This is a genomic window from Streptomyces sp. NPDC001002 (genome assembly GCF_053599215.1).
In genome coordinates this window covers 1-56,023 of the sequence record NZ_JBSFLV010000052.1, presented here as the reverse complement: position 1 = coordinate 56,023, position 56,023 = coordinate 1, and the positions used below count along the sequence as shown (strand labels likewise).

Below are 56,023 nucleotides of genomic sequence, written 5' to 3'. Positions count from 1 at the left end.
GTGCCCGCCCATGTGGCCGGTCTGGCACCACTGGAAGTGCAGCCAACTCTCGCTCTGGTGGGCGTTGTTGTCGGCGTGCGGGCGGTAGTGGATGCCGCAGGGCTGGCCGTAGCCGTCCCAGCGGCCGACCTCCGCGCCGCCCGCCGCGATCTGCGGTTCGTGGCCCCCGCCGTCGGCGCCGACCAGGTAGACGGCGGGGGCGGCGCCGTAACGAGCCACGAGATAGCGGCAGTAGCGGGCGTACTCCTGCGGCGGGACCACCGGACCCGCCACCCGCAGGCCCTTCCAGCCGAACCCGTGGAAGAGCGGCTGGAGCACGGGGACGATCCCGTGCTCGCGCAGGATGCCGATCAGCCGGTCCACGTACTGGAAGTACGCCGGGTTCAGCACATTCACGTGCCCGGTGGGCAGGTCCTCGAAGCCGACGTCGAACCCCTCGTCAGCGGTGCGGTCGCGCGGTCCGCGCGCGTCCATGTCGGGCTGGACGCTCATCAGCAGAGCCGCGTTGAAGCCCTTGGCCCGCCGGTCGGCGGCGTACCGCGCGACCTGCTCCTCGGTCGCCCGCCAGGGCAGGGCCCAGGCGGTGTCGCCGACCAGCAGCGCGGGCGTCCCGTCGGCGTGCACCAGGCTGCGTCCGCCGGGCGACATCCGCCAGAAGCCGTGCCGGTGGAATGCGTTGCCGTCGTCCGGGGCAGGGCGGACGACGAGCACTCCGCTCTGCCCCGACAGTCCTTCGTCCGCGACGGAACTGCCGCTGCGCCAGGTCCAGTTGCCGTCCGTGAGAGGGGAGGCGAACCGGACCTTCCAGTCCCGGCCGCCGTCCCAGAAGGCCGGGCGGCGCAGGACCGTCCCCGACTCGTGGGTGAACTCGGCCCATACGTCGACATCGGTGTAGGGGTTGGCGTAGTCGAGTGCCCCGGTCAGGGTGAACTCGGTCTGCTGCCAGGGGGCGGCGGCCGTTTCCTTTTGTGGAGTGGTCATGCGCGGTTGACGGCGATGTCGGCGGTGAGAGGAAGGTTCGTCGACGACGGGCCCGCCTCCAGTGTGAAGGTCCCCAACTCGACCGCCCAGTCGCCCGCTTCGGTGTCCCAGTGCTCGAACGCCCGCGCGTCCACGGTGACCGTCGCGACGGCCTCCTCGCCGGCCCCCGCCTCGACCACCGCGAACCCGGCGAGCCAGCGGACCGGTCGCTCGACGGCACCGCCCGGGCGGCCGGCGTAGACCTGCACGACCTCCTTGCCGTGCCGGGTGCCGGTGTTGCGTATCCGGATCTCGGCCGTGAAGTCGAAGACGGTCGGCACCTCATCGGGCACGTCGATCGAGACGTACTCCCAGGTGGTGTACCCGAGTCCGTGTCCGAAGGCGTATCGGGGCGGCTGCCACCCGGCGCGCCCATCGCCCCGGTAGCCGATGAACAGACCCTCGTCGTAGGCGAGAACGCCGTCGACCGGCACGGTCGCTGGCAGCCCCCGCTCGGACACCGGCCAACCCGTCGGCAGCCGGCCACCCGGCTCCCGCACCCCCAACAGCACATCGGCGAGCGCGTTGCCGAACTCCTGCCCGGGGAACCAGGCCAGCAGCACCGCCGCCACCTCCTCGGCCCACGGAAGCAGCACCGGAGCACCGGAGTTGACCACCACGACGGTCCGCGGGTTGGCCTCGGCGACGCGGCGGACGAGTTCGTCCTGGCGGCCGGGCAGGGCCAGGCTGTCGCGGTCGAATCCCTCGCTCTCGACCTCCTCCGTGGTGCCGACCACGACCACGGCGACCTCGGCCGCGCGGGCGAGGGCCACGGCCCGCTCGATCTCCTCGTCGTCACTGCCGTGCGGGGGCTGGAGGTTGAGCTGGAACATGGTGACCGCGTCGCCGATGGAGTCGCCCGCGGAGACGGAGTCGACGTCGTGGGTGAGGACGACCGGGGTCTCCTCGTGCGCGGCCAGATCGACGGTGTGAAGGTGCTGAGGCGGAGTCATCAGCCCCTCCACCAGGTCTGCGCCCGGCGGGAGTTGAAGCCGTACGTCGAACACCTCGACCCCCGCGACGGCCAACCGGAAACGCCCGATCCCGGAACCGCCGATCGCGTACCGGCCGGCGTCCGCCGCGCGGATCACGGTGTGCACCTCCACCCGGGCGACCTGCTCGGTGGGCACCCCGGGCCCGTAGGACCCCATCCAGGTGTAGGCGCCCCCGGCGCGGCGCTCGGAGCCGAGCAGGGTGCCGTCAGCGGACAGGAAACGCACCTCCACGCCCTCGCCGAAGCCGTCAGGGTGGCGGAGGTAGGACAGCGCCGCAACGGGGATGCGGGTCTGCGGTGTGACGCCGATTCCGTGGGTGACCTCGACGTCCTCGCCCAGGGCGGCGCGGATGCCGTCGAGCGGGGAGACGGTGTAGGGCGGGAAGACGGTGGCGCTGCCGCCGCCGAGGGTCCGGGCCGTGGCGGCGTTGGGGCCCAGGACGGCGACCCTCGTCAACACCCCCCGGTCCAGGGGCAGTGCGGCGTCCTCGTTACGGGCCAGCACGAACCCGGCGGCGGCGGTCTCGCGCAGCCGGGCCGCGACCGACACGGCGTCGTACCGCGGCGGCCGGACCGCCTCAGGCAGGTCGCTCAACGCGCCGACCCGGGCGGCGAGCCGCAGCAGCCGCAGCACCTTGTCGTCCACGAGCGACTCGTCGACCTTGCCCTTGCGTACGGCGGCGACCAGCGCGTCGCCCCACGGGCCGATCGGACCGGGCATCACCAGGTCGAGCGCGGCACGCGCGGACGGCTCGGTCGTGCGGACGGCGAACCAGTCCGACATCACCAACCCGTCGAACCCCCAGTCCCCGTGCAGCACTTCACGCAGCAGCGGACTCTCGGTCATCGAGTGCCCGTTGACCCCGTTGTAGGCGGCCATGACCGCCCAGACCCCGCCCTCGCCGACGATCCGTTCGAACGGCGCCAAGTACAGCTCCCGCAGGGCGCGTTCGCTGATCCGCGCGTCGAGGGTCATGCGCTGGGTCTCGGAGTCGTTGCCGACGAAGTGCTTCACGGTGGCCGCCACACCGCCGTCCTGGACGCCACGGACATAGGCGACACCGATGCGGGCGGTGAGCAGCGGGTCCTCACTGAAGCACTCGAAGTGCCTTCCGCCGTAAGGGGTTCGGTGCAGGTTCACCGTGGGGGCGAGGAGGACGTCCACGCCCTTGCCACGTGCTTCGTGGGCGAGCAGTCCGCCGAGCCGTTCGATCAGCGGTTCGTCCCAGGTGGCGGCCAGGGCCGTGGGCGAGGGCACGTTGGCGGAGGGGCTGCGCTCGTCCCACAGTTCGCCGCGGACTCCGGCCGGTCCGTCCGAGACGACCAGTCTGCGCAGGCCGACGGCGGGTTCGGGGTGCAGGGACCAGAAGTCCGCGCCAGTCAGCAGCCGCACCTTCTGTTCCAGGGTGAGCGCGCCGAGGTGCCTGGCGAGTTCGGCTTCGTCAGTCGCGGACGGGGCGTCGGTGGTGGGCTGCCGGGTCACGGCGTCCTCCTCGGTGAAGTGTGGTCGGTGGGGGCGTCGCCCGTGCTCTCGACGAGGACCCGGACGTCCCAGGGGCCGAGCGGAAGGGCGTCTCCGGCGGTGAGACGCGCGCCGGTGAACAGGTCGCGGACGTCTCCCGGCAGGCGGTAGTCGACTGGATCCCAGGCCCAGTTGTGGACGAAGCGCAGGACGGCGCCGTCGGCGGTGGTGGCCGACGTGCACGTGACGGATGCCGGTCGGTCCGCGCGCCAGGCGTCGGCCGGAAGGGAGACCGAGGCGACCCAGCCCGCGAGGCTGTGCGCGAGTTCGCGGTCCGGGACGGTGCCTATGTACGTCACGCGGCCGGCGCCGTGTTCGTGGGTGGTGACGGCCGCGAACTGGCCCAGGTGCGGATGGTCGTATCCGGCGAGCACGGTCGCCCCCTCCGGGACCAGCCCGTCGGCCCATGCCGTGGCATGCCCGTGCAGGCTGGGGCCGTTAGCCGTTCCGTCCCCCTCGGTGATCGTGACCGGCGTCAACACATTGGTGAACTCCTGGTAGGACGCGCCCGCCGCGGGGCGCAGCACTCCGGGCATGACCGTGTGCCGGGCGACGGCCTCCTCGTCGGCGTACCCGGTGCGGGCTGTGAGGAGGAGATGGCCGCCGGCTTCCGCGTACCGGCGCAGCAGATCGAGTGTCGCGTCGTCCGCGATGTACAGCGCCGGGACCACCAGCACCGGCCATCGGTCCACCAACACCACCGGATTCGAAGGAAGTTGCTCCGGGGAAACGATGTCGACGGACAATCCGGCGTCGAACAGCCCCCGGTAGAAGGCAGCGACGATGCGGTCGTAGGACTGCGGATCGCCGAACCAGGCAGGGGAGTTGCCCCGGAGCGGCCCCATGAACTCCATCGCCCAGCGACTCTCGGCGGACAGCAGCATGCCTACGTCGCTGCGGGGCCGCAGTCCCTCGATCGCATCGCCGGCCTGCCGCAACTCCCCGGCGATCAGGGAGAGTTCCTCGTAGGTTCGGCCGGGCTCCAGGCTGTGCCCGAGGATGCCGCCCCAGTAGGTCTCGGCGCCGTAGTGCAGGGAGTGCCAGTGCCAGTACTCGATCATCCTGGCGCCGCGCGCGACCATGCTCCACACGGCCTGGCGGGCCTGGCCCCGGTAGAGGGGGAAGTTGTCCGCGGAGCCGCCGATCGAGGTGGCGTTGGTCTCCATGACGAGGAAGGGTTCCTGGCGGATGCCGCGTGCCATGTCGTTCTGGAGATAGAGCCAGGCGGGCCCTGACCAGGAGACGAAGAACGGGTACAGTCCGCCGTCCGGCTCGTCGGAGCCCGGCAGCGCGAGCCCGTCCTGGGTGGCGTAGTAGATGTTCGCCCCGGCGACGTCCAGGGGCTGGCCGATGGCCGAGATGTCCAGCCCCTGCTGACCGAGGGCGACGCAGGTGGTGACGAAGTGGTGCTCCGGTACCAGGCCGCGGACCAACTCGGCGTGCCAGGTGATGTATTCCTGAGTCAGCCGCGACTGGTAGCGGCGCCAGGCGAGGTCGTACGACGGAGTGGAGTTGCCGTCGGGGGTCCACAGGTCCGCCCAGTCCTGGAGCCGGTGGGACCAATAGGTCAGCCCCCAGCGGTGGTTGAGCGTCTCGACGTCGCCGTAGCGCTCGCGGAGGTGGTCGAGGAAGCCCTGGAACACCGAGTCGTTGTGGAAGAGCCGCAGGCCGGGCTCGTTGTCGACCTGCCAGCCGATGACCGCCGGATGGTCGGCGTAGCGTCCCACGATCTTGCGGACCAGCCGCTCGGCGAGGTGCCGGAAGGCCGGGTGCGAGTAGTCCGCGTCCTGCCGCATGCCGTACGGGATCGGCTCCCCGGTGCGTGAACGGGCCGCCGTCTCCGGGTACTTGCGGCGCAGCCACGGCGGGACGGCGTAGGTCGGGGTGCCCACGATCGCCTTGATGCCGCGCTCGTGGGCTGCGTCGAGCACCGGTTGCAGCCAGTCGAGGGCGAATTGACCCTCGCGGGGTTCCCAGGTCGACCAGACCGACTCGCCCACCCGGATGACACTGAACCCGGCCTCGGCCATCAGATCGAGGTCCTGCGCGAGTCGCTCGTACGGCTGGTACTCGGTGTAGTAGGCGGCTCCGAAGAGCATGGCGTCAGTCCTCGCCCCGGTAGCTGAACCGGTCGAAGGCGACCGATCCTTCAGCTGCGTACATACCGACGACCCGGCCCGTGAAGGACGCCGCCGTCTCCGCGGAGACATAGCGGCCGTCCAGCGCGGCGAGTTCGACCGGGCCGGTGCCGGAGTCGACGGACAGACGGACCACGTCCGGGCCGAGGGCGTCGAGGTCCATGCCGCTGACCTGCTCGGTCTCGATCCGCAGGGTCACCACCCCGGCGGGGACCGGCTGCTCCCAGGTCTGACTGAGCCCGCCCACCCGGGCGCGGGCACGGGCGACACCGGCGCCCACCTCGATGTCGTAGTGATGACGTTCGTCGATCCGCAGGCTCAGCCCGCCGACCCCAGCGGCGCTGTCCACCCGGACCGAGAAGACGGCGGATTGATGCTGCTGGCGGCGGCCGACGAACCGTGGCCGGGGGTCGTCCATGGTGGAGCCGTCGGCGTGTACGACGAGGTGGCCCGGGCGCTCGGTGAGCGAGGACCAGTCGGCGGCCGGCGTCCGTATCGAGAGCCATTCCGGGCCTAGTTCGGCGTCGGTGAAGTCCTCGTGCCGCTCAACCGGTCCGGTCGGCGGGGTCAGGTGGACCGGCTGCACGACCGGCCAACCGTCGACCCATTCCAGCGAGGTGCTGAACGTCTCGCGGCCCATGGGGGAGAAGGCCCTGGTCAGGCCGCCAGGTCGCATCCCCAGCAGGATCAGCGCCCAGCCGCCGTCGGGGGTGCGCACGAGATCGGCGTGGCCGGTGTTCTGGACCGGGCGGGCGGTGCTGCGGGCGCTGAGCACCGGGTTGGCCGGGCAGCCCTCGAAGGGGCCGTCCGGACGGGTGCCGCGGGCGACGCTCACGGAGTGCCCGCGCTCGGTGCCGCCCTCGGCGATCAGGAGGTACCAGGTGCCGTCGATCTCGTAGAGGTGTGGTGCCTCGGGGAACATCAGGCCGGTGCCCGACCACAACGACCTTGGTTCTTCGAGGGCTTGGCCGGTGTCGAGGTCCATGCGGACCTGCTGGACGCCCAGATGCTCGCCGGCGCGGTCGCCGTCGAGTTGCAGACCCGAGTAGGTGACGAAGCAGGTGCCGTCCGCGTCCCAGGCGAGGTCCGGGTCGATGCCGTTCATCCCCTGCATGACGATGCCGTCGGACCAGGGTCCCTCGGCCCGTTCGGCGGTGAAGATCAGACTGCCGCGTCCCATGGCGTCGGTGACCACCAGCCAGAAGCGGCCGTCGTGGAACCGGATCGTCGGCGCCCATGCTCCGCCGAGGGTGGGGACTTTCTCCACCGCCAACTGCCCCGGTCGGGTCACGACGTTGCCGATCTGCTCCCAGTGGACCAGGTCGCGGCTGTGGAACAGCGGTATGCCGGGGAGGTACTCGAAGCTGGAGCAGGCGAGGTAGTAGTCGTCGCCGACGCGGGTGACGCTGGGGTCCGGGTGGAAGCCGGGGACGGTGGGGTTGGGCAGGGTCATGCGCGGTCTCCCGACGTCGAGGCGGTGACGGAGGTGTTCGCGGAGGTGTGGGCCGCCATGGCCGCCGCCAGCCTCTGCCGCTCGGCCCGGCGTTCCGCCTGACGTCCCGGATCCGGCACGGGCGCGGCGAGCAACAGGCGCTTGGTGTAAGGGTGTTGAGGTGTGGTAGTGACGGTCGAGGCATCCCCGGTCTCGACGATCTCACCGTCGGACATGACCGCCACCCGGTGGCTGATGTGCCGAACGACGGAGAGGTCGTGGGTGACGAAGAGGTAGGCGACGCCGGTGCGTTCCTGGATCTCGACGAACAGGTCCAGCACCCGGGCCTGCGTCGAAAGGTCCAGTGCGCTGACCGGCTCGTCGCAGACGATGACCCTCGGGTCCCGGGACAACGCCCGGGCGATGGCGATGCGTTGGCGCTGCCCGCCGGAGAACTCCCGTGGCAGCCGCTCCCCGGCGTCGGCTGGCAGCCGGACCTGGTCGAGCAGGTCCCTCACCCGCTTCTCGGCCTCCGCCCGGGAGGCGCCCGCGACCCGCAGCGGCTCGCTGAGGATGTCGGTCACCGTCATCGCCGGATTGAGCGAGGTGTACGGGTCCTGGAAGACGACTTGGATGTCGTCACTAAGCGCGCGGCGCTCCTTCGCCCCCAGGCCCGAGATGACCTTGCCGCGGTAGCGGACGGCGCCGGAGGCGACCGGCACCAGTCCGAGGACGGCCCGGCCCAGCGTCGTCTTGCCCGAACCCGACTCACCGACAAGCCCGAGCGTCTCGCCCGCGCCGATCGTGATCGACACCCCCTTGAGCACGCGGAACGGCGGCTTGCGCCAGCCTTTCGCCGGGTACTCCACGACCACGTCCTCGGCCACCAGCAGGGGTTCCGCCGGGAGTTCCGTCTTCGGTGTCCCGTTCATGGTCCCGGTCATGCCGGACCCTCCTGACGTGCGGCGTTCGCGATCCCCGTGACTCCCGCGACGCTCGCCGGCACGGTGCGACTCGGACTCAGGGCGGACCGTGGCTCCGCGTCCTCCAACGTGGACGCCAGGAGCATGCGGGTGTACGGGTGTTGGGGATCGGCGAACAACTGCCGTACGGGAGCGGACTCCACCACCGTCCCGGTCTGCATCACCGTCACGCGGTCACAGATGTCGGCCACTACACCGAAGTCGTGGGTCACCAGGATCACGCCCATGTTCCGCTCGCTCTGAAGAGACCGGATCAGATCGAGCACCTCGGCCTGCACGGTCACGTCGAGGGCGGTGGTCGGCTCGTCGGCGATCAGCAGATCCGGTTCGCAGGACACCGCGCCCGCGATGAGCACGCGCTGCGCCATACCGCCGGAGATCTGGTGCGGATAGGAGGTGAAGACCCGTTCCGGGTCGGTGATTCCGACCCGCTCCAGCAGGCCGAGTGTCTTCGCCTTCGCCTCGGCCGCCGACACCCCCAGGTGTCGACGCACCGGTTCGACCAGTTGGGCGCCGATCCGGAACGAAGGGTCGAGGTTGGACATCGGTTCCTGCGGCACGTAGGCGATCCGGCGACCGCGGTAGCGGTTCATCTCCGCGCGGCCGTGGCCTCCCAACTCCTTGCCGTCGAACACCAGTCGACCGGTGGAGACCCGCGCCTCCCGGGGCAGCAGACCGAGGACGGCGAAGGCGGTCTGGCTCTTGCCCGAGCCCGATTCCCCTACGAGTCCGAGGACTTCACCCCGACGCACCGTCAGGGAGACGCCGTCGACAACGGCCTTCTCTCCCTCGGCCGTCGGATAGGAGACAGTGAGGCCTTCGAGCACGAGCAAGGCGCCGTCCGCGTCCGTCGATGCGGAACCCGTGGCCGGCGACGTCCTCTCCGCGACCTGCCGGCGGGCCACCGCGCGGCGCGCCTTCCGCCCGCCGCCGACCGCGCTCCCGTCCAGCGCGTCCCGCACGGCATTGCCCAGCAACCCGAACGCGGCGACGGTCACCGCGAGCGCAACTCCCGGCCAGACCAGCAGGACCGGCTTGGTGTAGATGTTCGCGAAGGCGTCGTTGAGCATGGAGCCCCAGCTCGCCTGGGTCGCCGAGCCCAGACCGAGGAACTCCAGGCCGGACTGGATGACGATGCCCAGACCGAGCATCTGGGCGGCCTGGATGATGGTCGGCGCCTGCACGACGGGCAGGATGTGCCGGCGGATGATCCGGGGGTCTGTCAGACCGGACACCCGCGCCGCGTCCACGTACAGCTCCTCGCGTACGGAGATCACGGAGGCGCGGATCAGCCGGAAGACACCCGGCGACATCAGCACGCCGAAGACGGCCATGGCGAGGTAGGTGTTCTGCCCCACCGCGGACATCACGACGAGCAGCACGATGATCGCCGGTACGGCCATCAGCAGGTTGGACACCCAACTGCTCACAGCGTCGAACCACTTGCGGTAGTACCCGGCCACCAGACCGGTGGGAACACCGATCGCCAGCGCGACAGCCACCGCGAGCAGGGCACCGAGCAGGCTCGTACGCCCGCCGTAGAGCAGTCGGGCCAGGACGTCACGGCCGACGCCGTCACCGCCCAGCGGATGCTTCCCGCTCATCGGTGCCAGGCTGTCGGTCAGCGAGGTGTGCGCCGGGTCCTGGCTGGTCAGCAGCGGTGCGCACAGACTGGCCAGCGCGATGAGTGCGAGGAGCACCAGACAGGTCACCGCCATCGGGCTGCGCAGGAGCCGGCGCAGGAGCCCCGCCCGCCCCGGCGTGGCGACAGCGATCGTGTGTGCCCCTTGTTCGGGCTGAGGGAGCGTCATCCGACACGCACCTTCGGGTTGAGCCATCCGTACGCGAGGTCCATCAGGATGTTCACCACCACGACGAGGGCGACCATCACCACGACGACGCCCATGACCACGGGGGTGTCGCCCTGCGATCCGGCGGTGGTGGCCTGGCTGCCGATGCCGTTGAGGCCGAAGACCTTCTCGACGACCACCGCGCCGCCGACAAGGCCGATGAACTGCAGGGCCAGCACGGTCAGCGCGGCCGGAGCCGCATTGCGCAGGGCGTGCCGGAACAGCAGGCTGCGCTCGCTGATGCCACGGCTGCGGAGGGTGCGTATGTAGTCCGCGCGCAGTACGTCGACCATGGAGCCGCGCACCTGCTGGGCGGTGGCGGCGATTGCTCCGACGGCGAGCGACAGCGCCGGGAGAGTGATCGAGCGGAGCCAGCCGCCCGCCGAGTCCGCAAGCGGCACGTAGCCGGTCGCTGGCAGCCAGCCCAGGTGGACGCCGACCACGACGGCGAGCACCAGGGCGACCAGGAAGCTGGGCACCGCGAACCCGAGGACCGCGAGAAGCTGCACCACCTGGTCCAGGGCACCCCGGCGCACCGCGGCGGCCACGCCCAGCACCGTGCTCAGTACCGCCGACAGCAGCAGCGCCGCCAGCACGATCGACAGCGTCACCGGCAGCTTGTTCTCCAGCGAAGTCATCACGGACTCACCGCTGAACCACGAGCTGCCGAGGTTGCCGTGCAGCGCGTCCCCGAGCCAGTGGCCGTAGCGGACCACGAAGGGCTCGTCGAGGCCGAGTTCGGCGGACTTGGCCGCCACCTGCTGCTGGGTGGCGGTCTGCCCCACGATCTGGCGCACCGGATCGGAGCCCGTGAGGCCCATCAGCGCGAAGGTCGTGGTCGCGATCACCAGGACCAGGACCAGCCCGGCGACGACGCGCCGGACCAAGAACACAATCATCGGTCTCTCCACCTTGCCTTTCTCCGACTTGCCCTGCTCGGACCGGTGTTGATCGGTGGCGGGTCAGCCGACGGGCTTGAAGTTGTAGATCGGCGGAACGGCGGCGAACGTCTGCGGGGTGAAGGTGATCCCCTTGGTCGTCGCGTAGGTGTTCTCCACGGAGTCCCAGGGCGCGTTCCACGCCTGGTCGACGAGGTAGGTGTTGAGCTCCTTGAACAGCGCGTCCTGGGCGGCGCCGGTCGCCGAACGGGCCTTGGTGATCAGGTCGGTGACCTTGGCGTCCTCGGTGTGCAGCGGATTCCACAGCGCGCTCTTGGCCACCTCGATCTGGATGGTGTCCCAGGGACGGAAGGAGGCCAGCGTCATGTACGACAGCGGGTACTTGCCCGCGAGAAGGGCGCTGATGAACTGGGAGACCGGGATCTTGTCGACCTTGACCTTGATCCCGATGTCCTCCAACTGCTGCACCATGGCCGCCTGTTGGTCCGGGAAGACCGACGACACGTCCGGGACGGTGACCGAGAAACCGTTCGGGTAGCCCGCCTCGGCCAGCAGCTGCTTGGCCTTCTTCGGGTCGTAGGAGTACTTCGAGTTCAGCGACTCGTCGAAGGCCGAGCCCGCCGGGTTGAAGATCTGCGTCGTCGCCTTGCCCAGCCCCTGCTTCGCCGTCTTGACGATCGTGGTCCGGTCGAAGGCGTAGTTGATGGCCTGGCGCACCCGGACGTCACCGAGCGCCTTGACGATCTTTCCGGCCCGGTCCCAGATGTAGACGCCCTCGACGTCACCGGAGGTGAACTTGGTGACGTTCAGCCCGCTGCTCTTGGCCGGCGCGATGTTCTTGGCGCTCGCCAGCAGCGCGCCGTTGACCTGCCCCGAACGCAGCGCGTTGAGGACGGCGGTCGGGTCGGTGAGCGGCTTGAGGACGATCTTGTCGAAGGGGAAGGCGGCCTTGTTCCAGTACCCCGGATTGCGCACGAAGGTGTACGTACTGCCCGCCGTGGTCGCGGACTTGTCCAGGGTGTAGGGACCGGAGCCCACCGGGTCGTTCTTGATCGTCCCCGCGGTGATGGCCTTGGGGCTGGCGATCATGCCGGCCACATTGCCGAGGTTCGGCACCAGCGAGGGGTCGGGGGCCGACAGCTTGATCGCGACCGTCGTGGCGTTGACGACATCGACACCGCTGATGCTCGCGAGCTGGCCCGCCGCCTCGCTGGTGCCTCCCTTGGTGTGCAGCAGATTGGCCTTGACCGCCGCCGCGTCCAAGGCGGTGCCGTCGGTGAACTTGACACCGCTGCGCAGGGTCAGCGTGAGGACCGTACGAGCCGCGTCGTAGGACCACTTGGTCGCCAGGTTGGGCTTCACCTCGGCCGTCGGGGAGAGCCGGAACAGCGAGTCGTATACGGGCTGGTAGTACTGCGCGTTGTTGCCGAGCCCGGCGTCGGCCAGGTCCCAGGGCTGCGCCGCGACCAGCGGGGCCAGGGTGAGGGTGCCGCCGGTGGCCGCCTTGCCCGAACCGGAACTCGATCCCGAGCCGCACGCGGCCGCGGACAACATCAGGACAGTCGATACGGCCGTCAGCGCGATTCTTCGCATGGGTACTCCGCTGGTGAGTTGATGACCGGGCGGCCTCGGACATCGAGCCGCCCTTGAGGGCCTCGGAGGTATGGGAGAACCAGGTCCTGACGCGGCTTCGACCGCTCTTGGCAGTCAGCCGACCCTGGCCGAAGGGGGTGTGGTCGCCACCGTTTTCGGTGGGCGAGAACCAGCCACTGATACGTACAAGTGAAACGTATGCGTAACGTAAGCCCAGCCCGTGGCGGGCCACAAGACCCGTGCATCAGTGATTTCCGGAAAGCCGGAATTCGGGGGAGAGGGGCGTGATGGCGCGCCTGGTCCAGGCGTGCCTGAGGGACGCGAGGTGCATGAGAGACGCGAGGGAAGCCCCGAGACCGGGGCCGGCCGGCGTCAGGCCGATTCGCGCACGACCAGGCTCAGTGGAGTCACCTGGGGCTGCGTCGGCAGCGACCGGCCGGTCACGCCGTTGACGATCATCCGGGCCGCGCGGCCCACGACGACGTCGAGGTTGTTGTCGATCGTGGTCAGCGGCGGCATCGCGAAGGGCGCCAGCTTGTCGTTGTCGACACCGATCACGGCGAGGTCGCCGGGGGCGGCCAGACCCACCCTGCGCATGCCCGCGAGGAGGGCGAACGCCGTCTCGTCGTTGTAGGCGCACACTCCCGTGACCGCCGGGACGGCCGAGTGCCAGCCTTCGGCCGCGGCGGCCGCGGCCGAGATGTCGAGGGGCACTTCGAGCACGACGGGCGGTTCCAGGCCGAGTTCCGCGCAGGCGCCACGGGCGCCGTCGAGTCGCAGGGTCAGGAAATCCTTGAGCCGGGGATCCCCGGGAGCGGCGTAACCGATACGCGTGTGCCCCGTCGCCGCCAGCCGCTCGACCTGCATCGTTCCGATGAGTCGCTGGGGAACGGTCAGGACGCCCGGGGTGGACGTCGGGCTCATCCCGGCGCTGACCACATGGATGCCGGCCGCCCGCATGCTGGCGACGTCCTCCTCGGGGACGTCGAAGGCCGTCATCACCGCCGCCGGTGCGAGTTCCCGCCACAACGACTCCAGCGGGGCGTGCCGTTCGCGCCGGGTGACGAGGTTCAGGCCGTGGCGCTCCAACTCGTCGCCCAGCAACTCGACCAGGGCCGTCAGCGTGCCGCCGACGGGAACGTCCGGAAGGAACATCAGCACCAGGTCGCTGCGGCCCAGGCGGAGCGCGCGGGCGGCGGCCGACGGCTTGTAGCCCAGCTTCGCGACCGCGTCCAGCACCTTGCGCCGGGTCTGCTCGGAGATCTTCTGGTGCGGCGCGTCGTTCAGCACATAGCTGACCGTCGTCTGCGAGACCCCGGCTTCCTTGGCGACGTCGGTCGCCGTCACGCGGCCGGTCCTGCCCGCCATAGGAGCCTCCTGGGAACATCTCGGACATGCCGATAGGACGTGTCCGAACGAGTGGTGTGCGTCACTGAATCGTAACAGTGACCATAGAGCGTGTCCGAGGAGTCGGACACCCCGCCGACGCGATCGGCTCGATCCGCCGTGTTGTCGAGGCCGTCGGAGAGTGGTGGGATGGATGCCCTCACGCGTCGGAACGCGCGAGAGGGAGGTGACCCGCAGGCGACACAGGCCGGGCGCGATGTCACGCTCCGTGGGTTTCGACCGTGCCGGGCGTGCTCTCCGGCGAGGCCCGCCCCCTCATCCCTCCTGCTCGACTTCTGTTCGACGCGCACGATCGGCCCACGGCTGATCCACTGGTGCGGGGGCGGTCGTACGCGACTTCCGGGGAGACGCATGAGTACCTACCGAGTTGCACAAGTGACCGCCGCCGGCGGGGACTTCGAGATCACCGAGCGTGACGTGCCGAGGCCGGGCCCCCGCCATGTGCGGGTGGCCGTGGAGGCCTGCGGGATCTGCCACAGCGACACCCTGTTCGTGAACGGCGCCGTGCCCGGCCTGACGTTCCCGGTGGTGGCCGGACACGAGATCGCCGGCCGCGTCGACGAACTCGGCGAGGGCGCCGACGACTACGGCTGGCAGGTGGGCGACCGCGTGACCGTCGGCTGGTTCGGCGGCAGCTGCGGCCACTGCAAGCAGTGCAGGCAGGGCGACTTCATCGTCTGCCAGAACCTCAAAGTCCCGGGCTGGGCGTACGACGGCGGCTTCGGCGAGATGATGATCGCGCCGGTCGACGCCCTGGCCCGGATCCCCGAGGCGCTGTCGGCGGCGGACGCGGGCCCGATGGCCTGCGCGGGCGTGACCACGTACAACGGACTGCGGCGCAGCTCCGCGCGGGCCGGCGATCTGGTCGCCGTGCTGGGTCTCGGCGGCCTCGGTCACCTGGGGGTGCGGTTCGCGACGGCCATGGGCTTCGAGACGGTGGCGATCGCCAGGGGAGCCGACAAGGCCGACTTCGCCAAGCAGCTCGGCGCCCACCACTACGTCGACAGCACGGCGGCCACGTCCGTCGCCGAGGCCCTGCAGTCCCTAGGCGGAGCCAGGGCCGTGCTGGCCACCGCCAGCAACTCCGCCGCCATCAGCTCGACCGTGGACGGGCTGGCGCCGCGCGGTGAACTGATCGTCATCGGAGGGGCGCCCGAGTCGCTGGACATCAATCCGACCCAGCTGCTCATGAGCGCCAAGATCGTGCGCGGCCACCCGTCCGGTACGGCACAGGACGTCCAGGACACCCTGGAGTTCAGCGCCCTGCACGGCATCCGCCCGATGACCGAGACCGTACCGCTGGACCAGGTCGACCAGGCGTACCAACGCATGCTCTCGGGCGCCGCCCGCTTCCGGATGGTGCTCACGACCGGGTGAGGCCGCCCGTCGGCTCGTTACGGCGGCGAAACAGCGCCGGGATCACAGGTGAAACAAAGCGGAAGAAGTAATGGTCAAGACTTGTAAATGAACACTTGTGTGCTTTTGGGTGGGGCCCGATCATTGGCCGAATCCCACCCGTGGTACGAGCACGCAGGAGCTCCCGGTGACCGCTGGCCAGACTTTTCTCGACGCGGCCGGCACGCCGGCAGCGGCCCAGACGGAGCGGCAGAAGCTGCGCAAGCACTTCGGCCGCTTCGACATCCTCTTCTTCCTCCTCTGCACCATCGTCGGCGTCGACACCATCGGCACCGTGGCCTCGTCCGGCGCGGAGGCGTTCACCTGGCTCATCGTGCTGGCCGTGGTGTTCTTCGTGCCCTCCGCGCTGCTGATCGCCGAACTCGGGGCCGCCTTCCCGGACGAGGGCGGCCCCTACATCTGGACCAGCCGCGCCTTCGGCCGCCTCGCGGGCGCCGTCAACAACTTCCTGTACTGGATCACCAACCCGGTCTGGCTCGGCGGCACCCTCTCCGTCTCCGCCGTCACCGCGTACACGACCTTCTTCCACGACGGCAAGGACCTGAGCACCCCCGCCTTCTACGCCTTCACCCTCGTCTTCATCTGGGTCGGCGTCCTCGCCGCGATCCTCTCCTTCGACGTCGGCAAGTGGATTCCCACCATCGGTGCCTGGAGCCGCTTCGTCCTCCTCGGCCTGTTCACCGTCACGGTCGTGATCTACGGCATCAAGCACGGCCTGCACGGATTCGGGCTCGGTGACTTCTCCCCGACGTACGTGGGCTTCGTCGGCCTGGTCCCCGTCCTGATGTTCAACTACGTCGGCTTCGAGCTGCCCAACACCGCAGGCGACGAGATGACCGACGCCCAGAAGGACGTGCCCTTCGCCATCTTCCGCAGCGCCGCCCTCTCCGTGCTGCTCTACGCGCTGCCGATCCTCGGCATCCTGCTGGTCCTCCCGGTCAAGGCCATCACCGGCCTCGGCGGTTTCATCGACGCGATCCGCCAGGTCTTCACCGTGTACGGCGGTCACGTCGGCGCGGACGGCACGGCCACCCTGAGCGGCTTCGGCAGCGTGCTCGGGGACCTCGCCGCGGTCATGTTCATCCTCACGGTGCTGTCCTCCGGCGTCACCTGGGTCATGGGCTCCGACCGCGCCCTCGCCGTCTCCGGCTACGACGGCGCCGCGCCCCGCTTCCTGGGCGTCATCTCCAGCCGGTTCGGCACGCCGGTACGGGTCAACATCCTCAGCGGCCTGGTCTCCACCCTCGTCCTGGTCCTGGCCCACGAACTCACCAACGGCAGCGCGGCCAAGCTCTTCGGCGCCGTCCTCGGCCTCGCCGTCTCCACCACCCTCGTCAGCTACTTGGGTATCTTCCCGGCGCTCGCGGTCCTGCGCCGCAAGGCCCCGCACGTCCCGCGCCCGTACAAGGCGCCCTTCCCGCGCACCATCAGCGTGGTCCTCACCCTGCTCATCCTGTTCGCGAGCGTGCAGTTGGTCGCCCCCGGGCTCGGCGACCACTGGTTCGGCGCCGACTACGCGCCGGATGGCTGGAGTTACGGCGAGCGCTGGAAGTACCTCCTGACGGAGGCCGTCCCGCTCGCCGGGTTCATGCTCCTCGGCGTCCTCTTCTGGGCACTGGGCAGCCCGACGCGCAGGGCGGCGGCAGTGAAGGAGTAGCCGCGACCCTGAAGTGCCCCTACCTCACCAGCTGTTCACATGGATGAACTCCGCACACGGTGGTGTACACCACTGATACCGCTGTGCAAAGCTCGGTCAACTGCGTTCTCCCGTTGACCAGTTGGAGGTGCGGGCATGAGTGTTTCCCGACGTACGGTCCTGGCCACGGCGGCGAGTGCCGCAGCCGTCTACGCGTCCGCGGCACCGGCCGCGGGCGCGGTCAACGACCGCTTACCGGTATCGACCCTGAGCACGCTGAGTTCGGCGGCCGACTACGCGGTCGCGAAGGTCCGCGCGGTCGCGCCGAGTGCGACCGGCTTCCCGGTCGGGACGAAGTTCGAGAAGTGGACGTACTCCCAGAACGGCGACTGGGTCGGCGGCTTCTGGCCCGGAACGCTGTGGATGGCCTGGCTCCACACCGGGGACACCGCCTTCCGCACCTGGGCACTCGCGTCAGCGGCCAAGCTCGCGCCCCGGCAGACCGACACGGGGACACACGACCTCGGCTTCCTCTTCTACCCGTCATGGGTCACCGCCTGGCGCCTTACGGGCGACGCCAGTTGGCGCACCGGCGCCATCCGCGCGGCCGACTCCCTGATCCAGCGGTACAACTCGAAGGGCCACTTCATCCGGGCCTGGGGCGCGCTGAGCGACACGTCCAACGCCGGCCGGGTCATCATCGACACGATGATGAACCTCGACCTGCTGGCCTTCGCGAGCAAGCAGACCGGCGACCCGAAGTACCTGAACATCGCCGTGGAGCACGCGAAGACGGCGCAGCGCGTCTTCCCCCGCGCCGACGGATCGATCCCGCACGTCTACGACTTCGACCCGACCACCGGCGCGGCCATCGGGCCCAACACCGTGCAGGGCTACAGCCCCACGTCCGCCTGGTCGCGCGGACAGGCATGGGGCATCTACGGATTCACCACCATGTACCGGCGGACCGGCAACACGGAGTTCCTGACCACCGCACGCAAACTCGCCGACTACGCCGTAGCGGCATTGACCCCCGACAACGTTCCGGTGTGGGACTACCGCGCGCCCCAGGCGCCCAACGACATCAAGGACGCGTCGGCCGGCGCCATCATGGCCTGCGGACTGATCGACCTGGCCACCGCGTCCGGCCGACCCGCCTACCGCGATGTCGCCCTGCGCCTGCTCACCGCCCTGTCGGAGAACTGCCTCACGAGGAACTCGACCCGAGCCGACGCGGCCGTCGCCCGCTGCACCCGCAACCGTCCCGCCGAGGACGGCATCGAGGTCTCGCTCCCGTACGCCGACTACTACCTCCTGGAGGGCATTCTGCGGGTGCTGCGCCCGAGCGACGTCGACCGAGCGATCGATCTGTCGTCGGTGGCCTGAGCGGATCCGGGGCCGACCTGACCCCGACCCGCCGTCTCCCCATGTAGACACCATCCGTACCCTGGGACCTGCACCACCCGGGCCCGCTCCACACAGCGGGCCGAGTCGCAACGGCGCGACGTGGGACCGCTCGACCCAGGGAGCAACCGCGTGAACGCCGGCTCCGCACTGCTGCTCGCGCTCGCCGGCGTGGCCTCCGGTCTTGCCGGATCGATCGCCGGGCTCGCCTCGCTCTTCAGCTATCCGGCGCTGCTGGCGGCAGGACTGCCGCCGGTGGCCGCCAACGTGACCAACACCGTCGCGCTGTTCACCAACACCCTTGGCACGGCGGCCGGTTCACGCGAGGAACTGCGCGGCCAAGGACGCCGCCTGCTGCGCCTCTCGCTCCTCGCTGCCATCGGGGGAGCGGTGGGCGCGGCACTGCTCCTCGGCACACCGTCCTCGGCGTTCGAGCAGGTCGTGCCGTGGCTGATCGCCCTGGGTTCGGTGCTGATCCTGGTCCGCGAACCCCTGCGCCGGCTGGCCGCCCGGCGCGAGGCCAAGGCCGATGGCGTACGCTCCGAACTGCCGCTGGTCTGCGCGGTGTTGCTCGTCGGGCTGTACGGCGGCTACTTCGGCGCCGCGGCCGGTGTCCTGATGCTGGCTGTCCTGTCCTTGTCGGCGAACGAACCCCTGCCCGTGACCAACGCCGTGAAGAACATCGTGACCGGCGCCGCCAACGTCACCGCGGCCGTCGCCTATGCCTTCCTCGCCCCCGTCGACTGGGCGGCCGCCGTCGCCCTCGGGCTCGGGTGTCTGGTCGGCAGCCGGGTGGGGCCGGTGGTCGTACGGCGCCTTCCCGAGAAGCCGCTGCGCATCGCGATCGCGCTGGCGGGCCTCGGGCTCGCCGTCTCGCTGTGGCTCCGGGCGTAAGGTGCCTGCATGGAACGGATCTTGGTGGTGGGTGTCTCCGGCGCGGGGAAGTCGACCCTCGCTCGGGCGGTGGGCGAACGGCTGGGAATTCCGTACCACGAGATGGACGCGCTGTACTTCGCGGGCCCGAACTGGACCGTGAACGACAAGCTGACCGAAGAGATGGCCCGGATCGTCGCCGAACCGCGGTGGATCATCGACTCGATCGGCTATCCCGAGGTCCGTGACCTCCTCTGGGACCGGGCGGACACCGTGCTCTGGCTGGACTATCGCAAGCGGGTGATCATGCCCCGCATCCTGCGCCGCTCCCTTCGGCGCACGATCACCCGTGAGCTGATCTTCAACGGCAACAGGGAACCCTTGGCCGGCTGGCTGAGCAGAGAGCATCCGGTGCGGTGGGCCTGGTCCCAACATGCGCCTCGGCAACGGGAGATCACCGACCGCACCGGAGACCCGCGCTTCGCCCCGCTCACCACCCTCCGCTTCAACCGCCCGGCCGAGACGGCGACTTGGCTGGCTTCTCTTTGATCTCTGGTGTCGGTGTGGGCTCGGCGCGGTGGCTGCCCCGCAGGGCGGAGGCCACGGCGGAGACCAGCGCCATGCCGGCGGCGACGCTGAACACGATCGCCAGACCGTGGTGGAACGGACCGGAGACAAGCCGCGGAAAGAAGGTGTGGCCGGTCAGCACGGCACGCTGAGCCGCCGACACGTGATCGAGGGCCCCGTCGGCTGACAGCAGATGCTGGATCGGGTTGTTGCCGAGGAACGTGGCGAACAGCGTGCTCACCGGCGGCAGCGAAGCCGCATGCTCGGCCGCTCCGGCCGGAACGCCGTTGGCCTGAAGCCCGCTGCTCAGCGTCGTCGGCAGCCTGGACGCGAGCCCCGAGACCATCAGCGAGAAGAACACACCGATGGACAGGGCCGTACCGGAGTTCTGGAAGGTGGAGCGCATGCCCGAGGCGACGCCCCGGAACTCGGCCGGCACGCTGCCCATGATGGAGGACGTGTTCGGCGCGGAGAACAGGCCCTGGCCAAGGCCGTTGAGCAGCAGCAGCGCGGCGAACAGCCCGTAGTCGAAGTCGACGGGCAGGGCCAGCAGTCCGACGAAGGAGAGCGCGACGACGATCAGCCCGGCCGTGGAGAACAGGCGCGCGCCGAACCGGTCGGACAGGTAGCCGGAGACGGGGCCCGCGACGAGGAAGCCGATCGTGAGCGGCAGCATGAAGATGCCGGCCCACAGGGGAGTGTCCTCGAAGTCGTAGCCGTGCAGGGGCAGCCAGATGCCCTGCAGCCAGATGATCAGCATGAACTGCAGGCCGCCCCGCGCGATCGAGGTCAGCAGCGCGGCCACGTTGCCCGCGGTGAACGCTCGTATCTTGAACAGGGCCAGGTTGAACATGGGCTCGGCGACGTGCGTCTCGATGTAGCAGAAGAGCAGCAGCAGGGCGACGCCGCCGAACAGGCCGGTGAGCACCCAGGGGTTGCCCCAGCCGGTGGCGCTGTCGCCGTAGGGCTGGATGCCGTAGGTGATCCCGGCCAGCAGGATTCCGGCGCCCGAGGCGAAGGTCAGGTTGCCCAGCCAGTCGACCCGGCCGGGGCGGCCCGCCGAGGTCTCGCGGAGGCTGAGGTAGGACCAGATGGTGCCGGTGATGCTGATCGGGACGCTCACCCAGAACACGGCACGCCAGTCGACGACGGCGAGCAGGCCGCCCGCGAGCAGGCCGAGGAACTGGCCCGCGAGGGCGGTGATCTGGTTGATGCCCAGGGCCATGCCGCGCTGCCGGGCGGGGAAGGCGTCGGTGAGGATGGCGGCCGAGTTGGCGGTGAGCATGGACCCGCCGAAGGCCTGCACGACGCGCCACAGGATCAGCCACATCGCTCCCGCTCCCGCGTGGAACGGGTCGAGGGAGAGCGCGACGGAGGCGATCGCGAAGATCAGGAACCCGAGGTTGTAGATCCGCACCCGGCCGAACATGTCGCCGAGCCGCCCCAGTACGACGACCAGCACGGCGGAGACCAGCAGATAGCCCAGGATCATCCACAGCAGATAGCCGATGTTGCCCGGCGCGAGCGGATCGAGGCCGATGCCGCGGAAGATCGCGGGCAGCGAGATGATCACGATGGATGCGTCCATCGTGGCTATCAGGACGCCGAGCGTGGTGTTGGACAGCGCGACCCACTTGTATCCGGGGCCGACGGGAGTGGTCTTGTGGCGGGCCGATCGCAGGGAGCCCAGCCTGGACTCGCCGCTCACAGTCGCTCCGCCAGGAGGTCGAGCAGGGGCAGGGCCGCCGCGAGCGTGGTCCGCTCCTCGTCACTGAACTCGTCGAGGACGGTGCTGAGCCGGTGGATCGACTCGGAGCGCCGCTCGTCCAGCATCGCGCGCCCCTCTTCGGTGACGGCCACGATGCTGCGCCGCCCGTCCGCGGGGTCGGGGGTGCGGTGTACGAGCCCGCGCTGTTCGAGGACGGCGAGCGTGCTCGCCATCGCCTGCGGGCGCACGCGCTCCGACTCGGCGAGGGAGGTCGGCGAGTCCGGACCGTCGGACGCGAGCCGGGCGAGTACCGAGATACCGGAGAGGGACACGTCCCCCACGGCGTGAGCCTGCCGCAGCCGCCTTCTCACGCGGCCCACCGCGAGCCGGAGATCGGCCGCGAGCCGTGCGGTGTCGTTTGGGTCGAGGGTGTCGCCGCTGTCTGTTTCTGTCTCTACCTGCACGTTTACTAACAGTAGGCTTAACAGCTTGGACTGCTCAATCAATTGTTAGTAAATCCGTGCAGGGGCCAACGGATCCCGCGTAGGTCCGTCGCGGCCGCTACGGCCGGCGCAGCCCCGCGATGAGCAGCTCGACCAGCCGGCGCGCGTCGTAGTCGGGATCGCTCTCCGCGCCGATGCAGAGGTTCCCGACGCCCCGCATGAGCTCGTAGGCCTTGAGTCCGGAGCGGATCTCGCCGGCCTTGGACGCGGCTTCGAGGAGTTGGCCGCACACCGGCACGAGACGGTCGAGGAAGTAGGCGTGCAGCGTGTCGAAGCCCGCGTTGTCGGACTGCAGCGCGGCGGCGAGGCCGTGCTTGGTGACCAGGAAGTCTGCGAAGAGGTTGATCCACTGCCCGAGCGCGGCGTGCGGTGAAGCGCTGCTCGCCAGCAGCGCCGGGCCCGCTTCGGCGCAGGCGTCGACCTGGTGCCGGTAGACGGCGACGATCAGGTCCGCGCGGGTGGGGAAGTGGCGGTAGATCGTGCCCAGCCCGACGCCGGCCTTCGCCGCGATGTCGCGCACCGGCGCCTCCACGCCCGAGGTGACGAAGACCGAGGCCGCCGCGTCGAGCAGGGTCTCCTTGTTGCGCCGGGCGTCCTTCCGCTTGGGCTGGGCGGCCTGCCTCGGGCCCTCGTCGTCGTTCCCCACCGGGTCGCTCCTTCCGTCACCGCACTTGCCAAAACGGAACACGGTTCCGTATCGTCGTTTCCGGAACGATGTTCCGTTTGCTCATGATGCCAGAGCAGGAGCCCCGGCAACCACTCCGCGCATTGTCACCGCGTTTCACCCGCCATGGAGGAACCCGTCATGCAGTACCGCACCTTGGGCCGCACCGGCGTCCAGGTCAGCACACTCGCGCTCGGCGCGATGAACTTCGGCCGGATCGGGCGCACCACCCAGGACGAGGCCACCGCCATCGTCGACGCCGCCCTGGAGGCGGGGATCAACCTCATCGACACCGCCGACATGTACGGCCGGGGCGAGTCCGAGGAGATGGTCGGCAAGGCCGTCGCCGGCCGCCGCGACGACATCGTGCTCGCGACCAAGGCGGGCATGCCGATGGGGGAGGAGCACAACCAACAGGGCAGCTCCCGCCGCTGGTTGGTCACCGAACTGGACAACAGCCTGCGCCGCTTGGGCGTCGACCACGTGGACCTCTACCAGATCCACCGCTGGGACCCGAACACCAGTGACGAGGAAACCCTGTCGACCCTGACCGACCTGCAACGCGCGGGAAAGATCCGCTACTTCGGCTCCTCGACCTTCCCCGCCTACCGCATCGTGCAGGCCCAATGGGCCGCCCGCGACGGCCACTTGAACCGCTACGTCACCGAGCAGCCCGGCTACTCGATCCTCCAGCGCGGCGTCGAGTCCCACGTCCTGCCGGTGACCGAGGAATACGGGCTCGGCGTACTGGTGTGGAGCCCGCTCGCGTCGGGCTGGCTGTCCGGCGCGATCCGCGAGGGCCAGGACGTCACGACCAACCGCTCGACCTTCATGCCGCAACGCTTCGACACCACCATCGCCACCAACCGCGCCAAGCTCGACGCCGTGGAGCGGCTCGCCAAGGTGGCCGACGAGGCGGGCCTCACGATGATCCAGCTCTCGCTCGGATTCGTCACCGCCCACCCCGCCGTCACCAGCGCCCTCATCGGTCCCCGCACCCTCGACCACCTGCACTCGCAGCTCGCCGCCGCCGACACCGTGCTCTCCGCCGACGTCCTCGACGCGATCGACTCGATCGTCGCCCCCGGTCTCGACCTGGCCCCGCACGAGAAGTCCGACACCCCGCCCGCCCTGCTCGACCCGTCACTGCGCCGCCGTTGACCGCCCGAGAGGACCGACCACCCCATGTCACCCACATCTCGCCCCCGCTTCGGCATCATGACCGCCCCCCAACAGGTGGACTACCACGACGTCCTACGGGTCTGGCGCGAGGCGGACACCGTCCCGGAGATCGAGCACGCCTGGCTCTTCGACCACCTCATGCCGATCGGCGGAGACCCTGACGGACCGGCGTACGAAGGCTGGACCCTGCTCTCCGCCCTGGCCGCCCAGACCCGACGACTACGCCTCGGCGTGATGGTCACCAGCAACCGATTCCGGCCGCCCGCCATGCTGGCCAAGATCGCCACCACCGTCGACATCGTCTCCGAAGGACGCCTCGACTTCGGCATCGGCGTCGGCTCACGCCCCGACCACCCACTGGCCCGACGCGAATACGAGGCCCACGGACTGCCCTTCCACGACTCCGCGCACGCCGTGGGCAGCCTCGCCGAAGCCTGTACGGTCATCCGGCGACTGTGGACCGAGGACAAGCCCTTCGACTTCCACGGCACGTACCACCACCTCACCGGCGCCTTCGGCAACCCCAAACCCGTCCAGCGCCCCCACCCGCCGATCCTCATCGGCGGCCGCTCGTCCGCCACCCTCCGCCTGGTCGCCGAACACGCCGACCTGTGGAACATCCCGGGCGGCGACATAAAGGACGTGATCAGCCGCAGCGCACTGCTGGACCGCTACTGCACCGAGATCGGCCGCGACCCCGCCGAGATCACCCGCTCGATCCACCTGCCGGTCTCCTACGACCACCCCGGCGTCACCCGCGCAGCGATCGGCCTCGCGATCGACGCCGGCTTCCACCACATCGTCCTGGGACTGCCGACGCCGTACCCCTCGGAGGTCGCGCGCTGGGTGGCGGACGAGCTCATTCTCTAGCCGCGTGATTCCGTCGCGTCTCCACCGAACGCCTTAGCGGAGATTTATTCTCCGGTTATAGTGACCGCAGGACGCAGCTACTCCCCGCCCCAGAGCACGGAGGACCCGGATGCGCGACCTGCTCCCAGCCCTCGCCGAGTGGTACGCGGCCAAGCGGCCGTTCGCCGTCGCCACGGTGACCGGGGTGGAGGGGAGCTCGCCGCGGCGGCTGGGTGCCGTTTCGGTGCGGGGCTCGGCCGGTGAACTGCTCGGCGGCATCTCGGGGGACCCGCTGGATGCCGCGTTGCACGAGCTGTCGGGGCGAGTGCTGGCCGACGGATGCCCTCAAGTGGCCTGGTTCGACACCGAGTTGACGGATCCCTTCGAACCGGATCTGCCGTCCGCGGGAAGCGTCGAGGTTCTCGTACGCCGGGTCGATCCCGCCACGGACGAGGCCTTCGCCCTGTTCCTGACCTCCCTCGCGCGCGGGGTCGCCGTCACGCTCGCCCTCACCGTCGACTGCGCCCACCCCGAACGGGTCGGCTCGGCCCTGGCCGTCACCCGCGAAGCCGTCCGAGGCACGCTCGGCTCGGAGAAGTGGGACCGCGAGTGCCTGTACCGCCAGCGCGTGGGCGGTTCCGGGATCATGCACCTGGGCGACGTGCTGGGTGGCCCCGCCTCGTTCTTCCTGCTCAGACAGCACTGATCGGTCAGGAACGCTGCGGTTGGGAGGCCATCTGGGGCTGCGGGCCGCGGCATTGACCACGGCCCGCAGGTGGTCGGTCAGCCGGTGGGGCTCGGAAGGGGTGAGGGCGCGCACTCCAGGTCGGCGTGCCGGCCCGTTGTGCGTGCGGGCAGGGCACCGGTGGTGAGGTAGGCCGAGATCGCCGCGTCCACACAGGAGTTGGTGCCGGGCGTCCCGCCGTTGGTGGTGCCGCCCGGCACGCTGACGAGCGCCGAGTGCGGGAAGCGGGCGCGTACTTCGAGGCTGCCCTCGAACGGTGTGGCCGCGTCGAGGGTCTCCGCGACCAGCAGTGCGCTGCCGACCGCCTTGCCGGTGACACGAACCGGCTTGCCCGCGGAAGCGCCCCAGGTGCGGCAGGGCGCGTTGAACCACGTGTTGCCCCATGTCGTCATCGGCGCGACGGCGGCGGACGCTTCCGTGTCGGTCCTCCAGCGCGCGTAGTCCGTCGGCCAGGGAGCGTCCGTGCACACCTCGGCGAGCAGGGCGGCGTAGGTGTTGTCGTTGCCGAACTGCATGAGCTGGTCGAACAGGGCCTTCAGCGTGGCGCCGTCGCCCTGGTGCACCCAGCCGGAGAACGCGCTACCCAGCATCGGCCAACTCGCCTGGAAGTAGGGGGCCACCAGGAAGATGTCGGCCCATTCGTCGGGACCTATCACTCCGGCGGCGGGCGTCCGCGTGACCGAGGCGAGTTGGGTGTCCCATTCCTGGGTCACCGCCTGCCGCGTCGCACCGAGGTGGTAGACGTCGTCGTGTGCGGCGAGCCAGTCGAACCAGAGGAGGGTGTTGTCCTCCAACTGGGCGTTCTGGTCGAAGTTCGCTGCGTCGTACCAGACGCGGCGGGGGTCGACGTTGCTGTCGAGGACCATCCGGCGGACGCGCTGCGGATGGAGGGTGGCGTAGACCTGGGCGATGTATGTGCCGTAGGAGTGGGCGTAGATGGTGAGCTGGTCGGCACCCAGCGCGGTGCGGATGGTCTCCATGTCCGCCGCCGTGTCGGTCGCCTTCATGTGGTCGAGCAGCGCCGACTGTTCCGGAGTGTCGCAGGCTCGGGCATAGCCTTCGGTCCGCGCGAGCCAGGCCTGTTCCTCGGCGGCCGTCGCGGGCTCGTAGGCCGGTCGGTCGTAGGAGAAGTACCCGCTCTCGCACGACAGCGCCGGCGCGCTCGGGGCGAGGCCTCGGCGGGCGAAACCGACCCAGTCGTACGCGCCAGCGGCGGTCGCGGGCAGCCGCGCGCTCTGGAGCGGATCGCTGTAGCCCGACCCGCCGAGCGGATTGGGGGCGGCCAGCACGACTCCCTGGTAACGGTCCGCGGGCACGGTGTGCCGGATCCTGGACAGCGCCAGGGTGATCTTCGTTCCGGTCGGATGCGCGTAGTCCAGTGGCACCTGGAGCTCGGCGCACTCGGCGCCCGCCTGGACGAGGGTCGGGTCCGTGCAGTCCGTCCAGGCGACAGCGGGCGCGGGAGATGCGGGGGTTGCGGACGACGGGGTTGCCACCGAAAGGGGCAGCAGAAGGAAGGCGCCCGTGATGGCGCCGACCAGGGACCGTCTCATGTGACTGTCTCCATGCTGTGGGGGTGTTCAGAGCTACCGGGCACACAACTCTCTTCACCACCACGGGAGTTCCCCTCAGCCGCACTTGAGCGGCAGGGCTTCCCAGGTTGGACTATGGAGTGCTGTCGGGTGCGATGCCGTGCATGATCAGGTCGGTGAGGACGTCGATGGCCGTGGCGCCGTTCTCCGGTGAGCTGCGGAGCTGGGCGTAGCAGAAGGATTCGAGCATGCACACAACCGCCTGTGCGGTGAGGGTGTTGTCCTCGCGCGGGCCACGCATCTGCTCGATGTGGTCGGCCCACATCGCCACGTGGTGACCGCGCAGGTTCTCCCATGTGCGGGCGAATCCTTCGTCGGCCTGGGCGGCCTGGAAGATGCCCGTCATCTCGGCGAGGTGCAGGCGACTGTTCTCCCAGTACGCCTCCACGTGCGCGCGGACGTCGTCACGCGTCGCGAACCGGTGGTCGGGGCCGAGGGTTCCGTGGGCGTGATCGCGGTGTGAGGCCAGGAAGTCCTCCGCCAGCGACCGCATCAGGTCGTCCTTGTCGGTGAAGTACCGGTAGAAGGATCCCGCCGCCTTGCCGGCCTCCTTGGTGATGTCGGTGATCTTCGTCTGCGCATAGCCCTGGCGGAGGATGAGCCGTCTCGCCGCCGCCTTCAACTCGGCTTCCGTGCGCTGCGACTTGGCGGTCTGCACCGTGTTCACTCCCTGAAGTCCCGCGGGTGGTCCCGCGACCAGTTTGACAGATCAGCGGCCGGGAGTGAAAATGAATTCAGATTCACTTTCATTCGTGCCCCTGCCCCTGTCACCTCGAACGGGAGATCCGAGACCATGCCCCTCACCGAATCGTCGGACGCGCCGGTCGCTCCGGCCCAGGTCGCCGGCCCTGCCACGCCCTCGCGTCCGTGGTGGGCCGTGGCCGTCATCGCGCTGGCGCAGCTCATGGTCGTACTCGACTCGACGATCATGAACATCGCGCTGCCGTCCGCTCAGCGGGCGCTCGGCTTCTCCGACGGTCAGCGCCAATGGATCGTGACGGCCTACGCACTGGCCTTCGGCAGCCTGCTCCTCCTGGGTGGCCGGCTGGCCGACCTGTTCGGACGGCGGCGGATGTTCGTCACCGGGATCGTCGGGTTCGCCCTCGCCTCCGCGCTCGGCGGTGCGGCATCCGGCTTCGCCTGGCTCGTCACCGCCCGAGCCCTGCAGGGTCTCTTCGCCGCGCTCCTCGCGCCCGCCGCGCTGTCCCTGCTCACCACGACCTTCACCCAGCCCAAGGAGCGCGCGAAGGCCTTCGGCATCTACGGAGCCGTGGCCGGATCGGGCGGCGGCATCGGGCTGCTGCTGGGGGGAGTGCTCACGGGATATCTGTCGTGGCGATGGACCATGTACGTCAATGTGGCCATCGCGGGTGTGGCACTCGTCGGCGCGCTCGTCATGCTGCCCCGCTCGTCCCGCACGAGTAGGCCGAGCTTCGACGTACCGGGCACACTCCTGGCCTCGGTGGGCCTGTTCGCGGTCGTCTACGGGCTGTCCGACGCGGAGACATATGGGTGGACCTCACCCAGGTGCTGGGCTCTGCTGCTCGTCGGCCTCGCCCTGTTGGGTGCCTTCACGTGGTGGCAGAACAGGGCCGCACAACCCCTCCTGCCCCTGCGTGTTCTTCGCGATCGGCTCCGCGGGGGTGCCTTCGTGTCCATCCTGCTCGTGGGCGCGGGGATGTTCGCGATCTTCCTCTTCCTCACCTACTTCCTTCAGGACATCCAGGGCTATTCACCGGTCCGAACCGGGTTCGCGCTGTTGCCCATGACCCTGGGCATCATGGCGGCCGGCCAGATCTCCACGATCAAGCTGGTGCCGAAGCTTGGTCCCCGAGCTGTCTTGACCGGCGGTTTCGTCCTGGCGGCGCTCGCCATGGTGTGGCTCACCCACATCGGCCTGACCACCGACTACGTCACCGATGTGCTGCCGCCGCTTGTGGTGGCAGGCCTGGGACTGGGTTGTGTCCTGCCGCCCGCAATGAGCCTGGGCACCTACGGTGTGGCAGCGCCGGATGCCGGAGTGGCTTCGGCGACCGTCAACACCATGCAGCAGATCGGCGGTTCGATCGGCACGGCGCTGCTCAACACGATCGCGGCAACCGCGACGGCGACGTTCCTCGCGACCCACGACTCCGGCGACCGCACGGTGGCTGCGCAGGCATCGATCCACGGCTACACCACCGCGTACTGGTGGGCGGCGGGCATCTTCGCGCTCGGCGCGGTAGCGGCGGCGGTGCTGTTGCCGCGACGTCGGACCAGTGACCGACCGTAAGTGACCGCTGCCATGCGGCTGTTGGGGGAAAGCCAAACTCGGATGCCTGCCGACCACCCGATGATCTACCGTCGCCCGTCAGGGCGGTTGAACGGGGGGATCGATGATGAGCAAGTACTTCGACATGGGTGACGAGACCCTGTGGAATCCGTCGAACGGTGCTGGACGCCTCTTCCTGAAACAGACCGAGGTCTTCGAGGCGGAGCTCAAGACACCTTCGGGAATCGGCCCGGGCGAGAACTGGGGCGACCCGGACACGCTTGAGGTCGACCAGGCCGCGTACGCCGAGTTCGTACGCGCCCTGGTCGCCTGGCACTGCCGAACGGGCCACACAGTGATCCTCGCCCTCTCCGAGGGCTACGTGGCGACGGCACTCGCACTGGCACGGCGAGCAGGCATCGAGGTGACGATGCCCGAGCCGGTGCCCGGCGAGGAGAGCGGTGGCGTCCGGTACGACATCCAGGCTCCCGGTAATCCCCGGGGCACGACGGCCGTCGTCGTCGACGCGCTGGAGACACGTGCGCGGGAGATGGACCACTGGATGGCCCGCTGAGCGAAGGCTCTGTTTCGGGCCGCGCAGTTCAGGACGAAGGACCCCAGTTGTCCTCGCTCGGCGTTGCCGCACCCGGTGATGTCAGCGGCAGGTTGATGAATGACGCCGCTTCTGGGGAGCGTTCGATCCTGTAGAGGCCGCCTGTGAGGTTGGTGAGTTGTTGGGGGGTGGGGGCGACCTGGAGGTGGTAGTTGGCGGGGGGCTGGCTGTTGATGGTGACTTGGATTCTGTAGCCGGCCGGGATCTTTGCGAAGTGGGACAGGAGGGAGATGTCGTACCTGGTCGTCTGTCCGGGGGTGACGGGTTGTTGCGAGGCCTGGGTGAAGGGGTGACTGGGCTTGAGGAGTGTCTTGTTCTTGCCGTACAGGCTGTCCTTGGCGTCCGTGGCGCGTTGACTGCCGAGGAGGATGCCGTCGGCCTGCTTGGTCACCGTTCCGTCCGGCGCGACGATGTTGAGTGTGGCCGTCAACTCGGTCTCGGCCGTGGTCGACTTGGCGTAGAGGGTGACATCGGTGGGCCCATTGAGCAGGGCCGCCTTGGTGAGCGGAGCCGTTGTGTAGGTCAACGTGTTCGCCGCGGTTGCGGCGGCCCAGGTGAGGCTGTCGCTGCCCTTGGCCTCCGGCTTGGTCGCCGTCAGGGATCCGTCGCCGAGGTAGTACGTCTTGGCGTCCAGGGACAGCGGCCAGGCGGCACGGTCGACCCAGGTGTCCGCGCCGTTCTCGAACAGGTGCAGGGGAGTTGAGGTGGCGGCCATGCCGGTGGGCGCGTTCTTGAGCCAGGTGTCGAACCACTCCAGCCGAATCGCTTGCAACGACTCCTCGTTGACGTGTTCGCCGTGGGTCCAAGGCCCGACAATCGCCTGATAGCGGCCGGTGACAGGTTCGCCCTGCGTGATGGGCGACGTCAACGGCCGGTGGTAGTAGGCGTTCTGGCTCGCCACGTACGCGTCGAGGTTCCCGCCCGGGAAGATGTCGTTCCAACCGGCCTCGCTCAGGGCCGGGATGTTGTTCTTGACGATCTGCGGGATGAGTTGCTTCTGGACGCTCCGCGCCTGCCAGTACGCGTCGTTGTACGAGCGTGAGCCGCCCGAGGCCTGCTGGGCGATCGTCACCGCCTGCGGGTCGGTCGCGGGATCGTCCTCGGGGCCACGGGGTTGGGCTCGGGCGATCCCGGCCACGAAGGTGGTGGGGATGCCGCCGGAGGCCGTGAGGTCGTTGTAGAAGTCCGAATCCGTGCAGAACGGCGCGATGGCCTTGAGGGCGGAGTTCTTGCCCACGGCCGCCGCGGTGAACCACTGGTTCACCCCGAGATAGGAGCAACCCTCAAGGCCCACCTTGCCGTTGGAACCCGCCAGACTGTGTGCCGCCCAGTCGACCAGGTTGGCCCCGTCACGGCCCTGCCGGTCACCGAACCAGTCGACCTGCCCGCCGGAGTCACCTGTGCCGCGGACCGCCGACGCCACGAAGATGTAACCCCGCTGCACGAAGTAGGCGCCGGTGTCCGTGGGGTCGGAACGCCCCGAGCCGTAGGGATTCTGTGTCAGCAGTACCGGGAACGGGCCCGCCGCGCGTTCGCCCGTACTCGGGTCGGTCGGATAGACGACCTCCACGGAGATCTTCACACCGTCGTCCATGGCGACGGTCGTGTGCACGGGTTCGCTCGGCGTGTAGGTGGCAGCCGGTGGCTGCCAGGTCGACGCTGCGGCCGGCGCCCCGATGGCTGCCGTCTGACCTGCCACTACGAGGATGAGCGCTGCTGAACTGCTGGCCAGTACCGCGACCGGGTGAGCCGCTCTGATCCGGTGCCTGGTCTTGGATTTGGGCATGCGGGTTCCTTGAGGTCGGTGGTGGTCTCCGTCGTGCATGGGGGAACTGGGCCCTGTTCGGCCGGCTCGGGGTGCGGAGTGGCGGGTGCGCCGATGACGGCCGTACACCAGGATCCTGGACGACCGAATGTTCGGTAGTGTCAGGAGGGTTGTGGGCCACTGTCAAGGGCTTGCGCAAGTTGGGAAGTTGAGAAGGTGGGACTTGAGTCAGGTGCGCCGAGTGGCGGTCGTCCTGGGTCAGGAAGATGTGTCGTCCGAGGGCTTCCCGCGCCGCAGTAACTGGAGATAAATTCTCCAATTGAGTTGCTCGGCGCCCAGTGCGTTGCCCCGCGCCCACCTGCTCCGTGCCGAGAGGAGAACGTCGTGGCCGTACCCGGACCAGGACGTGCACTCAGCTGTTCTCGTGGATCACCTTGAGGGCGTGTTCGCGCGCCGATGCGCTCAGGAGGGTGTCCAGTTCGGTGAAGAGTGCGCCCGCGGTCACCCCGTTCCACCCCTCCGGGAGCAGCGACAGCGGCAGGCCCGGGTCGCGGTAGGGCAGCCGCCGCCACTGGGTCAGCATCGGGATGTACGTCCGGAATGCCTCCGGCGGTGTCGTGCCGGCTGCCGGGACCCCTTCACGGACCGGGTCGTAACGCCGTAGGAAGTCGGCGTAGAGCTCGGTGAGTTCGTCCAGGTCCCACCAGGTGCGGACCTTCGACCGCAGATCCCCGAACGCGAAGTGGTCGCCGGTGAAGATGTCGACGTACTCGGTCAGGCCCCGGCGCTCCAGGGTCCGCCGGGTCTCCACCGCGAGGTTGCCCGGTGCGACCCAGACCCCCGGTGCGGCGGTGCCGAGGCCCAGTCGGGTCAGGCTGGTGCGGAGGTCGTGGCGCTTCTCGCGCTCGGACTCGGGGACGGAGAAGACGACCACGAGCCAGCCGTCCTCGGCGGTCGCCCGGGCGCGCTCGAAGATCCGGACGTCTCCCTCGGCGAGCGCCGCCAGCGTCGAGTCGGCGAGGGAGTAGCCGGCGGCTCCCTCGTGAGGCTGACTGCGCAGCACCTCGCGGCGCTTCAGGCGGGAGACCGCCGAACGTACGGCGGGACCGTCGAATCCGAGGTCCGCCATGAGTTTCACGACCGACGCCACGGAGAGCCAGTTGTGCTCGCCCCGGGCGTACAGGCCGAAGATCGTGGTGATGAGCGGGCCCAGACGAGTGTCACGTCCGCCGGCGGACTGCTGTTCCGCCGTCATGGCGACACGCTCCTCTGTGCTCCCGGCGGGCATGCAACGGCGGCCGGATCGTCGTTCGGCGGGCAGTTTATCCCTCAGTTGCCGAACGACGTTCCTCCCTCCGTGCTCGGGACGGTCACGTCAGGCGGGTACGGGCCACCGTGTTGCGCAGCTCGCCGAGGCCGCTGACCCGGGTGACGACCAGGTCGCCGGCGCCCAGGAAGATCTGCGGATCGCGCGCGCTGCCGATGCCGCTCGGGGTGCCGGTGAGGATCACGTCTCCCGCGCGCAGGGTCATGCCGCGGCTCAACTCCGCGATGATGCGGGCGAAAGAGAACGCCATGTCACTGCTGGAGGCGTGCTGCAGCAGGCGTCCGTTGACCTCGCACTGCACCCGCAGATCCGCCGGGTCGGCGATCTCGTCGGCGGTGGTGAGCCAGGGGCCGAGCGGCATCGTGGCGTCGATGCTCTTGCCCTTGAGCCACTGGCCGCCGTGCGCGCGCTGGAGGTCGCGCTGGGACACGTCGTTGGCGACGAGGTAGCCGAAGACGTGCTCCAACGCCTTCTCCTCGGGGATCGACCTGCCGTCGACGCCGATGACGAGGGCGATCTCGGCCTCGTAGTCCCACTTGGCGGACAGATCGGGATCGTAGGAGATGTCGTCGGTGGGCCCGATGACGGTGTCCGGGCCCTTGGTGAAGAAGGTCGGGTGCTCGGGGCGGGTGACGGGGTCCTGGCCCTCGCGCTTGCCCTTGGACTCCTCGAAGTGGTCCCAGTAGTTCCAGCCGGTGCACAGGATGTCGCGGTTGAAGCGGTGCAGCGGCGACTCCAGGCGGGCACCGGCGAGCGGGATCGGGTCGGCGTCGGCGAGGGCGGCCCTGGCCGTGTCGAGGGCGGTCGGGCCGCCGCGGACGATGTCGTCGACCGTGCCCACCGACGGGGGCAGCAGGGCGATGACCTGCGTGGCCTCCTGTACGACGCCGGTGCGGCGGACGCCGTCGACGGTGAGGGACGCGAGTTTCATGCCGGTCGGCCTTTCGGTTCTCGGGCGTACGGGGGGTGCTGTGGTTGTTACGTGACTCAGTGGCCGCCTGGGCAGCCGTACTCCGCTTCCGTGCCGGCTACGAGCCCGGCGTCACGAGTCGCTCGTCCGGGATGACCGCGACGCCGACGATCTCGATCATGGCTTCGGGCTGCCACAGAGCCGTGCAGCCGATCCCCGCCATCGCCGGGTAGACGGCGCCGGCGAGCTCGCGCCAGACCTTGCCGATCTCCTTGCCGTGGGCCTGGTAGTCGGGGATGTCCGTCAGGTAGATGGTGATGCTGACCAGGTCTTTCGGCTCCCCGCCCGCCTCGCGGAGCGTGGTGAGCACGTTGCCGAACGCCTGCCGGAACTGGGCGACGATCCCGCCCGGCACGATCTTCATCTCCGCGTCGAGCGCGGTCTGTCCGCCCAGGTGGAGCGTGTTTCCCGCGAGGGTCCCGTGCGAGTAGCCGCTGGGGGCGGGAAGGGAGTCCGGGTTCACGGCGACGGGCGTCATTGGGTCTCCAGGTCGAGTCGGGGTGGAAGCGGGTCCACTCGGCGTCTGGTATTGACTTTAATTGACGACAGTGAAAAATACGAGATACCGGCGTCATCGTCTCGACCCACTCGCACGACTCGCTCGCACGACGCATTCGTACGACCCGCTCGCTCGTCCCGCGGCACAGGCGCCCTCCTCGCCATCGAACGGAGCCGACCACCATGGAGCCCGACCTCAGCAAGTACCGCCTCGAAGGCGACAACTCGATGTACCGACTGCCCAGCGGCCTCGTCGCGCCTGTCGTGACGCGCGGCGGGCTGGAGGACGGGGGCACCGCCGACTCGGGCGGGGCCGTCCGCGTCTCGGGCGTCAGCATCCAGCACACCCCGGCCACCAAGCTGTGGTTCGGCAAGGTCAGCAACGAACCGGGCTACCGCTCGGTCACCCACCACCACGGCGAGGCCGAGACCGGCGGATACGTCCTGTCGGGCCGGGCGCGCATCTACTTCGGCGAGAAGTTCGAGGACTACGTCGACATGGAGGAGGGCGACTGGGTCTTCGTGCCGCCCTTCATGCCCCACGTCGAGTGCAACCTCTCGCGCAGCAAGCCCCTTACGTGGATGACGACCCGGACGCCGGAGAACATCGTCGTCAACCTCCCCGACGTCGCCGACTCCGAACTCCGCGATTGGCTGAACCGATGACGGCCGAGACCTCCCCGACCTCCAAGGTCTTCACCGACGCCGTCGCACTGACCGCGACCGAGCCCGAGCACTTCGACCTCGCGTTCACCGCCGTCACCCAGCCCTGTCCCTGGCCGAAGGCGTACGGCGGCGACCTCGTCGCGCAGGCCGCCGCCGCGGCGATGCGGTCGGTGACCGACGGCAAGTCACTGCACTCGATGCACAGTTACTTCCTGCGCCCCGCCGACATCGGCGCGAGCGTGCGCTACGAGGTGGAGTTGCTGCGCGACGGCCGCGGCTACAGCACCCGGCAGGTCCGCGGCTACCAGAACGGCAAGCTCCTCTACGTCTGCCTGGCCAACTTCGCGGCGGGCGAGCCCGGCGGTACGTTCGAGGCCGAGTTCACGGAGGACGTTCCCGACCCCGATGAACTCCCCACCTCTGCCGACTACTTGGCGGACCTCGACGGCGGCACGATGACCGACGAGTCCAAGGCCTACTGGTCCGCCGGTCGCGGTTTCGACATGCGGCACGTGCCCGGACCCGTCTACCTCACCGTCGAGGGCAAGCAGGTCCCGCACCAGGCGGTCTGGCTCCGGCCGTTCGACGCGCTGCGTCCGGTCGACGGACTGACCGACGCCCAGCGGGACTTGGCCGCCCTCGCCTACGTCTGCGACTACACGATCCTCGAACCCGTCCTGCGGGTCCTCGGCCTGGCCTGGGCCATGCCGGGGCTGATCACCGCCAGTCTCGACCACGCCATGTGGTTCCACCGCCCGGGACCGGTGGACGGCTGGCTCCTCTACGTCCAGGAAGCCGCCGCCGCCGACGCGGGCCGCGGTCTGGGCACGGGCCGCTTCTACACCCGCGATCACCGTCACCTGGCCACAGTCGCCCAGGAGGGCATGCTCCGTTCCGCCTGACCCCGTCGGCCCGCCGACGGATTCCCGGAAGGACCCTTCCGATGTCTCGCCCTTCCTCTCCCTCTTCCCTTCCCCCTTCTTCTCCCGCCGCCCTCTCGCCCTCCGCGCACGTGGACAGCTTCACGCGCGACCACCTGCCGCCCGCACACCTGTGGCCGACCATCGAGTTCACGACGCCGGAGCTGCACTACCCGGACCGCCTCAACGCCGCCACCGAGCTCATCGACATCCCCGTCGCCAGGTTCGGCCCCGACCGGCCGGCCCTGCGTACGCCGGCGGGGGAGAAGTGGACGTACGGCGAACTGCTCACGCGTGCCAACCAGGTGGCGCAGGTACTGACCGAGGACCTCGGACTGGTGCCGGGCGGACGCGTCCTGCTGCGCTCGCCGAACACGCCCTGGACGATTGCGGCTTGGCTCGGTGTGCTCAAGGCAGGCGGGGTCGTCGTGACCACCATGGCCGCTCTGCGCGCCCGTGAGGTGACTCCGGTCGTCGAGCGGACGCGGCCCTCGATCGCGCTGGTCGACCACCGTTTCGCCGAGGACATGCACACCGTCCGCGACACCGCGTGGCCGACGCTGACCGTCGTCGAGTACGGCGGTGGCACCCCCGACGATCTCGTCGCCCGCGCCGCGGCCAAGTCGGGTGAGTTCACCAACGTGGAGACCGCCGCCGACGACGTGGCACTCCTCGGACCGACCTCGGGCAGCACCGGCGTACCGAAGATCACCATGCACTTCCACCGCGACATCCTGTCCATCGACAACACCTTCGGTCGCCACGCCCTGCGGCTGACCCCGGAGGACACGGTCGCCTGCACGGCTCCGCTGGCGTTCACCTTCGGCCTCGGCATGCTCGTCGTCTTCCCGCTGCGGGCCGGTGCCTGCGCCTTGCTGACCGAGGCGGCCACGCCCGCGCAACTGGCCGATCTGGTCGAGGGGTTGGGCGTCACTGTGCTCGCGACGGCGCCCACCGCGTACCGGGCGATCGTGCGCGCGGGGCAGGCACGCCAACTAGTCGGACTGCGGGTGGCGGTGTCGGCGGGCGAACACATCCCGCGCACCACCTGGGAGCAACTGCGGGACGGCGCAGGGTTGGAGGTCATCGACGGCATCGGCGCCACCGAACTCCTGCACATCTTCATCACCGCAGTCGGCGACGACATACGCGCCGGAGCCACGGGCAAGCCGCTGCCGGGATACCGGGCCACCGTGCTCGGGCCCGACGGCGAGGAACTCGGGCCCGGTGAGCCGGGCCGACTGGGCGTCATCGGGCCGGTCGGCTGCCGCTACCTCGACGACGAGCGCCAGAAGGACTACGTGGTCGCGGGCTGGAACACCACCGGCGACATCTTCCACCGGGACGAGGACGGCTACTTCTTCTACCACGCCCGCGGCGACAACATGATCATCTCCTCGGGCTACAACATCGGCGGACCCGAGGTCGAGGCCGCCGTCGACACCCACCCCGACGTGGCGGAGTGCGCGGTCGTCGGCCGCCCCGACAAGGAGCGCGGCTCGGTGGTGTGCGCCTTCGTCGTCCTGCGGGACGGCGTCCGGGGCGACGCGGCCAAGGCCAAGGAGATCCAGGACCACGTCAAACAGGTCATCGCCCCCTACAAGTACCCACGCGACGTACGGTTCTGCGACTCCCTGCCGCGCAACGTCAGCGGCAAACTCCAGCACTTCGCGCTCCGCAGGATCATCGAGGACGAGCTGGCCGCCACGCCCGCCGTCGAGCAGGGAGAGGTAGCCCCGTGAAAATCGCGATCGTCGGCGGAGGCCCCGGTGGGCTCTACTTCGCCGCTCTGATGAAGCAGTTGGATGCGACCCACGAGGTCACCGTCTGGGAGCGCAACGCCCCTGACGACACCTTCGGGTTCGGTGTGGTGTTCTCCGACGAGACCCTCGGCGGCATCGAGAACGCCGACACGGAGTTCGCCGAGGCGATGGCCAGCCGGTTCGCCCGGTGGACGGACATCGACATCCACTACCGCGGCGAGAGCCACACGATCGGCGGTCAGGGCTTCGCGGCCATGAGCCGCAAGGAACTCCTGCACCTGCTCCAGGAGCGGTGCCGCGACCTCGGCGTCGACGTGCGCTTCTCGACGCTCGCCCCCGACATCGAGGAACTCCGCGCCTCGCACGACCTGGTGGTGGGAGCCGACGGGGTCAACTCCCGTATCCGGCAGGAGCATTCGGATGTCTTCCGGCCCACCCTGGACCGGCGGCACAGCAAGTACATGTGGCTGGGCACGGACCGGGTCTTCGAGGCGTTCCAGTTCTTCATCAAGGAGACCGAGTGGGGGACCATGCAGGTCCACGGCTACCCCTACTCCGACACCGGCTCCACCTTCATCGTCGAGATGCACGAGGACGTCTGGCGCCGCGCCGGCTTCGACGCGACCGAGGAGGTCGAGTTCGGTCCCGGCACCTCTGACGAGCAGGCCGTCGAGCGCATCCGGGGCCTGTTCGCCGAGGAACTCGCCGGCCACCAGGTGTTCGCCAACAACTCCAAGTGGCTGAACTTCACCACCGTACGCAACGAACGCTGGCACCACGGCGGCCTGGTCCTCATCGGCGACGCCGCGCACACCGCGCACTTCTCCATCGGTTCGGGCACCAAGCTGGCCATGGAGGACGCGCTCGCACTCGCCGCCTGTCTGCACGAACACCCCGACGCGGAAACGGCGTTGACCGCCTACGAGACCGAGCGGCGGCCGGTCGTCGAGTCGACGCAGCGGGCCGCGCAGGCGTCGTTGGAGTGGTTCGAGAACATCGGCATGTACGTCCGGCAGGAGCCGACCCAGTTCTGCTTCAACCTGCTGACCCGTTCCCGTCGCATCACCTATGACAACCTGCGCACCCGCGACCAGGAGTTCGCCGACCGCGTCGACGCCGCCTTCGCCAAGTCGCAAGGTCTGGGCGGGAGTTCACCGGCGATGTTCCAGCCCTTCAGACTGGGCCGGTTGGAGTTGAAGAACCGGGTCGTCGTGTCCCCCATGGACATGTACTCCGCTGTCGACGGCGTACCCGGCGACTTCCACCTCGTGCACCTCGGCTCCAAAGCCATGGGCGGTGCCGGACTGGTGATGACGGAGATGGTCTGCGTCTCGCCCCAGGGCCGCATCACGCCCGGCTGCACGGGCCTGTGGAACGACGAGCAGCGCGACTCGTGGGCGCGGATCGTGGACTTCGCCCACGAGCGGAGCACGGCCCGCATCGGCCTCCAGATCGGCCACTCCGGCCGCAAGGGCTCGACGAAGCTGATGTGGGAGGGCATGGACGACCCGCTGCCGGAGGGCAACTGGGAGACGGTCGGACCCTCGTCGGTCGCGTACGGCCCCGGCTGCGCGGTCCCTCGCGAGGTCACCCGCGAGGACATGGACGGCATAGTCGCCGACTTCGTCGCGGCCGCCCGCCGAGGCGCCGACGCAGGCTTCGACCTCCTCGAACTCCACTGTGCGCACGGCTACTTGCTCTCCTCGTTCCTGTCCCCGATCGCCAACCACCGCACCGACGAGTACGGCGGCGCCCTGGAGAACAGGCTGCGGTTCCCGCTGGAGGTCTTCGACGCCGTCCGCGAGGCATGGCCCGCCGAGCGTCCGATGATCGTGCGCATCTCCGCCACCGACTGGGTGCCGGACGGCAACACCGAGCACGACGCCGTCGAGATCGCCCGCGCCTTCATCGCGCACGGGGCGAACGGTATCGACGTCTCCTCCGGCCAGGTCACCAAGGACGAGACGCCGGCGTTCGGCCGTTCCTACCAGACACCGTTCGCGGACCGGATCCGGCACGAGATCGCCGCCGCGACCGGCACCGCGGTCATCGCCGTCGGCGCGATCGCGTCGTACGACGACGTCAACTCGATCCTGCTGGCGGGCCGCGCCGACCTGTGCGCCGTGGGACGGACCCACCTCTACGACCCGCACTGGACCCTCCACGCGGCGGCCGAGCAGGACTATCAGGGCGAGGCGGCCCAGTGGCCGGTGCAGTTCGGGGCGGGCCGCCGCAAGCCGCCGACCTCGCGCACCGACGCCGTACGCCCGCGTCTGTCGCTGCTGCGGGCCGACGACTCCGTCCAGGACATCCATCTGCGCTGGACCCCCTCGCATGCACCGGCCTCCGTCTGACGAGGAGGTGGACGGCACCGGCAGCCTCGCCCGTGCCGTCCACCGAGGCCGGGTGGAATGGATGGACACCGATGCCGCGGGGCACCACCACAACACGGCTGTCACGCGGTTCGTCGAGGCGGCCGAGGCGATGTTGATGCGGGAGTACGGGGTCGACGGCTACTTCGGCTCCGCGCCTCGCGTGCGGTACGAGGTCGACTTCGCATCGCCGCTGTGGTTCGGGCAGGAGGTGACGACGACGATCCTGGTCGAGCGCGTCGGCAGGTCGTCGTTGACGTTCCAATTCGAGGTCTGGGGCGAGGAGTTCGAGCAGCGGGCACGACGGCTGGCAGCCTCTGGTCGATACGTCACGGTGCATGTCCCGCGCGGTACTCGCGAGAGCGCGCCGTGGCCCTCCGAGTGGGTCGCCGCGCTGGGTGGTGAGTCGGTGGACCGAGACGTCGATGTCAGGTGACGTAGGTTCAGATGACTTTCGTCTGGAGGGAGTTGCGCAGGCGCAGCAACTCGCGGCGACGGGCGTGCGCTCGTAGCAGGAGCAGTCCGGCGGTGATGACGAGGGCGGTGCCGGTCAGGGCGATGGTCAGTGCTTCGGTCGGGGTACCGCGGACCGCGGCCAGCGTGGTGCTGGCGACGCCGGTCAGGACGGTGACGGTGAGGGCGAGGCGGGCGCCGAGTACCCGGTCCCGGGCGTACAGCGGTCGGCGGCGGGTGAGGACCCACCCGGCGAAGGTGGCCCAGGCGAGACCGACGGTGATCAGGGCGGCGAAGGCGACTTGGGTACGCACCGGTAGCGGGTGCGGTTCGGTCGCCCAGAGCACCGCGATCAGGGCCGCGCCGCACCCGCCCGCGAGGCCGATGGCCGTGTGCCGCATGCGGGCGCGCAGCGAGACCTCCGCCGCCAGCGCGCGCTCCAGTTCCTTCGGCACATCGCGGCGTTCCGCGTCGTGGTGCTCGCTCATGCCTCGTATCCCCTCTCCACAAGGATGTCCCGCAACATGCGGCGGGCGCGGTGCAGTCGGCTCTTGACCGTGCCCGGTGGTACGCCGAGCACCTCCGCGCAGGCGGCCAGGGGCAGGTCCTGCAGGTGGAACAGGAGCAGCACTTCGCGCTCCAGCGGCGGCAGTCCGCCGAGGCCTGCCTGGATCTCCAGCGTGGTGAGGAGTGCGGTGTCGCGGTCGTCGTCCTCGGTTTCCGTCTCCACCTCGGTGGTGGTGGTCGGAGGTGTCCGGTAGGTCTGTCGGAGGTGGTCGGTGACCGTGCGGCGGGCGATGGTGAACAGCCACGGGGTGAACCGCTCGGGTTGCCGTAGTCGCGGCAGGCCGCGCATCACCGCGACCCATGCCTCCTGGGCGAGGTCGTCCGCGGTGTCCGGGGATCCCACCATGCCCTTCACATAGCGCCACAGCGGGTCGTGCCAGAGGCGCACCAGCTCGTGGAACGCCTCGCGCTCCCCGAGCTGGCACCGCACCACCAGCAGCCTTTCGTGCGCGTCGTCGCTCACCGCGGCTCCCTGTCTCGCCTCATGTTTCACCGGGAGAGTCGGTGCGGGGGAGGGAAAGGTTCACGGACTCACTTCCGTGCGGTCGGCGGGACCGGCCGAATCCCGACGCTGGGTCGCTCTAGCCCCGGCCGCGCAGAACCTGCGCCAATGCGCTCATGCTGATGTCGACGATCGTGCTGAGCTGCTTCTTGCTCGCCCCGGCCCTGCTCATCACGGCCAGCGACTGGTTGACCGCCGTGATGTGGGTGGCGTGGTCCTCGGCCTCGCTCTCGGTCAACACCGCGGTGCTCAAGGCGGTGCGCAGCCGCGCGCGTTGAAGCCCGACGGCTTCGATCGCACGCGCGGCGATGGCGGGGCTGAGTACGGGTGTCGCCATCGCGGTCTGGGCGACCAGGCATCCGTCCGGTACGTCGGGGTCGGCGATGCGGTGGAGGGTGACGTCGAAGAACGCCTGGATCGCCCGGAGTGGTTCCCCGGGCGGACCGGAGGCGAGCGCCTGCTCGTACCGGTCTCCGTACCGGAGGGCGTAGCGGTCCAGGCAGCGCAGATAGAGCGAGTCCTTGTCGCCGAACGAGGAGTAGAGGGAACTCCGGTTCAGTCCCGTTGCCCTGGAGAGGTCGTCGAGCGAGGTGTCGGCGTATCCGGCCCGCCAGAACTGGACCATCGCCGCGTCGAGGGCGACGCCCACGTCGAACTGCTTCTTCCCGGCCATTGCGCGTGCGCCCCGTTCTTGAGGTTCTTGAGTGAGCCAGCCCATCGTGGCCTGCCCATCTTATCTTGAACTGAATGGTCCAAGATGGGTTACGCTCGACGCATGACGGACGCCGGCATCGACTCGAACCACCCCTCCGGCCGGGACAACGTCCCCGGGCTGCCGCTGCGCGACCTCGGGGGCTTCACCCACCGCTGGGTCGACGCGGACGGGATCCGGCTGCACGCAGTGGAAGGCGGTCGGCCGAGCGGGCCCACGGTTGCGCTGCTCGCCGGCTTCCCGCAGACCTCGTGGGCCTGGCACAAGGTGATGCCGCGCCTTGCCGAGCGCTTCCATGTGATCGCGGTCGACCTCCCGGGGCAGGGCCACTCCGACCGTCCCCCAGGGGGCTACGACACGCACACCCTCGCGTCGCGCGTGCAGACCGCGCTGACCGCGCTCGACGTCGAGAAGTACTGGCTCGCGGCCCACGACATCGGGGCCTGCGTCGCCTTCTCGCTCGCCGTGAAGTACGAGGACCGCCTGCACGGCGTCGCCCTGCTGGACGCCGGCATCCCAGGGATCACTCTCCCCACGACCATCCCGACCGACCCCGAACTGGCCTGGAAGACCTGGCACTTGGCGTTCCACCTGGTACGCGAACTGCCGGAGACGCTGATCACCGGTCGCGAACGCGACTACGTGGGCTGGTTCTTGAGGGCCAAGACCCTGTCGTCGGACACATTCGACAGCTCCGAAATCGACTACTACGCCGCCTCCATCGCGGCCGAGGGAGGACTCCGAGCGGCGCTCGCCTACTTCCGTGAGGCCGAGGAATCAGGGCGCAAGAACCAGGACGCTCTCGCTTCCGAACGAGGGCACTTGACCATCCCGGTCCTGGGAATCTCCAGCTCCCACGGCTCGATCCCCGACATGGCCAAGTCCCTGAGCCCCTGGGCTGAGAACGTGACAGGCGTCGTCATCCCGGATGCCGGACACTTCATTCCCGAGGAGCAACCCGGCGCGACGGCGGAGGCGTTGATGGCGTTCATCGATCGCGGGAGTGTTGGCTAGAGGGATGAAGCTACTTCTCACCGACTCCGGTGTCAGGAACGCGAGCATCCTGGCGGCGCTGGTCGACCTCCTGGGCAAGCCGATCGCCGAGTCCCACGCCCTCTGCATCCCCACCGCGGGGTACGGGGGGCCGTACGGTGATCCGGGCGGGCCATGGCGTTTCGTCAGCGGACGGTCGCCCAGTCCCATGACCGATCTGGGGTGGAAGTCGGTGGGCGTGCTGGAGCTCACCGCACTGCCCGGCATCGACAAGGAACGCTGGGTCTCCTGGGTCCGGGAGGCGGACGTCCTGCTCGTGAACGGCGGCGACGCGCTGTACCTGTGCCACTGGATGCGGGAGTCCGGACTTGCCGACCTCTTCCCGTCGCTCGACGACACGGTCTACGTAGGACTCAGTGCCGGGAGCATGGTGCTGACCCCGCGCATCGGGGAGGCCTTCGTCGGCTGGAAGTCGCCCACCGGTGACGACAGCACGCTGGGAGTCGTCGACTTCTCCGTCTTCCCGCACCTGGACAGCCCGGACTGTCCGGAGAACACCATGGCCGAGGCGGAACGGTGGGCCGCCGGGATACAAGGCCCCGCCTACGCCATCGACGCGCAGACCGCCATCAAGGTGACTGACGGCGAGGTCGAGGTCGTGTCCGAGGGACACTGGAAGCTGTTCAACTCGGCGTCATGAGCGTCGACTTCCCGCCGGCCTAGTCCGCGGCCGACGCCCCTCCGCCCGAGCCGCGCCGGCGTGCGCCGAAGATCACCGCGGGGATGCCCGGCACGAGGATCCAGCACAGGTACGCCCACTCGGTGGCGAGGGCGACCGGGATGGAGACCAGGAATCCTGCCGCCACCACGCTCATGCGGCGGATCGACCGGGGGAGGAGGTCGGGCGGGGTGCACGGTCGGTAGAGGGCGGCGCGGTTGATCTCCCGGACCATGAAGACGAACAGCACGCACGCCGTGAACTGCACGATCGCGTAGAAGATGAACCGGGCCTGGAACGCGTCCTCGCCGCCGATCACGTCGGTCGCGAACGGGGTGATCACCAGCATGAGGAGCCAGTACACGGTGAGGCTCGTCATCAGGCTGTTCGACGACGTGACGTAGCGAAACACCCGGTGGTGGGCGCGCCAGTGCGCGGCGATGACCACGAAGCTGATCGCGAATGCCATGTAGGCGTCACGGTGACTGGTGGCCGAGTCCCACAACTCGGAGTTGGTCGTGCCCTCCGGCACCGGTAGTTCCAGTGCCAACAGGGTGAGCGCGATGGCGACCACCGCGTCCCCGAAGAACGTGAGTCGCTCCGCGGCTACCGCCCGGATCTCCGTGTCCTCGGACGGTTGTTGATCAGTCGAGTGAGCCATGGCGCAGAGGATGCCACAGGCGGATGTGCACCCCGTACGCCGGTTGCCCGCAAGCGGGTCGCCTGATGCCCGGGAGCCGTGTCGGGGGAGTGGTACTGCTGTTCCCACCCGGTTCGCTGGCCCCGCCGGATGAGCCGAAGGAGGATCGGACAAGACCGTCGTTCCCCGCTGACGAAGGCGCCGAGCCCGCCGACGGCGCAGATCGGACACCGTCATGACCATGGCCTATCTCGCACAGCCCGAGCAGCAGCAGAAGCTCGAATGGCTCGACGGCGGCGAGTTCGCCGTCCTCCTGGACAGCGCGGCCACCGCCGGACAGTTGACCGTCGGACGGTTCTCCGTCAGCAAGGGCGAGGCACCGCCGTATCACCAACACACCCGTGAGGACGAGGTGTTCATGCTGATCAAGGGCAGCGCGTTGTTGTGGTGCGATGACGAGGAGATGGAACTCTCCGAGGGCGGCATCGTCTTCCTCCCCCGCAACGTCCCGCACGGTTACCGGATCACGTCCGACACCGCCGACCTGCTGATGATCTGCACCCCGGGTGGCATCGAGGGCATGTTCCGCCACGCCGGTCGCGATCTGGCCACCCCGCGTCCCGAGGGCTTCGAGATCTCCCGCGACCTCATGGCGGAAGCCGCCGATATGTACGGCCAGATCATCGTCGGACCGCCGCGCTGACCGTCGCGGACCGGTCGGCGGCGACCGCCATGCAGCCACACCCGGAGCCCCTGGGTTCGGCTGATCTTGCAAATGACCAGCTCAAACCCACGACAAGAAAGCAGGGCACAGCCATGTCCCGGCAACAGCGTGAAGCCCTCGACGGCCTGCTGCGGCACGCCCCGCTCGACCTCGGGGGAGACGTCGGCGAAGCGCGTGCCGTCTTCCACGACATGATGACCGGCGTGCCGTTGCCGTCCGATGTCACCGGCACGGCAGGGGAGTTGGGCGGTGTACCCGTCGTCACCGTCACCGTGGAGACGGCGGGGAGCGACTCGGTGAACGTGCTGCTGTATCTGCACGGCGGTGCTTACGCCATCGGCTCGGCGGCCGATGCCGTGGGCCTGGCCGGAGATGTCGCTCGGCGCAGCGGGGCGCGTGCCGTGTGCGTGGACTACCGGCTGGCGCCCGAGCACCCGTTCCCGGCGGCCGTCGATGATGCCCTGGCCGTCTACCGCGCCCTGCTCGACGACGGTGTGCCCAGCTCCGCCATCGCCTTCGTCGGTGAGTCGGCGGGTGGTGGTCTCGCCGTCGCGACGCTGGTCGCAGCGAAGGACGCGGGGCTGCCCCAACCCTCGTCGGTCGCCGTCTTCTCCCCGTGGGCCGACCTCAGCGTGTCCGGCGACAGCGCGGTCGGCAAAGCCGCCGTCGATCCCTCGCTGACCCCGGAAGGGCTGCGCACCCGCGCCCGCGACTATCTGCGGGACACGGATCCCCGCACGCCGTACGCCAGTCCCGTCTTCGCCGATCTCACCGGCCTCGCGCCCCTGCTCGTCCAGGTCGGCTCGCACGAGATCCTGCTGGACGACGCCGTACGCCTGGCGGCACGCGCCGCCGCGCACGACGTCCACGTCGAACTGCAGGTCTGGCCCCAAGTACCGCATGTCTTCCAGGCGTTCGCCGCCATGCTCGACGAAGCCGACGACGCACTGCGGGCCGCCGCCGACTTCACCCGCGCGCACTGGGACGCCCCCGCGACCACCGACGCGTTCAGCGAGGAAGCGGCGGCGAGTAAAGAGTCCGTTGTGCGGCAGTAGAAGCAGCCTGTGGTCCGCGGCGTGTGGACCACGATGATCCGTATGGCAACGACGAACCACTTCGGCAGCGCACTGCGAGGCTGGCGTGAGCGGGTGTCACCCGGCGACTGCGGGCTGGCGACCGACGGGGACCGGCGCATCCCCGGACTCCGTCGCGAGGAACTGGCCCGGCTGGCCGGACTGTCGGTCGACTACGTGGTGCGGTTGGAACAGGGCCGCGCCCGCCACCCCTCCGACCAGGTGGTCGCCGCCCTGGCCAGAGCGCTGCGCCTCGACCCGGCCGAGCGCGACCACCTGTTCCGCTGCGCCCGACTCGCGCCGCCCGCCACCGGGAGCGTGTCCCGGCAAGTGCCCCCGCGGGTACACCAGTTGGTGAGTCGGCTGGGAGACAACCCCACCGCCGTCTACGCAGCCGACTGGACCCTCGTCGGCTGGAACGGGATGTGGTCCGCCACGGTCGGTGATCCCCGTACGTACGGCTGGGAGGAGGGCAACCTCGTCGCCGGGATGTTCCGGGCAGGGGGTGGAACGGCGGGGGTGCCCATCGCGGGCTGGCCGGTTCGGTCCTGGGCCGGGGACGAGGCCGAGGAGGAGGACCTCGTCGCCGATCTGCGGGTCACGGCCGCCGCCCATCCGCACGACGGACGCCTCGCCGCCTTCGTCGACCACCTGCGGCGCTGCAACCCCCGCTTCGCGCGTCTGTGGTCCAACGGCACCGCCCGCGCGCACGTCGGCGACCGCAAGACCATCGAGCACCCCCTGGTCGGGGACATCGACGTCGACCTCGACATCCTGATGCCCGCCGGTACCGACCTCAGGGTCGTCACGTACACGGCCGAGTCCGGGACCACCGGCGCGGAGAAGATCGACGCCCTGCGCGCCGCCCGGGCTGCGTCGAGTGCGAGCCCGTACCGCCCCAAGTCCGAGAGTTCCAGCGTCGGTTGATGGTCACGGTTGGGTGACGAAGGTCGGTGCGGTGTGCGCCGGGCGGGTCCCTGTGGCGTGGGAGTGGTGCGACGGTGACGGGGCTCGCCCCGGTGGTTCGAGCCGTCGAACTCCTCCAGGGCGAACGAAGGGCCGACCATGCAGCACCGCACATCGATTACGCAGCACCGCACTTGGGGATTGACCGCCGTCGGCGTGGCCGCCGCGGGGCTGTGCGCCGTGCTGGCCACGACGGCACTGGCCTCGTCCGACCACGACACCAAGCCGCGGGCCGAGACGAAGGCCAACTCCCAGCTGTCGAAGGAGAACTCCCAGCCGTCCAAGGAGAACGCCCAGTTGTCCGGGGAGAAGTCCGAGCTTTCCGAGGAGAAGAACGTGTCCCCCGCCGGCGGGACCAAGTCCCAGCCGTCCGAGGAGAACCAGCAACTCCTCCGGATTCAGCGGGAGATCAAGGTCACGACGGGCATCCCCACCGCGGACCAGATCGCCAGGGCCGACAAGTTGATCGGGCAGTTGAAAGCGGACGGCAGGGCCACCGCGGACCAGCTCGCCTGGCTGAAGCTGACTCCCGCGGAGAAGACCACGCAGGCGGCCCCGGTCGGCAAAAACTGAGTGACGCGTGAAAGCGACGGTGTCCGAGAACGGCAGGCCGCAGTGACGGACTTCGAGGAGTTCTACCAGTCGGCGTACGCACGGCTGGTCGGTCAGCTGTTCTCGGTCACCGGCAGTCTCGAACAGGCCGAGGACGTCGTACAGGAGGCGTTCGTGCGGGCGTTGGACCGCTGGGCCACCATCCAGACGTACGACGTGCCGGAATTATGGGTGCGCCGGGTGGCGATCAATCTCGCGGTGAGCGAGATCCGGCGGCTGCGCCGACGCGCCGCGGCCCTGCTGCGCCTGGGTGCTCAGCGCCCGCAGCCCGACCTCACACCGGAGACGGCTGGTGTCGCCGAGATGCTGCACCGGGTGCCGGTGAACCAGCGGCCGGTGCTGTTGCTGCACGACGTACTGGACCTGCCGATCGAACAGGTCGCCGAGCAGTTGGGCCTGCCGGTGAGCACCGTGCGCGGCCGGCTCGCCCGAGCCCGCGCGAACCTGGCCCGCCGCCTCGCCGCGGATCCGGAAGGAGCGTTGTCCCGCCATGGCCGAACCTGAGCGCAGTCTTCGCCGGCTCGTCGAGGAGGGCACCCGTGCCGCTCGGCAGCCGCCGGTCGCGGACCTGCGACGCCGGGCCCGACGTCGCCGTACCGTCCGCGAGACCGTGACCGCCACGGCCGCCGCCCTCGCCGTGGCCGCCACGGTGGTGGCCGTCCTCCCGCTGATCGGCTCCACGTTGTCCGGGACCGGCGGGCCCGAATCCACAACGCCCGGCACCCCCCGCCCCTCGGTCACCCGGTCGCTGACCACCACGCCGACCCAGATCGTGCGCGGCGGCACGCTCACGCTCCGCGGCACCGGCTGCGCCCCGGGCAAGGCCGTGTCCGTCGGAATCCGCTGGGACCGCGGGGCGAAGCTGAGCCTCTCGATGGAGGAGAGGAAGACGCAGAGCACCCCGCGGACGACGGCCACGGCCGCCGGGACACACACGCTGACCTCGGTCGACGCACGCGCCGACGGATCCTTCGAAGCCAGGGTCACGCTCCCGACCAGCCCCGCGATCGCCGAACCCACCCTGTGGGCGCGCTGCCAAACCCCGGCCCCGGTCCACCAACTCACCCAGGACACCTCGATCGTCGTCGCCGGCGACTGAAGGCTGCGCAACCGGCCGTGCAGCAGGCCAGGTAATCGGCTATGTAACCGGCTAGATTCTCTTGACAGGTTATACGCTGGGTGATTGGCTCCTTGCGTAACCACTCATGGCGACGTCAGGAGTTAGAAGTCATGGCGACCATCCATCACCGTTACGCGACCGTCCAAGGGCAGCGGCTCTTCTACCGGGAGGCGGGGCCGCAGGACGCGCCGGTCGTGGTGCTGCTGCACGGCTTCCCCACCAGCTCGTTCATGTTCCGGGACCTGATCCCGCTGCTGGCCGACCGCTATCACGTCATCGCCCCGGACCACCTCGGCTTCGGCCTGTCCGACGCGCCGTCCGTGGACGACTTCGACTACACCTTCGACGCCCTGGCGGACCTCACCTCGGGCCTGCTGGGCCAGCTCGGGATCAGCCGCTACGCGATCTACGTACAGGACTACGGCGCCCCGGTGGGCTGGCGGCTCGCGCTGGCGGACCCGGCCGCGGTCACGGCGATCATCAGCCAGAACGGAAACGGTTACGAGGCCGGGTTCGCGGAGGAGTTCTGGAAGCCGGTGCGGGCGTACTGGCAGGAGCAGAGCCCGCAGACGGAGCCGGGAGTGCGCGGGGCGCTGACCCTGGAGGCCATTCGCTGGCAGTACCTGCACGGCGTGGCCGACGAGAGTCTGGTCAGCCCCGACACCTGGCAGCACGACCTCGCGTCGGTGTCCCGGCCCGGGAACGACCTGGTGCAGCTGAAGCTGTTCGCCGACTACGCGAACAACCTCCCGCTCTACCCGAAGCTCCACGCCTATCTGCGCGAGAGCGAGGTCCCGGTGCTGGCCGTGTGGGGCCGCAACGACGAGATCTTCGCCCCCGCCGGCGCGCTCGCCTTCGCCGACGACGCGCCCCACGCCGAGATCCACCTCCTCGACGGCGGCCACTTCCTGCTGGAGAGCCACCTCGACCAGGCCGCCGACCTCATCCGTGGCTTCCTGAACAGGGCCCTGTCATGACCGGGCCGCTGCAGGGTGAGACCGTGCTCGTCATCGGGCGAGGCGGCGGCATCGCCCGCGCCGTGGTGATCGCCGCCCGGGACGCCGGAGCCCACGTCATCGCCGCCGGTCGCGACCAACAGGCGCTCGACAAGGCCTACGCCGGCGAACCCGACATCGACACCGAGACCGTCGACCTCACCGACGAGACCTCCATCGCCGCCCTCGGCGAACGGCTCGGGACGATCGACCACGTGGTGTCCACGGCCTCGGCACGCGCCCGTGGCCGGCTCGCCGACCTGGACCGGGACGCGGTCAGGCGCTCCTTCGACACCAAGGTGATCGGCCCGCTGATGCTGGCCAAGCACCTCGCTCCGCGCATCCGTGAGTCCGGGTCCTTCACCCTCTTCTCCGGCGTCGCCGCGGCGAAGATCGCGGTCGGCACGCTGGCCGTGGCCATCACCAACGGAGCCGCCGACGTCCTGGCCCGCTCCCTCGCCCTCGAACTGGCGCCGATCCGCGTCAACGCCATCTCCCCGGGCGTCATCGACACCGGCGCCTGGGACGCCCTCGGCGAAGCGGGCAAGGCGGACTACTTCGCCGACATCGCCGCCCGCAACCCGGCCCGTCGCATCGGCACCGTCGACGACATCGCGGGTGCCGTCCTCTACGCCATGACCAGCACCTTCCTGACCGGCACCACGCTGCGCATCGACGGCGGCGAACCGCTCACCTGACCCGCCCGGGCCGAGCAGAAGGGAACGAAACGATGGGCCTCTCCTGGCAGCAAGGACCACTCGCCCCCGGCGCGGTCGGCCGGTTCCTGGTCCCCGACCCGCTGCCCGAAAGAATGCTGTTCGCGGAACCGCTGCGCCGCCGCATGCGGGTCCGGTTCGGCGACACATGGATCGCCGACAGCGAGGACGTCGTCCTGCTCCACGAACCCGGCCGCTACCCGGTGGCGTACTTCCCGCTCGCCGACATCAGCGCGGATGCCCTGCAACCGGCCGAGCGCACCACCCGCCACCGCGACCTCGGACCGACTTCCTGGTACACCGTCCACGCCGGTACGCGGAGCACACCGCGCGCGGCTTGGCAGCACACCGAACTGCCCTCTCATGCTGGGGAGTTGGAAGGCCGGGTCGCCTTCGCCTGGCGCGCGATGGACTCCTTCTACGAGGAGGACGAACGGATCGTCGGCCACGCCGCCGACAGCTACCACCGCGTCGACATCCGCCGCACCAGCCGCCACCTCGTCGTCCGCAGCGGCGACCGGGTCGTCGCCGACACCACAGTCCCGCTGGTCCTGTACGAGTCCGGCTTCGCGCCCCGCTGGTACGTCCCGCGCGCCGACGTGGACGAGTCCGCGCTGACGCGGGTCGAGGGGCAGACGTTCTGCCCGTACAAGGGACTGGCGAGCTATTACGACATCGGCGGCGCCCGGCGTGCGGCCTGGTCGTACGAGGACGCGTGGACCGAGGTGCGGCGCGTCTCCGGGATGGTGTCCTTCGAACCGGACGAGGTCGAGGTGCGGCTCGACGGTGTCCGACTACGGTTGGAACCCGGCCAGAACGTCGTCTCGCACGGCGTCGACCGCAACCTCGACCTCGACGAGACGACCGCGGTCCGGAAGCCGTGAGTGGCAATGCCTGAGGGAAAGCCCTGACAGGCAGCCCCTAATGGCGGCGCCGAAAGGCACTGCCGGACCCGCCGTCACCGCAGGAAGGAGTGCGCGATGCCGTCGCTGTTGTCGGTGAACGTCGGTATGCCGAAAGACGTGGCCTGGCAGGGCCGGACCGTCCACACCGGCGTGTGGAAGCACCCGGTGCACGGCCCGGCCATGGTCCGCCGCCTCAACATCGACGGCGACGGCCAGGGCGACACCGCGGGGCACGGCGGCGAGCAACGGGCCGTGCTGGTCTACCAGATCCAGTCCTACGAGCACTGGCAGCGCCACTTCGGACGCGACGACCTCGAATACGGCAACTTCGGCGAGAACCTAACTGTCGACGGCATGCCGGACGACGAGGTCTGCATCGGCGACCGCTACCGCATCGGCGAGGCCGAGTTCGAGGTCACCCAACCACGGGTCACCTGTTACCGGGTCGGCCTGCGTCTCGGCGAGCCCGAACTGCCCGCCCTGCTGGTCGGCCATCACCGCCCCGGCTTCTACATGCGGGTCGTGCGGGAGGGGATCATCGAGGCCGGTGACGAGATCGTCCGGACCAGGACCGGGCCGGGCGCGCTGAGCGTGGCGGACACCGACGCGCTGCTCTACCTCCCGGGCCGGGACCCCGAGAAGCTGCGGCTCGCCCTGGACATCCCCGCCCTGAGCCCCGGCTGGCAGGGCTCGTTCCGCGAACTGCTCGCGAAGGCTTCGGACACGGCGATCGGCGCGGCGATGGGAACGGCGACAGGCACGGCGACAGGAACGGCCCCGGCCACGGGTCCCGCCTGGTCCGGATTCCGGCCGCTGCTCGTGGCCGATGTGATCCCCGAGAGCGCGACGGTCTCCTCGATCCTCCTGGCCGCCTCCGACGGCTCCGCGCTCCCCACCGCCGATGCCGGCCAGTACCTCACCCTGCGTCTCCCCGATGCGGCGGATCCCGCCCCGGTCCGCAACTACTCGCTGTCCTCCACCCTCGATTCCGGCCGCTACCGGATCAGCGTGAAACACGAACCGCACGGCACGGCGAGCGGCTACCTCACGACCCGGCTGCGGGCGGGCGCGACCCTCGAAGTCGCCGCGCCCCGAGGCGAGTTCGTGCTCGCCGAGGACACCGACCCGGTGCTCCTGGTCTCCGCCGGCATCGGCCTCACACCGGTGCTCGCGATGCTGCACGAACTCGCCGCGAGAGACCGTGACCGGGAGATCTGGTGGCTCCACGGTGCCCGCAGTCCGGGGGAGCACCCCCTGGCCGCGGAGGCGCATGCGCTGCTCACCGGACTGCCGAACGCTCATGAGCACGTGTTCTACAGCGCGGTCGAGTCCCGCAACGGTGTCGAGGGACGCGCCGATACCGACCCGGGCAAGGGGTACGCCCACCCCGGGCGCCTCACGAAGGACGAGTTGATCGCGCTGTCCGTGCCGGCCGACGCGACCGCCTACGTCTGTGGACCCGCCGCCTTCATGACGGACATGCGGCACGCCCTGACCGAGGCGGGCCTTGACGCGGCCCGCATCCACACCGAACTCTTCGGCGCGCTGCCGTCCATCGACCCCGGCATCGTCGCGCAGGCCGCGAGGCCTCCGCACCAGCCCCCGGGACCACCCGGCACCGGCCCGCTGGTGACCTTCGCGCGCAGCGGCCTCGCCGTCCCGTTCCCCGAGGACGGGCGCAACGTGCTCGAACTCGCCGACGCCTGCGACGTCCCGGCCCGCTGGAGCTGCCGTACCGGCGTCTGCCACACCTGCGTCACGCCGCTGCTGTCCGGCGAGGTCACCTACGCGCCGACCCCGTTGGAACTCCCCGACGACGGCCAGGTCCTCATCTGCTGCGCGCGGCCCGGAACCGACGTGGTCTTCGACATGTAGGCATCCTCGGCATGTAGGCATCCGCGGCGCACAGGCCCGACGCAGATATTGATTCCCTCTACACCTAGATGCATAATGTGGTTATGCATAAGCGGGTTATGGAAGTTGCCGCACCGGCCGAAGGCCTGATCGTCGCCCTGGAGGAGATGGTCCGGTACGTCCGGCACAGTGCCACCGCGGGCGGCCTGAGCACGTCGGCCTCCGCGACGCTCGGCCGACTCGCTCGCGAGGGCCCGCACCGGCTCACCGATCTGGCCCGCGCCGAACGCGCGACCCAGCCGAACATGACGCAGCTCGTGACCCGACTGGAGCGCGCCGGTCTTGTCCGCCGCGTCGCCGACGCGAGCGACGGCCGCGGCGTGCTGGTGGAGATCACCGACGCCGGCGAGGAGATGTTCCTGCGGCGGCGCGCCGAACGCGCGAACGCGCTCGAAGCACTCATCGACGAACTGACCGAGGAGGAACGGCAGGCGGTACAGATCGCCCTGCCCGCGCTGGCCCGCGCCATCCAGGAAAGCCCATCGCTTCGAGACGCTGGAGAGAACCGCACATGAGTGCACCGCATGGAAAGGCTGCCAGCCCCTTCCGGCAGCCGAAGGCCGTCTGGGCCGTCGCGTTCGCCTGCGTGATCTCGTTCATGGGCATCGGCCTGGTGGATCCGATCCTGCCCGCCCTGGCCGACAGTCTGCACGCCACACCGAGCCAGGTCTCGCTGCTGTTCAGCAGCTACCTGATCGTGACGGCGGTCGCGATGCTGCTCGTGGGCTGGGTCTCCAGTCGGATCGGCGCCAAGCTCACCCTGGTCATAGGCCTGGCCGTCATCGTCGTCTTCGCCGCACTCGCCGGCACCAGCGGTTCCATCGACGGCATCGTCGGCTTCCGGGCCGGCTGGGGGCTGGGCAACGCGCTCTTCATCGCGACCTCCCTCGCCGTCATCGTCGCCTCGGCGAGCGGCGGTTTCGGCGGCGCGATCATCCTCTACGAGACCGCGCTCGGCCTAGGCATCGCGGTAGGCCCGTTGCTGGGCGGCGAGTTGGGCGCCATCAGCTGGCGGGGACCCTTCTTCGGCGTGGCCGTCCTCATGGCGATCGCGCTGGTCGCGACCCTCGCCTTCGTCCCCTCCCTGCCCAAACCGAAGCAGCCCACCTCGGCCCTGGCCCCACTGAAGGCCCTGCGGCACCGCGGCCTGCTGACCATGGGCATCATGGCCCTGCTCTACAACTGGGGCTTCTTCACCATGCTCGGATACGCCCCGTATCCCATGGAGTTGAGTGCCCATCAGCTCGGTCTGGTCTTCACCGGCTGGGGCCTGCTGGTCGCCGCCTTCAGTGTGTTCTTCGCCCCGCGCCTGCAGGCCCGCTTCGGCACGGCCCCGGTGCTGTACGCGAATCTGGTCGGCCTGAGCATCGTGATGGCGGTCATCGCGGCCGGCGTCGCCACGCCGACAGTGGTGATTGTTGCCGTCATCGTCAGCGGCGCCTTCATCGGCGTCAACAACACCCTGACCACGCAGGCCGTCATGCTCGTCTCGCCCGTCGAGCGCCCCGTCGCCTCCTCCGCCTACGGCTTCCTGCGCTTCATCGGCGGCGGCCTCGCGCCGTACGTGGCAGGCAAGTTGGCCGACGCCACCGACCTGAGCGTGCCGTTCTACGTCGGTGCCGGCACCTTCCTGCTCGCCATTCCGGTCCTCGCCAGCGGCCATCGGCTGTTGAGCGCGGCCGAGACGCACACGGGTGAGGGCGAGGTCGTCGAGCCGTCGCTCACACCTGTCGGCGCCCAGGCCTCCAGCGATGTCCCGCGCGTCATCGTCGCAGTCGGCTCCGACGGGAGGGCCGCCGCGATCGTCGACGCCGCGGCCAGGCTCGCCCGTGACACGAGCAGCCCGCTGGAGGTCGTCCACGTCCAACAGACCGCGGTGGTCGAGGAACAGGCCGTCGACACCGAGACCCACGAGCAAGGCCGCGCCGCCGTCATCGCCCACCTCGACCGTCTCGCCGCCCAGGGCGTCACGGCCACCGGACAGATCCTGGTCAGCGTCGGCGACCACGCCGCGGCCGGCCGGGCACTGGCCCAGCACGCCGCCGACGACGGCGCCCGTGCCGTGGCCATCGGACGGTCGCCGCGCGGTCCGGCGGCACAGTTCGGCGACGGCAGCCTCACCACCGCCCTGATCCACAGCGCGAGTTGCACGGTGGTCCTGGTCGACCCGGACGTCACACCGCGCCCGCTGACCGCGGCCACGCTGGCGGAACTGCGCGGCGGCGACGCCTGACCCACGGCCGCATGCCGGCGGCTGCTCGGACCGTCGTCCCCCCCCCGACGGTCCGAGC

51 protein-coding genes (1 of these 51 cut by a window edge) are annotated in these 56,023 nt (G+C 69.7%); 29 read left to right on the top strand and 22 right to left on the bottom strand.

The window, feature by feature from the left end:
• The 9 genes from ACWDR3_RS23880 to ACWDR3_RS23840 all read right to left on the bottom strand — a co-directional run.
• Positions 1-981 carry the 5' portion of an apiosidase-like domain-containing protein gene (locus ACWDR3_RS23880; RefSeq protein WP_450354569.1) on the bottom strand. It extends 585 nt beyond the left edge of the window, so the window shows 981 of its 1,566 coding nt (coding positions 1-981); it begins with the start codon at positions 979-981; its stop codon lies beyond the left edge, outside the window.
• Positions 978-3,497, bottom strand: coding sequence for a beta-glucosidase (locus ACWDR3_RS23875; RefSeq protein ID WP_450354568.1), 2,520 nt, complete (start codon positions 3,495-3,497; stop codon positions 978-980). Before ACWDR3_RS23875 ends, ACWDR3_RS23880 begins: the two co-directional genes overlap by 4 nt.
• Positions 3,494-5,635 carry a beta-galactosidase gene (locus ACWDR3_RS23870; RefSeq protein ID WP_450354567.1) on the bottom strand — a complete coding sequence of 714 codons (2,142 nt, stop codon included), beginning with the start codon at positions 5,633-5,635 and terminating at the stop codon, positions 3,494-3,496. Before ACWDR3_RS23870 ends, ACWDR3_RS23875 begins: the two co-directional genes overlap by 4 nt.
• 4 nt (positions 5,636-5,639) lie before the next feature.
• Positions 5,640-7,127: a glycoside hydrolase family 43 protein gene (locus ACWDR3_RS23865; RefSeq protein ID WP_450354566.1), complete on the bottom strand. Its 1,488-nt coding sequence runs from the start codon at positions 7,125-7,127 to the stop codon at positions 5,640-5,642.
• Positions 7,124-8,050, bottom strand: coding sequence for an ATP-binding cassette domain-containing protein (locus ACWDR3_RS23860; RefSeq protein ID WP_450354565.1), 927 nt, complete (start codon positions 8,048-8,050; stop codon positions 7,124-7,126). Before ACWDR3_RS23860 ends, ACWDR3_RS23865 begins: the two co-directional genes overlap by 4 nt.
• Entirely contained in the window at positions 8,047-9,900 is a 1,854-nt protein-coding gene (locus ACWDR3_RS23855; RefSeq protein WP_450354564.1) for a dipeptide/oligopeptide/nickel ABC transporter permease/ATP-binding protein, read from the bottom strand. The genes ACWDR3_RS23860 and ACWDR3_RS23855 overlap by 4 nt, the downstream gene beginning before the upstream one ends.
• On the bottom strand, positions 9,897-10,838 hold the full coding sequence (locus ACWDR3_RS23850; RefSeq protein WP_450354563.1) for an ABC transporter permease: 942 nt from the start codon (positions 10,836-10,838) through the stop codon (positions 9,897-9,899). The genes ACWDR3_RS23855 and ACWDR3_RS23850 overlap by 4 nt, the downstream gene beginning before the upstream one ends.
• 63 nt (positions 10,839-10,901) lie before the next feature.
• A complete protein-coding gene (locus ACWDR3_RS23845; RefSeq protein ID WP_450354562.1) occupies positions 10,902-12,431 on the bottom strand; it encodes an ABC transporter substrate-binding protein in 1,530 nt (509 codons plus the stop codon).
• 372 nt (positions 12,432-12,803) lie between these two features.
• A complete protein-coding gene (locus ACWDR3_RS23840; protein ID WP_450354561.1) occupies positions 12,804-13,799 on the bottom strand; it encodes a LacI family DNA-binding transcriptional regulator in 996 nt (331 codons plus the stop codon).
• 390 nt (positions 13,800-14,189) lie between these two features.
• On the opposite strand from ACWDR3_RS23840, the gene ACWDR3_RS23835 reads away from it, so the two are divergent.
• The 5 genes from ACWDR3_RS23835 (at position 14,190) to ACWDR3_RS23815 (ending at position 19,716) form a co-directional block, all read left to right on the top strand.
• Positions 14,190-15,215, top strand: a complete 1,026-nt coding sequence (locus ACWDR3_RS23835; RefSeq protein ID WP_450354560.1) for an alcohol dehydrogenase — start codon at positions 14,190-14,192, stop codon at positions 15,213-15,215.
• 166 nt (positions 15,216-15,381) lie between these two features.
• On the top strand, positions 15,382-16,911 hold the full coding sequence (locus tag ACWDR3_RS23830; RefSeq protein WP_450354559.1) for an APC family permease: 1,530 nt from the start codon (positions 15,382-15,384) through the stop codon (positions 16,909-16,911).
• A 135-nt stretch (positions 16,912-17,046) separates the two neighbouring features.
• On the top strand, positions 17,047-18,276 hold the full coding sequence (locus tag ACWDR3_RS23825) for a glycoside hydrolase family 88 protein (protein WP_450354558.1): 1,230 nt from the start codon (positions 17,047-17,049) through the stop codon (positions 18,274-18,276).
• A 150-nt stretch (positions 18,277-18,426) separates the two neighbouring features.
• Positions 18,427-19,188, top strand: a complete 762-nt coding sequence (locus tag ACWDR3_RS23820) for a sulfite exporter TauE/SafE family protein (RefSeq protein WP_450354557.1) — start codon at positions 18,427-18,429, stop codon at positions 19,186-19,188.
• 9 nt (positions 19,189-19,197) lie between these two features.
• On the top strand, positions 19,198-19,716 hold the full coding sequence (locus tag ACWDR3_RS23815) for an AAA family ATPase (RefSeq protein WP_450354556.1): 519 nt from the start codon (positions 19,198-19,200) through the stop codon (positions 19,714-19,716).
• On the opposite strand, the gene ACWDR3_RS23810 is transcribed toward ACWDR3_RS23815, so the two are convergent.
• The 3 genes from ACWDR3_RS23810 to ACWDR3_RS23800 form a co-directional block, all read right to left on the bottom strand.
• Entirely contained in the window at positions 19,673-21,442 is a 1,770-nt protein-coding gene (locus tag ACWDR3_RS23810; protein ID WP_450354555.1) for an MFS transporter, read from the bottom strand. The genes ACWDR3_RS23815 and ACWDR3_RS23810 overlap by 44 nt on opposite strands.
• Positions 21,439-21,906 carry a MarR family winged helix-turn-helix transcriptional regulator gene (locus ACWDR3_RS23805; protein WP_450354554.1) on the bottom strand — a complete coding sequence of 156 codons (468 nt, stop codon included), beginning with the start codon at positions 21,904-21,906 and terminating at the stop codon, positions 21,439-21,441. Before ACWDR3_RS23805 ends, ACWDR3_RS23810 begins: the two co-directional genes overlap by 4 nt.
• Before the next feature lie 97 nt (positions 21,907-22,003).
• Entirely contained in the window at positions 22,004-22,591 is a 588-nt protein-coding gene (locus tag ACWDR3_RS23800) for a TetR/AcrR family transcriptional regulator (protein ID WP_450354553.1), read from the bottom strand.
• A 159-nt stretch (positions 22,592-22,750) separates the two neighbouring features.
• Here ACWDR3_RS23800 and ACWDR3_RS23795 point away from each other — a divergent pair, with 159 nt between their 5' ends.
• The 3 genes from ACWDR3_RS23795 to ACWDR3_RS23785 all read left to right on the top strand — a co-directional run bounded on the left by ACWDR3_RS23795 (position 22,751) and on the right by ACWDR3_RS23785 (position 25,346).
• The gene (locus ACWDR3_RS23795) at positions 22,751-23,770 is read left to right on the top strand and encodes an aldo/keto reductase (RefSeq protein WP_450354552.1); all 1,020 of its coding nucleotides are present in this window, start codon (positions 22,751-22,753) and stop codon (positions 23,768-23,770) included.
• Between the two features lie 24 nt (positions 23,771-23,794).
• Positions 23,795-24,661: an LLM class flavin-dependent oxidoreductase gene (locus tag ACWDR3_RS23790; protein WP_450354551.1), complete on the top strand. Its 867-nt coding sequence runs from the start codon at positions 23,795-23,797 to the stop codon at positions 24,659-24,661.
• Positions 24,662-24,770: 109 nt separating this feature from the next.
• Positions 24,771-25,346, top strand: a complete 576-nt coding sequence (locus ACWDR3_RS23785; protein ID WP_450354550.1) for an XdhC family protein — start codon at positions 24,771-24,773, stop codon at positions 25,344-25,346.
• 77 nt (positions 25,347-25,423) lie between these two features.
• On the opposite strand, the gene ACWDR3_RS23780 is transcribed toward ACWDR3_RS23785, so the two are convergent.
• On the bottom strand, positions 25,424-26,938 hold the full coding sequence (locus ACWDR3_RS23780; protein ID WP_450354549.1) for an alpha/beta fold hydrolase: 1,515 nt from the start codon (positions 26,936-26,938) through the stop codon (positions 25,424-25,426).
• A 112-nt stretch (positions 26,939-27,050) separates the two neighbouring features.
• Positions 27,051-27,635, bottom strand: a complete 585-nt coding sequence (locus ACWDR3_RS23775) for a TetR/AcrR family transcriptional regulator (protein WP_450354548.1) — start codon at positions 27,633-27,635, stop codon at positions 27,051-27,053.
• A gap of 135 nt (positions 27,636-27,770) precedes the next feature.
• Here ACWDR3_RS23775 and ACWDR3_RS23770 point away from each other — a divergent pair, with 135 nt between their 5' ends.
• Positions 27,771-29,249, top strand: coding sequence for an MFS transporter (locus tag ACWDR3_RS23770; protein WP_450354547.1), 1,479 nt, complete (start codon positions 27,771-27,773; stop codon positions 29,247-29,249).
• Positions 29,250-29,355: 106 nt separating this feature from the next.
• The gene (locus ACWDR3_RS23765) at positions 29,356-29,802 is read left to right on the top strand and encodes a DUF6086 family protein (RefSeq protein ID WP_450354546.1); all 447 of its coding nucleotides are present in this window, start codon (positions 29,356-29,358) and stop codon (positions 29,800-29,802) included.
• Between the two features lie 28 nt (positions 29,803-29,830).
• Here ACWDR3_RS23765 and ACWDR3_RS23760 read toward each other — a convergent pair whose 3' ends face one another.
• From ACWDR3_RS23760 to ACWDR3_RS23745, 4 genes are all read right to left on the bottom strand, one after another.
• Positions 29,831-31,627: a CocE/NonD family hydrolase gene (locus ACWDR3_RS23760; RefSeq protein ID WP_450354545.1), complete on the bottom strand. Its 1,797-nt coding sequence runs from the start codon at positions 31,625-31,627 to the stop codon at positions 29,831-29,833.
• 391 nt (positions 31,628-32,018) lie between these two features.
• Complete coding sequence (locus tag ACWDR3_RS23755; RefSeq protein WP_450354544.1) at positions 32,019-32,861, bottom strand: PaaX family transcriptional regulator; 843 nt, start codon at positions 32,859-32,861, stop codon at positions 32,019-32,021.
• 115 nt (positions 32,862-32,976) lie between these two features.
• On the bottom strand, positions 32,977-33,864 hold the full coding sequence (locus ACWDR3_RS23750; protein ID WP_450354543.1) for a fumarylacetoacetate hydrolase family protein: 888 nt from the start codon (positions 33,862-33,864) through the stop codon (positions 32,977-32,979).
• 97 nt (positions 33,865-33,961) lie between these two features.
• Positions 33,962-34,381 (bottom strand): RidA family protein, encoded by a 420-nt coding sequence (locus ACWDR3_RS23745; protein ID WP_401724442.1) that lies wholly within the window; start codon positions 34,379-34,381, stop codon positions 33,962-33,964.
• Positions 34,382-34,584: 203 nt separating this feature from the next.
• Here ACWDR3_RS23745 and ACWDR3_RS23740 point away from each other — a divergent pair, with 203 nt between their 5' ends.
• Genes ACWDR3_RS23740 through ACWDR3_RS23720 form a run of 5 tightly spaced genes read left to right on the top strand, consistent with a single transcriptional unit; the run spans position 34,585 to position 40,558 of the window.
• Positions 34,585-35,067 (top strand): cupin domain-containing protein, encoded by a 483-nt coding sequence (locus ACWDR3_RS23740; protein WP_450354542.1) that lies wholly within the window; start codon positions 34,585-34,587, stop codon positions 35,065-35,067.
• Positions 35,064-35,969, top strand: coding sequence for an acyl-CoA thioesterase (locus tag ACWDR3_RS23735; RefSeq protein ID WP_450354541.1), 906 nt, complete (start codon positions 35,064-35,066; stop codon positions 35,967-35,969). The genes ACWDR3_RS23740 and ACWDR3_RS23735 overlap by 4 nt, the downstream gene beginning before the upstream one ends.
• A 41-nt stretch (positions 35,970-36,010) precedes the next feature.
• A complete protein-coding gene (locus ACWDR3_RS23730) occupies positions 36,011-37,729 on the top strand; it encodes an AMP-binding protein (protein ID WP_450354540.1) in 1,719 nt (572 codons plus the stop codon).
• Entirely contained in the window at positions 37,726-40,104 is a 2,379-nt protein-coding gene (locus tag ACWDR3_RS23725; protein WP_450354539.1) for a bifunctional salicylyl-CoA 5-hydroxylase/oxidoreductase, read from the top strand. The genes ACWDR3_RS23730 and ACWDR3_RS23725 overlap by 4 nt, the downstream gene beginning before the upstream one ends.
• The gene (locus ACWDR3_RS23720) at positions 40,085-40,558 is read left to right on the top strand and encodes an acyl-CoA thioesterase (RefSeq protein WP_450354538.1); all 474 of its coding nucleotides are present in this window, start codon (positions 40,085-40,087) and stop codon (positions 40,556-40,558) included. Before ACWDR3_RS23725 ends, ACWDR3_RS23720 begins: the two co-directional genes overlap by 20 nt.
• A gap of 7 nt (positions 40,559-40,565) precedes the next feature.
• On the opposite strand, the gene ACWDR3_RS23715 is transcribed toward ACWDR3_RS23720, so the two are convergent.
• From ACWDR3_RS23715 to ACWDR3_RS23705, 3 genes are all read right to left on the bottom strand, one after another.
• The gene (locus tag ACWDR3_RS23715) at positions 40,566-41,063 is read right to left on the bottom strand and encodes a transmembrane transport protein (RefSeq protein WP_450354537.1); all 498 of its coding nucleotides are present in this window, start codon (positions 41,061-41,063) and stop codon (positions 40,566-40,568) included.
• Positions 41,060-41,605, bottom strand: coding sequence for an RNA polymerase sigma factor (locus tag ACWDR3_RS23710; protein WP_450354536.1), 546 nt, complete (start codon positions 41,603-41,605; stop codon positions 41,060-41,062). The genes ACWDR3_RS23715 and ACWDR3_RS23710 overlap by 4 nt, the downstream gene beginning before the upstream one ends.
• A 118-nt stretch (positions 41,606-41,723) precedes the next feature.
• Entirely contained in the window at positions 41,724-42,317 is a 594-nt protein-coding gene (locus ACWDR3_RS23705) for a TetR/AcrR family transcriptional regulator (RefSeq protein WP_450354535.1), read from the bottom strand.
• A gap of 102 nt (positions 42,318-42,419) precedes the next feature.
• Between ACWDR3_RS23705 and ACWDR3_RS23700 the strand changes: the two genes are divergently transcribed.
• Positions 42,420-43,370 carry an alpha/beta fold hydrolase gene (locus tag ACWDR3_RS23700; protein ID WP_450354534.1) on the top strand — a complete coding sequence of 317 codons (951 nt, stop codon included), beginning with the start codon at positions 42,420-42,422 and terminating at the stop codon, positions 43,368-43,370.
• A 4-nt stretch (positions 43,371-43,374) separates the two neighbouring features.
• Complete coding sequence (locus ACWDR3_RS23695; RefSeq protein WP_450354533.1) at positions 43,375-44,049, top strand: Type 1 glutamine amidotransferase-like domain-containing protein; 675 nt, start codon at positions 43,375-43,377, stop codon at positions 44,047-44,049.
• A gap of 19 nt (positions 44,050-44,068) precedes the next feature.
• On the opposite strand, the gene ACWDR3_RS23690 is transcribed toward ACWDR3_RS23695, so the two are convergent.
• On the bottom strand, positions 44,069-44,728 hold the full coding sequence (locus tag ACWDR3_RS23690) for a TMEM175 family protein (RefSeq protein ID WP_450354532.1): 660 nt from the start codon (positions 44,726-44,728) through the stop codon (positions 44,069-44,071).
• 220 nt (positions 44,729-44,948) lie between these two features.
• On the opposite strand from ACWDR3_RS23690, the gene ACWDR3_RS23685 reads away from it, so the two are divergent.
• The 12 genes from ACWDR3_RS23685 (at position 44,949) to ACWDR3_RS23630 (ending at position 55,965) form a co-directional block, all read left to right on the top strand.
• Positions 44,949-45,410: a cupin domain-containing protein gene (locus ACWDR3_RS23685; protein ID WP_450354531.1), complete on the top strand. Its 462-nt coding sequence runs from the start codon at positions 44,949-44,951 to the stop codon at positions 45,408-45,410.
• Between the two features lie 113 nt (positions 45,411-45,523).
• Entirely contained in the window at positions 45,524-46,486 is a 963-nt protein-coding gene (locus ACWDR3_RS23680) for an alpha/beta hydrolase (RefSeq protein WP_450354530.1), read from the top strand.
• A gap of 42 nt (positions 46,487-46,528) precedes the next feature.
• The gene (locus ACWDR3_RS23675; RefSeq protein WP_450354529.1) at positions 46,529-47,431 is read left to right on the top strand and encodes a helix-turn-helix transcriptional regulator; all 903 of its coding nucleotides are present in this window, start codon (positions 46,529-46,531) and stop codon (positions 47,429-47,431) included.
• Between the two features lie 138 nt (positions 47,432-47,569).
• Positions 47,570-48,043 carry a hypothetical protein gene (locus ACWDR3_RS23670; protein WP_450354528.1) on the top strand — a complete coding sequence of 158 codons (474 nt, stop codon included), beginning with the start codon at positions 47,570-47,572 and terminating at the stop codon, positions 48,041-48,043.
• Between the two features lie 42 nt (positions 48,044-48,085).
• Positions 48,086-48,586 carry a sigma-70 family RNA polymerase sigma factor gene (locus ACWDR3_RS23665; protein WP_450354526.1) on the top strand — a complete coding sequence of 167 codons (501 nt, stop codon included), beginning with the start codon at positions 48,086-48,088 and terminating at the stop codon, positions 48,584-48,586.
• Positions 48,573-49,181: a hypothetical protein gene (locus ACWDR3_RS23660; RefSeq protein ID WP_450354525.1), complete on the top strand. Its 609-nt coding sequence runs from the start codon at positions 48,573-48,575 to the stop codon at positions 49,179-49,181. The genes ACWDR3_RS23665 and ACWDR3_RS23660 overlap by 14 nt, the downstream gene beginning before the upstream one ends.
• A 131-nt stretch (positions 49,182-49,312) precedes the next feature.
• Entirely contained in the window at positions 49,313-50,179 is an 867-nt protein-coding gene (locus ACWDR3_RS23655) for an alpha/beta fold hydrolase (RefSeq protein ID WP_450354523.1), read from the top strand.
• On the top strand, positions 50,176-50,895 hold the full coding sequence (locus ACWDR3_RS23650) for an SDR family oxidoreductase (RefSeq protein ID WP_450354522.1): 720 nt from the start codon (positions 50,176-50,178) through the stop codon (positions 50,893-50,895). The genes ACWDR3_RS23655 and ACWDR3_RS23650 overlap by 4 nt, the downstream gene beginning before the upstream one ends.
• A 32-nt stretch (positions 50,896-50,927) precedes the next feature.
• Positions 50,928-51,797, top strand: a complete 870-nt coding sequence (locus ACWDR3_RS23645; protein ID WP_450354521.1) for a DUF427 domain-containing protein — start codon at positions 50,928-50,930, stop codon at positions 51,795-51,797.
• A 96-nt stretch (positions 51,798-51,893) separates the two neighbouring features.
• Positions 51,894-53,693 carry an MOSC domain-containing protein gene (locus ACWDR3_RS23640; protein WP_450354520.1) on the top strand — a complete coding sequence of 600 codons (1,800 nt, stop codon included), beginning with the start codon at positions 51,894-51,896 and terminating at the stop codon, positions 53,691-53,693.
• Between the two features lie 83 nt (positions 53,694-53,776).
• The gene (locus tag ACWDR3_RS23635) at positions 53,777-54,247 is read left to right on the top strand and encodes a MarR family winged helix-turn-helix transcriptional regulator (RefSeq protein WP_450354519.1); all 471 of its coding nucleotides are present in this window, start codon (positions 53,777-53,779) and stop codon (positions 54,245-54,247) included.
• Positions 54,244-55,965: an MFS transporter gene (locus tag ACWDR3_RS23630; RefSeq protein WP_450354518.1), complete on the top strand. Its 1,722-nt coding sequence runs from the start codon at positions 54,244-54,246 to the stop codon at positions 55,963-55,965. The genes ACWDR3_RS23635 and ACWDR3_RS23630 overlap by 4 nt, the downstream gene beginning before the upstream one ends.
• The last annotated feature ends 58 nt before the right edge of the window (positions 55,966-56,023 follow it).

What these genes read in the sequence shown, in the direction of transcription:
- ACWDR3_RS23870 (WP_450354567.1), bottom strand. Translation starts at nt 5,635, where the DNA reads ATGCTCTTCGGAGCCGCCTACTACACCGAGTACCAGCCGTACGAGCGA.
- ACWDR3_RS23865 (WP_450354566.1), bottom strand. Translation starts at nt 7,127, where the DNA reads ATGACCCTGCCCAACCCCACCGTCCCCGGCTTCCACCCGGACCCCAGC.
- ACWDR3_RS23860 (WP_450354565.1), bottom strand. Translation starts at nt 8,050, where the DNA reads ATGACCGGGACCATGAACGGGACACCGAAGACGGAACTCCCGGCGGAA.
- ACWDR3_RS23855 (WP_450354564.1), bottom strand. Translation starts at nt 9,900, where the DNA reads ATGACGCTCCCTCAGCCCGAACAAGGGGCACACACGATCGCTGTCGCC.
- ACWDR3_RS23850 (WP_450354563.1), bottom strand. Translation starts at nt 10,838, where the DNA reads ATGATTGTGTTCTTGGTCCGGCGCGTCGTCGCCGGGCTGGTCCTGGTC.
- ACWDR3_RS23845 (WP_450354562.1), bottom strand. Translation starts at nt 12,431, where the DNA reads ATGCGAAGAATCGCGCTGACGGCCGTATCGACTGTCCTGATGTTGTCC.
- ACWDR3_RS23840 (WP_450354561.1), bottom strand. Translation starts at nt 13,799, where the DNA reads ATGGCGGGCAGGACCGGCCGCGTGACGGCGACCGACGTCGCCAAGGAA.
- ACWDR3_RS23835 (WP_450354560.1), top strand. Translation starts at nt 14,190, where the DNA reads ATGAGTACCTACCGAGTTGCACAAGTGACCGCCGCCGGCGGGGACTTC.
- ACWDR3_RS23825 (WP_450354558.1), top strand. Translation starts at nt 17,047, where the DNA reads ATGAGTGTTTCCCGACGTACGGTCCTGGCCACGGCGGCGAGTGCCGCA.
- ACWDR3_RS23815 (WP_450354556.1), top strand. Translation starts at nt 19,198, where the DNA reads ATGGAACGGATCTTGGTGGTGGGTGTCTCCGGCGCGGGGAAGTCGACC.
- ACWDR3_RS23795 (WP_450354552.1), top strand. Translation starts at nt 22,751, where the DNA reads ATGCAGTACCGCACCTTGGGCCGCACCGGCGTCCAGGTCAGCACACTC.
- ACWDR3_RS23790 (WP_450354551.1), top strand. Translation starts at nt 23,795, where the DNA reads ATGTCACCCACATCTCGCCCCCGCTTCGGCATCATGACCGCCCCCCAA.
- ACWDR3_RS23785 (WP_450354550.1), top strand. Translation starts at nt 24,771, where the DNA reads ATGCGCGACCTGCTCCCAGCCCTCGCCGAGTGGTACGCGGCCAAGCGG.
- ACWDR3_RS23780 (WP_450354549.1), bottom strand. Translation starts at nt 26,938, where the DNA reads ATGAGACGGTCCCTGGTCGGCGCCATCACGGGCGCCTTCCTTCTGCTG.
- ACWDR3_RS23770 (WP_450354547.1), top strand. Translation starts at nt 27,771, where the DNA reads ATGCCCCTCACCGAATCGTCGGACGCGCCGGTCGCTCCGGCCCAGGTC.
- ACWDR3_RS23765 (WP_450354546.1), top strand. Translation starts at nt 29,356, where the DNA reads ATGAGCAAGTACTTCGACATGGGTGACGAGACCCTGTGGAATCCGTCG.
- ACWDR3_RS23760 (WP_450354545.1), bottom strand. Translation starts at nt 31,627, where the DNA reads ATGCCCAAATCCAAGACCAGGCACCGGATCAGAGCGGCTCACCCGGTC.
- ACWDR3_RS23755 (WP_450354544.1), bottom strand. Translation starts at nt 32,861, where the DNA reads ATGACGGCGGAACAGCAGTCCGCCGGCGGACGTGACACTCGTCTGGGC.
- ACWDR3_RS23750 (WP_450354543.1), bottom strand. Translation starts at nt 33,864, where the DNA reads ATGAAACTCGCGTCCCTCACCGTCGACGGCGTCCGCCGCACCGGCGTC.
- ACWDR3_RS23745 (WP_401724442.1), bottom strand. Translation starts at nt 34,381, where the DNA reads ATGACGCCCGTCGCCGTGAACCCGGACTCCCTTCCCGCCCCCAGCGGC.
- ACWDR3_RS23740 (WP_450354542.1), top strand. Translation starts at nt 34,585, where the DNA reads ATGGAGCCCGACCTCAGCAAGTACCGCCTCGAAGGCGACAACTCGATG.
- ACWDR3_RS23735 (WP_450354541.1), top strand. Translation starts at nt 35,064, where the DNA reads ATGACGGCCGAGACCTCCCCGACCTCCAAGGTCTTCACCGACGCCGTC.
- ACWDR3_RS23730 (WP_450354540.1), top strand. Translation starts at nt 36,011, where the DNA reads ATGTCTCGCCCTTCCTCTCCCTCTTCCCTTCCCCCTTCTTCTCCCGCC.
- ACWDR3_RS23720 (WP_450354538.1), top strand. Translation starts at nt 40,085, where the DNA reads ATGCACCGGCCTCCGTCTGACGAGGAGGTGGACGGCACCGGCAGCCTC.
- ACWDR3_RS23715 (WP_450354537.1), bottom strand. Translation starts at nt 41,063, where the DNA reads ATGAGCGAGCACCACGACGCGGAACGCCGCGATGTGCCGAAGGAACTG.
- ACWDR3_RS23705 (WP_450354535.1), bottom strand. Translation starts at nt 42,317, where the DNA reads ATGGCCGGGAAGAAGCAGTTCGACGTGGGCGTCGCCCTCGACGCGGCG.
- ACWDR3_RS23700 (WP_450354534.1), top strand. Translation starts at nt 42,420, where the DNA reads ATGACGGACGCCGGCATCGACTCGAACCACCCCTCCGGCCGGGACAAC.
- ACWDR3_RS23695 (WP_450354533.1), top strand. Translation starts at nt 43,375, where the DNA reads ATGAAGCTACTTCTCACCGACTCCGGTGTCAGGAACGCGAGCATCCTG.
- ACWDR3_RS23690 (WP_450354532.1), bottom strand. Translation starts at nt 44,728, where the DNA reads ATGGCTCACTCGACTGATCAACAACCGTCCGAGGACACGGAGATCCGG.
- ACWDR3_RS23685 (WP_450354531.1), top strand. Translation starts at nt 44,949, where the DNA reads ATGGCCTATCTCGCACAGCCCGAGCAGCAGCAGAAGCTCGAATGGCTC.
- ACWDR3_RS23680 (WP_450354530.1), top strand. Translation starts at nt 45,524, where the DNA reads ATGTCCCGGCAACAGCGTGAAGCCCTCGACGGCCTGCTGCGGCACGCC.
- ACWDR3_RS23675 (WP_450354529.1), top strand. Translation starts at nt 46,529, where the DNA reads ATGGCAACGACGAACCACTTCGGCAGCGCACTGCGAGGCTGGCGTGAG.
- ACWDR3_RS23670 (WP_450354528.1), top strand. Translation starts at nt 47,570, where the DNA reads ATGCAGCACCGCACATCGATTACGCAGCACCGCACTTGGGGATTGACC.
- ACWDR3_RS23660 (WP_450354525.1), top strand. Translation starts at nt 48,573, where the DNA reads ATGGCCGAACCTGAGCGCAGTCTTCGCCGGCTCGTCGAGGAGGGCACC.
- ACWDR3_RS23655 (WP_450354523.1), top strand. Translation starts at nt 49,313, where the DNA reads ATGGCGACCATCCATCACCGTTACGCGACCGTCCAAGGGCAGCGGCTC.
- ACWDR3_RS23650 (WP_450354522.1), top strand. Translation starts at nt 50,176, where the DNA reads ATGACCGGGCCGCTGCAGGGTGAGACCGTGCTCGTCATCGGGCGAGGC.
- ACWDR3_RS23645 (WP_450354521.1), top strand. Translation starts at nt 50,928, where the DNA reads ATGGGCCTCTCCTGGCAGCAAGGACCACTCGCCCCCGGCGCGGTCGGC.
- ACWDR3_RS23640 (WP_450354520.1), top strand. Translation starts at nt 51,894, where the DNA reads ATGCCGTCGCTGTTGTCGGTGAACGTCGGTATGCCGAAAGACGTGGCC.
- ACWDR3_RS23635 (WP_450354519.1), top strand. Translation starts at nt 53,777, where the DNA reads ATGCATAAGCGGGTTATGGAAGTTGCCGCACCGGCCGAAGGCCTGATC.
- ACWDR3_RS23630 (WP_450354518.1), top strand. Translation starts at nt 54,244, where the DNA reads ATGAGTGCACCGCATGGAAAGGCTGCCAGCCCCTTCCGGCAGCCGAAG.